The organism is Streptomyces sp. WM4235 (genome assembly GCF_001279725.1).
Taxonomy (GTDB): Bacteria; Actinomycetota; Actinomycetes; order Streptomycetales; family Streptomycetaceae; genus Streptomyces.
Map to the genome: position 1 here is coordinate 57,672 of NZ_LGDE01000068.1, position 56,536 is coordinate 114,207.

The following is a 56,536-nucleotide window of genomic DNA, read 5'->3' on the forward strand; positions in this document are numbered from 1 at the left end:
GGCTGTGGACGGCGGACGCCGGGGTGCTGACCGTGGAACTCTTCGAACTCCTCGGCCCGGTGTCACGGGCGCGGAAGGAGGAGATCGTCGCCGAGGGGGAGGCACTGCTCGCCGACATGGCCGACACTCCCGCCGGTACGGGTACGGGTACGGGTACGGGTACAGGTGCGGGTACGGGCGCCGTGCGCTTCGGGTCAATCCGGGGCTGACGGCGGCCTGGTGGTGTCCGCGTCCGGCGCGGCACGATGCCTCTCATGACGGAGAACAGCGCCACCCACACCTTCCTGGCCGCGCGGGACTTCCTGCTCGATCGCCGCGGGGACTACGAGGCCGCCCACGCCGGGTTCACCTGGCCCCGCCCCGAGCGGTTCAACTGGGCCCTCGACTGGTTCGACCACATCGCCCGGGGAAACCCGGCCGACGCCCTGCGCATCGTCGAGGAGGACGGAACGAGCGAGGGCGTGTCCTTCGAGGAGCTGAGCGCGAGTTCGGGAGCCGCGGCGAACTGGCTGCGCGCCCAAGGCGTCGCGGCGGGGGACCGGATCCTGGTCATGCTCGGCAACCAGCGTGAACTGTGGGACGTCATGCTCGCCGCGATGAAGCTCCGCGCCGTGGTCATCCCCGCCACCCCGCTGCTCGGCGCCGCCGACCTCCGCGACCGGGTCGAACGGGGCCGGGTACGGCACGTCATCGCGCGCGCCGAGGACACCGGGAAGTTCGACGAGGTGCCCGGTACCTACACCCGGATCGCCGCCGGACCGCGCGCCACCACAGGCCCCGGGACCGGCACCGGCCCCGAGGTCCCCGCCGGGTCGGAGGTTCCCGCCGGCTGGCTGCGGCTGGCGGACTTCCACGCCGCCGACCGGAGTTTCAGCCCGGACGCGGAGACCCTGGCCGGCGACCCGCTGATGCTGTACTTCACCTCGGGGACCACCGCCCGTCCCAAGCTCGTCGAGCACACCCACGCCTCGTACCCGATCGGGCACCTCTCCACCATGTACTGGCTCGGGCTGCGCCCCGGCGACGTCCACCTCAACATCGCCTCGCCCGGCTGGGCCAAGCACGCCTGGTCCAACCTCTTCGCGCCGTGGAACGCCGGTGCGACCGTCTTCGTCCACAATTACACGCGCTTCGACGCCGAGCGGCTGATGGCCGAGATGGACCGGGGAGGCGTGACCACCTTCTGCGCCCCGCCCACCGTCTGGCGGATGCTGATCCAGTCCGACCTCACCAAGCTCCGGAATCCCCCGCGCGAGGCGGTCGCCGCGGGTGAACCGCTCAACCCGGAGGTCATCGAAAGGATCCGCGAGGCCTGGGGCGTGACCATCCGCGACGGCTTCGGCCAGACCGAGACGACCCTCCAGGTGGGCAACTTCCCGGGGGCGCCCGTCAAGCCCGGCTCCATGGGACGTCCGGCGCCCGGCTACGAGATCGTGCTGCTGGACTCCGTCACCGGCAAGGAGTCCGAGCGGGAGGGAGAGGTCTGCGTGGACCTGCGGACCCGTCCCGCCGGGGTGATGACCGGCTACCGCGACGACCCGGGGCGCACCGCGGAGGCCATGGCGGACGGGCTCTACCGCACGGGGGACATCGCCGCGCGCGACGCCGACGGTTACCTCACCTACGTGGGGCGGGCCGACGACGTGTTCAAGGCCTCGGACTACAAGATCAGCCCGTTCGAGCTGGAGAGCGCGCTGCTGGAGCACGAGGCCGTGGCCGAGGCCGCCGTGGTCCCCGCCCCGGACCCGCTCCGGCTGGCGGTACCGAAGGCGTACATCACGCTCGCCGCCGGATGGGAGCCGGGGAAGGAGACGGCCCGGTTGCTGTTCGAGCACTCGCGGGCGGTGCTCTCCCCGTACAAGAGGGTCCGGCGCATCGAGTTCGGTGAGCTGCCGAAGACCGTGTCCGGCAAGATCCGTCGGGTCGAGCTGCGCGAGCTCACCGAGGCCGGGTCCGGGGCGGAGTACGACGAGGCCGACCTGGACTGAGCCGAGCCGGAGCGCCGGCCGGCACGTCCCACCCCGGCCGGCGCCCCCGCCCGGTCCTCACGCGCGCGCCCCGCGCCCCGCGCCCCGAGACGAGTGCTACGCGGGCAACTGTGCCTCGATCGCGGCGACGATCTCGGGGGACTCGGGCTCGGTGCGCGGCCGGAAGCGGCCGACGACCTCGCCGGCGGGGGAGATGAGGAACTTCTCGAAGTTCCACTGGATGTCCCCCGCCTCACCCTCGGCGTCCGGGGACTTCACCAGCTCCGCGTAGAGCGGGTGCCGGTTCTCGCCGTTGACCTCGGACTTCTCCAGCATGGGGAAGGTGACCCCGAAGCCGGTCGCGCAGAACGTCTGGATGTCGTCCGCGGTGCCGGGCTCCTGGCCGCCGAACTGGTTGCACGGTACGCCGATCACCGTGAACCCCTTCTTCTCGTACGCGAACTGCAGCCGGGCCAGACCCGAGTACTGCGGGGTGAGGCCGCACTGCGAGGCCGTGTTCACCAGCAGGATCGCCTTGCCCTTGTGCGCCGCGAGGCTGGTGGGCTCGTCGTCCAGGGTGGTCAGCGGAATGTCGTACAGGCTCATCGGGCTCTCCTCGGCGGGAAGGGCGGTCAAGGTCTCCGAGCCTAGTACCACGCCGCCGATCACCCTCTTCCCGGTCGTGTCGATCACCTGACCCGTGACCCGACGAGGGTCGCTCCCGCCCCGCACCGCACCGTTCCCGCAACCGCAACCGCAACCGCAACCGCAACCGCAACCGCAACCGCAACCGCAACCGCAACCGCAACCGCAACCGCAGCCGCTCCCGCAGCCGCTCCCGCAGCCGCTCCCGCAGGCGCAGGCTCAGGCTCCCGAGGTGATCAACCGGTCCGCCGGATCGTTGACCGGCTGCGGGGTGCCCGTCAGGTCCATGACGAACAGCGGAATGCCCAGGTGGTCCGCGCGCTCGCGGGCCTGCGTCGTGTAGCCGGCGAGGGAGAAGTAGACGCTCGCCGCCGAGGCCGTGAGCCCGTTCAGCCACACGCACTCCACCGCCCGCAGTCCGGCCGGCACGGTCGTCGGGTCCACCTGCGCGATCACCCCGGGAGCCCGCAGGTCCACCGCCGCGGAGGGGATCGCCGAGCCGTCGGGTCGGGGTACGTCACGGAAGCCGAGCCAGCGCAGGTACAGGGCGGCCGTGACCACCGCGTCGCGACCCGTCCGGATGGTCACCGGCCGGAACGGCGCCCGATCCGCCGCCGCGGAATCCGTCGCCGCCGGGTGGTCCGCAGGTGTCGGGGAGTCCGCCGCCGGGGGGTGCTTCGCCGCCGCGGGTCCGCGCGCGTCGGTCCGCCCACCGTCCCGCGCCCCTGATTCGCCGCGTTCCCCGGGGCCGGGGTCGAGCGCGTCGGGAGCCACGGATTCCGGCGGATGGACCGGGATCAGGGCCACGGTCCCGCACGAGCCGCACCCCACCTCCGGGCGCGGCCACTCGCCCTCCCGCCCGCAGGCATCGCAGCGGACCGCCACCCAACTGTCCGACCAGGTGCGGCGGGTCAGTGGCACGGCCGGCGCCGCCAGGTTCAGCGGTGGCACGACCGGGCTCCCGCAGGCGCAGGGGAAGACCGGCGCGCTGTAGGCGTTCTCGCGCCGGCAGGTCGGACAGCGCACCGGTACCGCTTCCGCCATGAGACCGGACCCCCCTCGTCGCTGTGCGTGGGTCCATGGTCCACCACCGGCGACGGTCGGCGCGGGCGCGTCCTCGTTTTGCCGTCGCGTCATGGTCATTCGTACAAGTCACCGAGCGAGAAGCGGCTTTTGGTGGGTTCCGGGGTGCCGAAGCGCCTTGACGCGCCCCGGAGTGGCCGCTTAGCTTGTTCCGTATAGCAGAACAAAACTTCCGGATTACGGAAAAGCCTGACCGCCAGACCCGCAGGAGAACTCGATGCCTCGTATGACAGCCGCCGCCGCTGCAGTGGAGATCCTCAAGCGCGAGGGCGTTTCGCAAGCGTTCGGCGTGCCCGGCGCTGCGATCAACCCGTTCTACCGCGAGCTCAAGAACGTCGGTGGCATCAACCACACCCTCGCCCGGCACGTCGAGGGCGCCTCGCACATGGCCGAGGGCTACACCCGCACGACCCCGGGCAACATCGGTGTCTGCATCGGTACGTCCGGCCCCGCCGGCACCGACATGATCACCGGCCTCTACTCGGCCATCGCGGACTCGATCCCGATCCTGTGCATCACCGGTCAGGCCCCGGTCGCGAAGCTGCACAAGGAAGACTTCCAGGCCGTCGACATCGCCTCGATCGCCAAGCCCGTCACCAAGGCCGCGACCACGGTCCTGGAGGCCGCGCAGGTCCCCGGTGTCTTCCAGCAGGCCTTCTACCTCATGCGTTCCGGCCGTCCCGGCCCGGTCCTCATCGACCTGCCGATCGACGTCCAGCTGACCGAGATCGAGTTCGACCCCGACCTGTACGAGCCGCTGGTCGTGCACAAGCCGGCCGCGACCCGCAAGCAGGCCGAGAAGGCCATCCGCTTCCTGCTGGAGTCCGAGCGTCCGCTGATCGTCGCCGGTGGCGGCATCATCAACGCCGACGCCTCCGACCTGCTGGTCGAGTTCGCCGAGCTGACCGGTGTCCCGGTCATCTCCACCCTCATGGGCTGGGGCGTCATTCCCGACGACCACGAGCTGGCCGCCGGCATGGTGGGTGTGCAGACCTCGCACCGCTACGGCAACGCCACGTTCCTGGAGTCGGACTTCGTCCTGGGCATTGGCAACCGCTGGGCCAACCGTCACACCGGTTACAACCTGGACGCGTACCTCGGCGACCGCAAGTTCGTCCACGTCGACATCGAGCCCACCCAGATCGGAAAGATCTTCGCCCCCGACCTCGGCATCGCCTCCGACGCCAAGGCCGCGCTGGAGATCTTCATCGAGGTCGCCAAGGAGCTCAAGGCCGAGGGCAAGCTCCCCGACTTCAGTGCCTGGGTCGCCTCGCACCTGGAGCGCAAGGGCACGCTCCAGCGTCGTACGCACTTCGACAACATCCCCATGAAGCCGCAGCGCGTCTACGAGGAGATGAACAAGGCCTTCGGTCCGGAGACCCGCTACGTCACCACCATCGGTCTCTCCCAGATCGCCGGCGCGCAGATGCTGCACGTCTTCAAGCCGCGCCACTGGATCAACTGCGGCCAGGCCGGCCCGCTCGGCTGGACGATCCCGGCCGCGCTGGGTGTCGCCACCGCCGACCCGCAGACCCCCGTCGTCGCCCTCTCCGGCGACTACGACTTCCAGTTCATGCTGGAGGAGCTGGCGGTCGGTGCGCAGCACAAGATCCCGTACGTCCACGTCCTGGTGAACAACGCCTACCTGGGTCTGATCCGTCAGGCGCAGGGCGGCCTGGGCATCAACTTCGAGGTCAACCTCGAATTCGAGAACATCAACGCCCCCGAGCTGGGTGTCTACGGCGTCGACCACGTCAAGGTCGTCGAGGGCCTCGGCTGCAAGGCGATCCGGGTCACCGACCCGAACGAGCTGGGTGCCGCCCTGGAGGAGGCCAAGAAGCTCGCCGCCGAGTACAGCGTCCCGGTGGTCGTCGAGGCCATCCTGGAACGCGTCACCAACATCTCGATGAGCAAGACGGTCGACATGAGCGACGTCACCGAGTTCGAGGAGCTCGCGACCGAGCCGGGCCACGCCCCGACCGCGATCCGCCCGCTGACCGTCTGAGCGGAAGCGGCGGGTCGTGCTCGCCACGGCCCCGACGGCCCCCGTCCCTCCTGCCGGAGGGGCGGGGGCCGTTTCGCGTTACGTCGCCGGGTCGTTCCGACGTCCGGTCGTCCGGTCGTCCGGGTGGCCGGGGCCCCCGGGGCCGTCCGGGTCGTCCGGGCCGCCGGGGTGGGCCGGTGGACTGCCCGAACGACCCGGCGCGGCACGTCACTTCCCGGCGCGTCACTTCCCGGCACGTCACCGCCCGGCGGGTCACTTCCCGGCGCGGCGCGTCACTTCCCGGGGTGCGGGCCCAGTTCCGCGTCCAGCGCGCCCGCGATCAGGTCGCGGGCGCGGTCCAGGGTCAGCGAACCGCTGAGCCAGCGCTCGCTCAACCCCTCCACCAGCGCGGTCAGCCGCTCGGCGACGTCCAGCGGGATGGCCTTGGGGTCGGCGAGGCCCGCCACCTGGGCATCCATGATCGAATCGGCGGTGTCCCGGTTCCAGGTGCGGGTGGAGTCCGCCAGCGTCTCGCGCAGGTCGGTGTCGAAGATCGCGCTGGCCCGCAGCTCACCCCAGGCGATGCTGTTCTCGCGGACCCGGGTGGTGTCCTGGAGTTCGCTCAGCAGCAGCTGGAGCAGTACGCCCCGGGCGTCCTCGGAGTCGTCGAGCGCCTCGTCGGTGTAGCCGGTGGCGCGGTCGCTGATGAAGGCGAGGGTCCGCTGGATCAAGCCGGCCCGGTCCTTGAAATGGTAATAGATCAGCGCCGTGGACACCCCGGCCTCGGACGCCAGCTCCTCGACGCGCAGTCCCCTGACGCCGTTGCGGGCGATCACGCGTACGGCTGCTTCCAAGATCAACGATTGGCGATCGGCCACTCTTGTTCGCACCTTTCGGTCCCTACCTCTTGACTGACCTTTCAGTCAGGTCCCACGATAGCTCCCACCGGGGTTGCTGACTGGATTTTCAGTCACCGTTCACCTGACTGAAATTTCAGTCAGGATGCACAGGGATGATCGACGGGCCGACCGAAGCGCCGCATACCCGCCCCATTCCCCCGACAGAAGCCGCCCCGCCCAGCCCCACCCGCACCAAAGGAGCTCTCACCATGAGTCCACTGAGTCCGCCGAGTCCGTCGAGCCCGACGTACCCGCGCATGCCCGCCGAGTGGGCCGAGCACGAGGCCTGCCTGATGGCGTGGCCCACCCGGCCCGCCCTGTGGGGACCGGCCTTCGAGGCGGCGCGGAGCGAGTACGCGACAGTGGCCCGTGCCATCGCCGACTTCGAGCCGGTCATCATGATCGCCGCGGTCGACTCGGTGGACGAGGCCCGTGCCGTCTTCGGCGACGATCCCGGCATCGAGGTGATCGAGCTGCCGATCGACGATTCCTGGCTGCGCGACTCCGGCCCGATCTTCGCCTATGACGAGCAGGGCGACCGGGTGGGCGTCGACTTCCGCTTCAACGCCTGGGGCGAGAAGCACTACCCCTGGACCGCCGACGACAAGCTCGCCTCGCTCCTCCTGGACCGCCTCGGCATCCCGCGCGCGCACTCCTCGATGATCCTCGAAGGCGGTGCCGTCACCGTCGACGGCGAGGGCACTCTGATCACCACCGAGCAGTGCCTGTTGCACCCGAACCGCAACCCGCGCATGAGCCGCGCCGAGATCGAGGACGAGATCAAGCGCCGGCTCGGCGTCGAGAAGATCATCTGGCTGCCGTACGGCGGCCTGGAGGACACCGAGACCGACGGGCACGTCGACGGCGTCGCCGCCTTCGTCGCCCCCGGCACCGTGGTCCTCTCCCTGCCCGAGGACCCCGCCCACCCCGACCACGCCCGGATGCGCGCCAACCTCGCCGTCCTGGAGGCCTCCACCGACGCCCGTGGTCGGGCCCTGCGGGTCGTCGCGGTCCCGCAGACCACCCACGGAGAGGTCGAGGGGCATCCGGTCGAGGTCTGTTACCTCAACTTCTACCTCGCCAACGGCGGCTGTGTGGTGCCGGTGGGCGGTACCCCCGAGGACGAGGCCGCCCTCGCCGTCCTCGCCGAGGCCCTGCCCGGCCGCAAGGTGGTCGGGGTCCCCGCGCCCGTCCTCGCGTTCGGCGGCGGCGGCATCCACTGCATCACCCAGCAGCTCCCGAAGGACCTGAACGCATGAGCACCGACACCCCCCGCACCCCCACCGCCGCGCGCCGGCCCGCGGCCTCCCCTTCCACTGCCTCCGCCCCCACCGCCGCGCACGCCACCGCCGCGCGCCGGCGCACCGACTCGACCCCCGCCCCCACCGGGTACGAACTCCTCGTCAGCGACGGCTCCCCGCTCGGGTCCCCCGCCCGGACGGAGTCCGCCGAGCGCGTCCCGCTGCGCGTCGGCCTCGTGCAGATGCGCTGGTACGCGGACGAGGACGAGCACGACGCGCGCCTGCGCGAGGGCGTGCGCATCGCTGCGGCCGAGGGCGCCAAGGTCGTCTGCCTGCCCGAACTCACCCGCAGCCCGTACTTCTGCAACACCGACGACCCCATGGCTGACGGCGCCGCCCGCCACCTCGAAGACCTGGAGGGCGGCCCCACCGTCGCCCTGGCCGCCGAACTCGCCGGGGAGCTCGGCATCACGGTGCACGCCTCCCTGTACGAGCGCGCCGAGGACGGCGGGCTCGGCTACAACACGGCGGTCTGCGTGGACGCGGCCGGCAAGCTCGTCGCCCGCACCCGCAAGAACCACATCCCCGCCTTCCCCGGCTACCGCGAGGACCTCTGCTTCCGCCCCGGGGACAGCGGCTTCCCCGTGGCCTTCCTCGAAGGGGCCCGCTTCGGCTTCCCGACCTGCTGGGACGAGTGGTTCCCGGAACTCGCGCGCGCCTACGGCCTGCACGGGGCCGAGATCCTCGTCCACCCGACCGCCATCGGCTCCGAAGTGGATCTCCCCGACTTCGACACCCGGCCGATGTGGGAGCACGCGATCAGCGCCAACGGCCTCGCCAACGCACTCTTCATGATCGTTCCCAACCGGGTCGGCACCGAGGGCCGCTCCACCTTCTACGGGTCCTCCTTCATCTCCGACCCCTACGGCCGTGTCATGCTGCGTGCCCCCCGCGACCGGCCCGCCGTCCTCGTCGCCGACCTCGACCTCGACCAGCGCCGCGACTGGCTCGACTTCGGACTGATGCAGACCCGCCGCCCCGAGCTGTACGGCCGGCTCACCGAGCCCCTCGACGCGCAGGCCCGCTGACCAGCAGGTCCTCCCAGCGCCAAACTCCGCCAAGGAGCGTGCATGCCGATCCCCTCACGGCACCGCCTGGCCGGTTCCGCCGCCGCGGTCCTCGCCCTGATCCTCACGGGCGCGGGCTGCGCGGCCCCGGCCGGCGATGCCGACACCACCGGAATACACCTCTCCACCGCCACACCCGCCGCTCGCGGCGACATCGACGGGTTCACCTGGGCGCTGTACGCCGAACCGCCCGTGCTCGACTACCTCTACGCCTTCGACTACCCGCAGAACACCGTCCTCGCCAACGTCTGCGAGTCCCTGATGCGCTGGACGCCCCAGCTCACCGTGGAACCCGGCCTCGCCGAGAAGGCGTCCAACCCCGACCCCACCACCTGGGTCTACGACCTCCGCCCGAACGTGCGCTTCCACTCCGGCGCCACCCTCACCGCCGACGACGCGGTGGCCAGCCTGAACCGGCACCTCGACCCCGAACTCGGCTCGTACTGGGTCGAGGACTTCAAGAACGTAGCCTCCGTCGAGAAGACCGGCCCGCTCCAGGTCACCGTGCACCTCAAGACCCCCGACGCGCTCTTCCCGCAGGCCATGGCGAACTCCGCCGGGACGGTCGCCAACGCCGCCACCATGCGCGCGCAGGGCCGCAGGTTCGGCACCGCCGACGGCGGCCTCGACTGCACCGGCCCCTTCACACTGGGCAAGTGGGAACAGGGTGCCTCGCTGCGCCTGGACCGCTTCGACGGCTACCGGGGCAAGCGGGCCAAGGCCGGCCACGTCGACTTCGTCTTCCTGCCCGACTCCGCCGCCCGCACCAACGCCCTGCTCACCGGCGAGGTGGACGGCTCCTTCGCCGTGCCCCCGGAGTCCCTCTCCCGCTTCCGCGCGGCCGACAACGGCACCGTCCACCAGGGCCAGAGCCTCACCACCGTCAACCTCGCCGTGTCCGACCTCGGCGGCACCCTCTCCGACGTACGGGTGCGCCGCGCCCTGATGCTCGCCCTCGACCGCGAGGGCTTCGCCAAGGGCGCGATGCGCGGCGCCGCCACCCCCACCAACTCCCTGGTGGTCAAGGACATCTGGCGCGGGATGCCCGAGGAACCCGTCGCCCGGGAACTGGCCGCGCTGCCCCCCGTCAAACGGGACCTGACCGAGGCGAAACGCCTCGTCGACGAGGCCGGCGCGCGCGGGAAGAAGGTGACCGTCGCCTCCAGCCCGCTCGGTCCGGACGTCGCCCTGCTCGCCACCGCCGTCCAGGACGCGGGCCGCCGCATCGGCCTCGACATGGAGATCCGCACCGTCGCACCCGACGCCTTCACCGCGCTGTTCTCCGACCCCGAGGCGCGCAAGGGACTCGACCTCTTCCCCTTCACCTACTACCTGTCGCTCAGCGACCCGCTGGCCATGTACAGCAACTTCCGCACCGGCCAGTTCGAGAACTACGCCGGCTACAGCTCACCCGAGTACGACGCCCTCGTCGACCGGGCGACGGCCGAGTACGACCCCGCCCGACGCGGGGTGCTGACCGCCCGGCTCGCCAGGATGGCCGCCGACGCGGCCCTGTGCCTGCCGGTGGCGGAGTACCCCGGTCCGATGTTCCTCAACAAGAGGATCACCGGCGCGCCGACCGGCATCTCGTACATGTACGCCCCCTGGGCGGCCGAAGTGGGGGCCCCGTGATGCCGAGACCCGATCTCGTCCGCTTCCTGCTGCGCAGGATCGGCGAGCTGCTCGCCACCCTCCTCGTCGCCTCGTTCCTCGTGCACGCCTCCATCCGCCTCGCCCCGGGCAGTCCCGAGACCTTCCTGCTCGGCGGTCGCGGCGCGAGCCCCCAGGCACTGGAGGCGATCCGCTCCCACTACCACCTCGACGACCCGTTCCTCGTCCAGTACGGGAAGTGGCTCGGCGGCGTCGTCACGGGAGACCTGGGCACCTCCGTCCAGTACCGCTCCGACGTCGTCGACCTGGTCGCCTCCCGCATGCCCGTCACCCTCGCCCTGATCGGGATGTCGGCCCTCCTCGTCATCGCGGGCGGACTGCTGCTCGGCCTGTTGGGCGCCGTGCGCGGGCGCCGCACCGACCAGGCCGTCCTGATCACCACCTCGGTCGCCGTCGCCACCCCGTCCTTCATCGCCGCGATCCTGCTCCTGTCACTGTTCTCGGTCCGGCTCGGCTGGTTCCCCGTACTCGGCAGCGGAGACGGCTTCCTCGACACCCTCCACCACCTCGTCCTGCCCGCCGTGGCCCTGGCCCTGCCCTTCGTCGGGGTGCTCGCCCGTGTCACCAGGGCCTCCCTGCTGGAGCAGTTCGCGCAGGACCACGTCACCGTCGCCCGCAGCCGCGGCGTGCCGGAGCGCACCGTCGTACGCCGCCACGTACTGCGCGGAGCGCTGGGCACCGTCGTCACCCAGGCCGGTCTGGCCCTCTCCGGGCTGATGGTCTGCACGATCCTCGTGGAGTCCGCCTTCGGCCTCGGCGGGCTCGGCGAGTTCCTCGCGAAGTCCGTGACCGTCAAGGACTTCCCCGTAGTCCAGGCGATCTCCCTGCTGACCATCGCGCTGTTCGTGCTGGTCAACCTCGCCGTCGACCTCGTCCACCCGCTCATCGACCCCCGGGTCCGGCTCGGCACCAGGAGCTCCGAATGACCGCACTCCTGCTCCGGCCCGCGGCCGCGCGGGCCAAGGCCCGCAAGGCCGCCGGCGGTGCCTGGCTCCACCGGATCTGCCTCGGCTTCGCCGCCCTCGTCGTGCTGGTCGCGTTGGTCGCCCCCTGGCTGGCGCCGCACGACCCGAACGCCGTCGACTTCGGGGCCTCGCTCGCCAACCCCACGCCCCACCTGCCGCTCGGCGGCGACATCAGCGGCCGCGACACCCTCTCCCGTCTCATCGTCGGCGCCCGCACCTCACTCCTCGGCCCGCTCGGCGTCGTCGTCCTGTCGACCCTCCTCGGGGTGGTCATCGGCGTCACCGCCGCCTGGCGCGGCGGCTGGGTCGACGCCCTGCTCTCCCGGACCAGTGAACTGCTGCTCGCCTTTCCCGGGCTGCTCCTCGCCATGCTGCTCGTCTCGCTGTACGGGCGCGGGCTGATCGCCCCGATGGTCGCGTTGTCCCTCGCGTACACGCCGTTCGTCAGCCGGCTCGCCCGCAGCCTCGCGCTGTCCGAGGTCGGCAAGCCGTACCTCGCGGCGTACCGGGTGCAGGGCTTCTCCGGGGCGTGGATCTGTGTACGCCACCTCGTGCCGAACATCGCGCCCGTCGTCCTCGCCCAGTCCACCGTCAACTTCGGCTACGCCCTCCTCGACCTGGCCGCCCTGTCCTTCCTCGGCCTCGGCGTGCCACCCCTCACCCCCGACTGGGGAGCCATGATCAACGACGGCCAGTCCGCCATCCTCGACGGGGCGCCGCTCTCCGCGCTCGCCCCCTGCCTCGCGGTGATCCTCACCGTCGTCGCCTTCAACGTCGTCGGCGAGCGCTTCGCCGACCGGGTCTCGGGGCGCGCCGCATGAGCCCCGTACTCGAAGTGGAACGGCTCCACCTGACGCTGCCCGGCTTCCCGCGCCCCGTGCTCGCCGGAGTCGACCTGACCGTCGAAGCCGGCGAGACCGTCGCCCTCGTCGGCGAGTCCGGCTCCGGCAAGTCCCTCACCTCCCGCTCCGCGCTCGGGCTGCTGTCGCCCGGCGCGGAGGTCTCGGGATCGGTGCGGGTCGCCGGCCGGGACGTGCTGACGATGGCCCCCGCCGCGCTCCGCGAACTCCGCTCCCACACCGCCTCGATGATCTTCCAGGACCCGCGCGCGGCAATGAATCCGCTGCGTCGCCTCGGCGACTTCCTCACCGAGGGGCTGCGGCACGCGGGCGTCGAGGTCCCCGACGGACGGCTCGCCGAACTCCTCGACGCGGTGGGCCTGCCCGACCGGGTCCTGCGCCAGTACCCCCACGAACTGTCCGGCGGCATGCTCCAACGCGTCATGATCGCCTCCGCGCTGCTGCCCGGACCCCGGCTGCTGCTCGCCGACGAACCCACCACAGCCCTCGACACCACCACCCAGGCCGAGACCATCGCCCTCCTCGCCCGGCTGCGGGAACGCGAGGGCTGCGGGCTCCTGTTCGTCACCCACGACCTGGAACTCGCCGCCGCGATCAGCGACCGGGTCCACGTCATGTACGCGGGCCGCATCGTGGAGACCGGCCCCGCCGCCGCCCTCTTCGAACACCCCCGGCACCCCTACACGAGGGCGCTCCTCGCGGCGACCCCCCGCCTCGACGCGCCCCCCGGACCCCTCGCCTCGATCGCCGGCCGGCCGCCGGACCTGCGCACGACCGTCACCGGCTGCGCCTTCGCCCCGCGCTGCGCCCGCGCCACGGATCTGTGCGCCGCCGAGGTCCCGACCCCGCGCTCCGGCGTGGCCTGTCACCACGCGGAGGTGCTCTCGTGAGTGCGGTACTGGAAGTCCGCGGCCTGGCCCGCGCCTACGGCGCCGTGCGCGCCGTCGACGACGTCTCCTTCCGCGTCCCGGCGGGCGGCTCGCTCGGCATCGTCGGCGAGTCCGGTTCGGGCAAGACCACCACGGCCCGGATCGTGACCGGCCTGGAGCGGGCCGACGCGGGCGAGGTCCTCGTACGGGGACGGCTGCGGGCCCCGTCGGTGCGCGGCCGGGCCGCCCGACTGCACCGGGCCCGCGAGGTACAACTGGTCTTCCAGGACCCGCTGCTGTCGCTGGACCCCCGGGTCCCGGCGGGCGAGGCGGTGCGCGAGACCCTGCGGCTGCACTTCCCCGACCGCGATCCCCGGCCCCGGGTCGCGGAACTCATGGAACAGGTGGGCCTCGGCGACCGGGAGGCGGCGGCCCGACCGCGCGAGCTGTCGGGCGGCCAACGTCAGCGGGTCGCCATCGCGCGGGCCCTCGCGGTGGAGCCGGCGGTGCTGGTGCTGGACGAGGCGGTGGCGGCCCTGGACGTCTCCGTGCAGGCGCAGATCCTGAACCTGCTCGCGGAGATCCGCGCCCGCACGGACATCGCGTACCTGTTCATCACCCACGACCTGGGCGTCGTAAGGGCGGTGACCGACTCGCTGGTTGTCATGCGGTCCGGCCGGATCGTCGAACAGGGCGCGACGGCCACGCTGCTGTCCGCCCCCGAGCACGCGTACACCCGGCTGCTGCTGGATTCCGTGCCCCGCCCCGGCTGGGACCCGGCCGCCATCGCGGCCCGACGGCGGCCGGCCGCGGGCCACTGAGCGTCCGCCCCGGTCGCCGGGGGGCGGTCGGGGCGGTGACGCACCCCGCGCACGACAAAGCGCCGGGTCACGGGACCGTCCGTGACCCGGCGCTTCGGTTGTGACCGCCCGACGGTGCGAGGCTGGCGCGACAGGACGTTCGCACCGCCGGGCGGAGTGTTGGGGGAGGGTGTTCCTCCTCGGGTACAGGGGACTCTGTGCGTGGCCCCTGTACGGAAGGAAGAGGCTGGGACCGCGGCGGGCGGCGACGAGAACTCCGGCACCGTCTCCCTCAGGTCGAGAGACGGGCCTCGGAACCCATTACCACCGCACTGGCTCGCACGCCCGCCACGGTCCTCGTCCTGCCCCCACCGCGTACCACCCCTCATCCGGGTCCGCGGTGCGGGCTCAGCACCCGGGACCTGACCTCCCGTCAGGCCCCCGGTACAGTTGAGCGGCTCAGGCGTCTCGCAGGGCGCGGACGGCCTCCTCGACGCGCTTGCCGTAGTCGGCGTCCGCGGCGTGGAAGTGAGCCAGGTTCTTCTCGATGACGTCCTCGATGGTGACCTGGGACAGGCCGCCGGCGATGTTCGCCACCAGACGCTGCTTCTCGGCCTCCGACATCAGGCGGTAGAGCTCACCGGCCTGGAAGAAGTCGTCGTCCTTGGTGTGGGCCGGGGCCTCGTGGGTGCCCGTGTAGCCGGAGACGGCCTTCGGGGCGCCGAGCGCCAGACCGGTCTCGGCCGGGCCCCGGTACGAGTTGGGCTCGTAGTTCTTGTCGTGGCGCGAGCCGTTGCGCAGCGCCATGACGCCGTCGCGGCCGTAGTTGTCGGCCGTGGTCGCCTTCGGGGCGTTGACCGGCAGCAGGGTGTGGTTGACACCGAGGCGGTAGCGCTGGGCGTCGGCGTACGCGAAGAGACGGCCCTGGAGCATCTTGTCCGGCGAGGCGGTGATGCCCGGGACGAAGTTGTTCGGGGAGAACGCGGACTGCTCGACCTCGGCGAAGACGTTGTCCGGGTTGCGGTCGAGGACCAGACGGCCCACGCGCTGCAGCGGGTAGTCGCTGTGCGGCCACACCTTGGTGAGGTCGAACGGGTTGAAGCGGTAGTCCGCGGCCTCGGAGGCCGGCATGACCTGGACGTAGAGGGTCCAGCTCGGGTTCACGCCGCGCTCGATCGCCTGGAGCAGGTCGGTCTGGTGCGAGTTCGCGTCCTTGCCGACGAGCTCGGCGGCCTGGTCGCCGGAGAGGCTGCGGACGCCCTGGTTCGTCTTGAAGTGGTACTTGACGAAGAAGGCCTCGCCCTGGGCGTTGGTCCACTGGTAGGTGTGGGAGCCGTAGCCGTTCATGTGGCGGTAGGACGCGGGGATGCCGCGGTCACCCATCAGCCAGGTGATCTGGTGCGTGGCCTCGGGGGCGTGCGCCCAGAAGTCCCAGACGTTGTCCGGCTCCTGCTTGCCCGTGAAGGGGTCGCGCTTCTGCGAGTGGATGAAGTCGGGGAACTTGATCGGGTCCTTGATGAAGAACACCGGGGTGTTGTTGCCGACGAGGTCGTAGTTGCCCTCTTCGGTGTAGAACTTCAGGGCGAAGCCGCGCGGGTCGCGGACGGCGTCCGCGCCACCGAGGGAGTCCGCGACGGTGGAGAACCGCAGGAAGGTCTCGGTCTTCTTGCCGACCGTGTTCAGGAACGCGGCGCTGGTGTAGGCGGTGACGTCGTCGGTCACCTCGAAGTGGCCGTACGCGGCCGAGCCGCGGGCGTGCACCACGCGCTCCGGGATGCGCTCCCGGTTGAAGCGGGCGAGCTTCTCAAGGAGCTGCTGGTCCTGGACCAGGAGCGGGCCACCGACGCCGGCGGTGGCGGAGTTCTGGTTGTCGGCGACCGGGGCGCCGGACTCGGTCGTCAGCGTGCGCTTCGACATGGTGACCTTCCGTACGGGAAACTGCTGACGGAATGCATCTTCCGTCATGCGGAACAGCCTAATTTCGGCGTGAACTCGACGTCAACAGTTTGTTGAAAGAAAGAGTGTGGAGAGGGAATCCGGACGGTGCCGGCGCTTGGGCGCGACAGGACAGGTGTCAGCACCGGCACCATCCGGAAACTCAGGTCCCCCTGGGGGGAAGGGCGTTCGGATCCGTGATCAGATCTGCGCGCCGGAGAGGCGCTCGACCGCGCGGAGCAGGGCGGAGTGGTCCAGGCCACCGTCACCCTGGGCGCGCAGCGAGGCGACGAGCTGGGCGACGACCGCGCCGACCGGGAGGGCCGCACCCACATTGCGGGCGGCGTCGGTGACGATGCCCATGTCCTTGTGGTGCAGGTCGATCCGGAAGCCGGGCTTGAAGTCGCGGTTCAGGAAGTTGTCCTTCTTGCGCGTCAGCACCGTGGAGCCGGCCAGACCGCCGTTGAGAACGTCCAGGGCGGCGGTGAGGTTCACGCCGGACTTCTCCAGGAAGACGACGGCCTCGGCGCACGCCTGGATGTTCACCGCGACGATGAGCTGGTTGGCGGCCTTCACCGTCTGGCCGGAGCCGTGCGGGCCGCACAGGACGATGGTCTTGCCGAGGGCCTCCAGGACCGGCAGGGCCTCGTCGAAGTCGGCCTGCTCGCCACCCACCATGATCGACAGCACGGCCTCGATGGCGCCGGCCTCGCCGCCGGACACCGGGGCGTCGATGACGCGGATGCCCTTCTCGGCGGCGTTCTTGGCGAGGTCGATCGAGGTCTGCGGGGTGATCGACGACATGTCGATGATCAGCGCGCCGGACTTCGCGTTCTCCAGGATGCCGTTCTCGCCGTAGGCGATGGCCTCGACCTGCGGGGAGGCGGGCACCATCGTGATGACGACGTCGGCGTCCTTGACGGCCTCGGCGATCGCGCCGGCCGCGGTGCCGCCGGCGGCGGCGAGGCGGTCCAGCTTGTCTTGCTCCAGGGTGAAGCCGGTGACCGAGTAGCCGGCCTTCAGGAGGTTCTCGGCCATGGGGGAGCCCATGATGCCGAGACCGACCCAGGCGATCGACGGGAGGGCAGCGGGGTTGCTCATGATGAGGGTCCTTCTCTTAATGCTTTGTACGAAAAGTGCGTGAGGTGCCTGGCTGATCGCCCGGACTTGGTCCGCCTACTTCGCGGCGCGGGCCTCGGCCGGCAGCCACGCGAAGGAGGCGGGGGCGTCGGCGGCCTTGTACTCCAGGCCTACGTAGCCCTCGTATCCGGCCTTCCTCAGCTGGTCGAGCAGCTCCTCCAGGGGCAGCTCGCCGGTGCCGGGGGCACCGCGTCCGGGCTTGTCCGCGATCTGGACGTGCCCGGTCTTGGCGGCGTACTTTTCGATGACCTCGGAGAGGTCCTCATCGTTCATCGCCAGGTGGTACAGGTCGAGGAGGAACTTGGCGTTGCCGAGACCGGTGGCCTCGTTCACCTTGTCCACCACCTCGATGCCGGCCGGCGCGCTCACCAGGGGGTAGAGCGGCGACTCGGGCTTGTTGAGGGTCTCGATCAGGAGGATCGCGCCCACGCGGTCCGCGGCCCGGGCGGCCACGACCAGGTTCTCCAGGGCGAGCTCGTCCTGGACGGCCGGGTCGACGCCTTCCACGCGGTTTCCGTAGAGGGCGTTCAGCGCCTTGCAGCCGACCGAGGCCGCGAAGTCGGCGGCCACGTTGATGTTGGCGTTGAAGCGCTCCGACTCCTCACCGGGGACCGAGACCGCGCCGCGGTCGGGACCCGGCAATTGGCCGGCGTAGAAGTTCAGGCCCACCAACCGGGTGCCGGCGTCCTCAAGAGCCTTCTTGAGGGCGTCGAGCTCCGCCTGGGCGGGAGTGGGGGTCTCGATCCAGGGCCACCACAGCTCGACCGCGGTGAAGCCCGCCGCGGCGGCGGCCGCGGGACGCTCCAGAAGCGGGAGTTCCGTGTAGAGGATCGAAAGGTTTACATCGAAGCGCTGGTCCGTGTATCCCATGAGGGGTGTGCGCTCCTTCCGTATTGCGGAAGTTGTTTTCTGCTTGATGGAAGACTGCATCGAGGTTCGCGTGGCTGTCAAGTGCGGACTGCCGAAACCTGCGGAGCGCGGGGTAGCTTGACCGCGTGCGATTGAGAGTGGAATTCACGACCGAGCCCTTCGATCTCGAAGAGGCCCCCGCCCATGCCGTGGCCGCTCGCGAGGTCATCCAGAAGGCGCGGCTCGACGCGGTGGACGTCGGCCCCTTCGGCAACACCGCCGAGGGCGGGTCCGAAGAGGTGCTCACCGCCGTTTCCGCGCTCCTGCGCGATGCGCTGGAGGCCGGAGCCACGCGCGTCTCGCTCCAGGTGAACGTGATCCGGGAGGAGACCCCGTGACCGAGCCCCGCGACCACCCGTTCGTCACCGCGGTCAAGCCGCTGGTCGACGCCATCGGCGGCGAGCTGATGGATCCCTCCCTGGCGCAGCCCGACGACGTCGTGCTCACCTGGGAGGGTCAGGACCTGCTGGCCGTGCGCCTGCCCCAGCTGTCCGACTCGCTGGACCACATCCTGGCCGCGCTGGAGCGACGCCACGGCGTGCCCCTGGCCCGGCTCGACCGGAAGTCCAAGCAGGACGTGGTGCGCATATTGGAGGCGCGTGGCGCCTTCTCCGTGCGGCACGGGGTGGAAACGGTCGCGGGCGCCCTGGGGGTAAGCCGCTTCACGGTCTACAACTACCTGAACAGGGAAAACCCGAACAAGAACAGCCAGGAGTGAACGGCGTCTGACGCACGGTGACGAGCCGCCGCCCGATTCACCCGGGCGGCGGCTTTTGTGTACGCGAAGTTTCAACAAAGTGTTGACGCGGTGTTGTCGAGGGCGTTAGCTATGCGCAGCCCGTCAAGCAACAACAGGCCACGGAGGCCTACCGTGACTTCGAGTCCGACCCCGGGTCTCACCCGGTTCAACGCCTTGGACGACAGCGCGGCCACGGCCGAACTGCACGAGGTCTGCGCCAGCTCGGCGTGGGGGAGCAAGCTGCTCGCCCAGCGCCCCTTCACCACCGCCGACGCCCTGTTCTCGGCCAACGAGTCCGCCATGGCGGAGCTCACCGCCGAGGACCTGGCCGAGGCGATGGGGGGCCACGCGCCGATCGGCCGGCCGAAGCCGGGAGACCCGACCTCCGCCCGCGAGCAGCGTGGCATGGCCGGTGCCTCGGAGGACCTCAAGAACGAGCTCCTCGAACTGAACCTGGCGTACCAGGAGAAGTTCGGCCACGTCTTCCTCATCTGTGCCACCGGTGCGACCGGTGAGTTCATGCGGGACGCGGTCAGGATCCGGATCGACAACTCGCCGGAAGCGGAGCGGGAAATCGCCCGCGGCGAGCTCGTCAAGATCAACCGGATCCGCCTGACCCGCCTCGCAGAAGGAGAGTGAGCACGCCATGAGCACCGAGACCACCGCGTCGGTGTCCACGCACATCCTGGACACCAGCATCGGCAAGCCCGCCGAGGGCGTCGCCATCTCCCTGTCGGCCCGTACGGGTCCGGGCGGCGAGTGGGCGGCCCTGGGCGGCTCCGCCACCGATGCGGACGGGCGTTGCAAGGACCTGCCGGCCCTGCCGGAGGGCACCACACACGTGCGTCTCGACTTCGAGACCGAGACGTACTTCCTGAACAAGCACAGTTCGAAGAAGCAAGCCGAGGCGCAGCAGGACGCCCCCCGCGTAAGGGACAGCGGTGCGTTCTTCCCGGAGGTCACCATCACCTTTGCGGTGAACCCGGGCGAGCATTACCACGTACCGCTGCTGCTCAACCCGTTCGGCTACTCCGTTTACCGAGGGAGCTAGCAGACATGCCCACGATTCTCGGCCAGAATCAGTACGGGAAAGCAGAGAACCGCGTAGTCAAGATCACGCGGGACGGCGACACCCACCACATCAAGGACCTCAACGTCTCGGTCGCCCTCTCCGGCGACATGGACGACGTCCACTACTCCGGCTCGAACGCCAACGTGCTGCCGACGGACACCACCAAGAACACGGTGTACGCGTTCGCCAAGGAGTACGGCATCGAGTCCGCCGAGCAGTTCGGCATCCACCTGGCGCGTTGGTTCGTCAACAGCCAGGAGCCGATCCAGCGCGCGCGCATCCGGATCGAGGAGTACTCCTGGTCCCGGATCGCCACCTCCGACGCCAACTCCAAGTTCATCGGGTCGGACGAGGTCAACCACTCGTTCGTCCGTGAGGGCATGGAGACCCGCGTCACCCAGATCACGTACGACGGCACCAACTGGGAGGTCATCTCCGGCCTCAAGGACCTCGTCGTCATGAACTCCACGAACTCCGAGTTCTGGGGTTACGTGAAGGACAAGTACACGACCCTGAAGGAGGCCTACGACCGCATCCTGGCCACCCAGGTGTCGGCTCGCTGGCGCTTCAACTGGTCGGACGACGAGCAGCGGATGCCCAACTGGGAGAAGTCCTACGCCGAGACCCGCAAGCACATGCTTCAGGCCTTCGCGGAGACCTACTCCCTGTCGCTCCAGCAGACCCTGTACCAGATGGGTTCGCGCATCATCAACCACCGTTCGGAGATCGACGAGGTCCGCTTCTCGCTCCCGAACAAGCACCACTTCCTCGTCGACCTGGAGCCCTTCGGCCTCAAGAACGACAACGAGGTCTACTTCGCCGCGGACCGCCCCTACGGTCTGATCGAGGCGACGGTCCTCCGCGACGGCGTTGACGCCCGTATCCCCGTGGACATGACCAACCTCTGACGAGCACGCGCGTCCCGGGGCTCCGCAGTGGCCCCGGGATCGGCGCGACACTCTTCAACTTCCTTAATCGGCACCCGGACGCAACACACGGGGCGGCAGTACTGTCAGCTGTCAAGGCCCCCGGCTCCGGCACTCAAATCCCCTGGGTTTTGCCGTGCCCGTACCGCCACTGAAAGCACGAGGAAGTCCCATGGCAGCATCGGCAGCCCAGGACAGCGCCGTCGAGCGCATCGTCATCGAGAACTGTGCCATCGCGACCGTTGACGCGAACGACACCGAGTACGCCTCGGGTCACGTGGTCGTCGCCGGCAACAAGATCGAGTCGATCGGTGCGGGCAAAGCCCCCGAGAACCTCGCCAACGTGGTCCGCCGCATCGACGGCACGGGTCACCTCGTCACCCCGGGTCTGGTCAACACGCACCACCACTTCTACCAGTGGATCACCCGTGGTCTGGCCACCGACCACAACCTCTTCAACTGGCTCGTCGCCCTGTACCCGACGTGGGCGCGCATCGACGAGCAGATGACGTACACGGCCGCCCAGGGCTCCCTGGCGATGATGGCCAAGGGCGGCGTCACCACCGCCATGGACCACCACTACGTCTTCCCCAAGGGCTCCGGCGACCTCTCCGGCTCGATCATCCGCGCCGCGTCCGAGATGGGCGTCCGCTTCACCCTGGCCCGCGGATCGATGGACCGCAGCGTCAAGGACGGCGGCCTGCCGCCGGACCACGCCGTCGAGACCCTCGAAGGCGCGCTCGCCGACACCGAGGCGACCGTCAAGAAGCACCACGACCACTCCTTCGACGCGATGACCCAGGTCGCCGTCGCCCCGTGCTCCCCCTTCTCGGTCTCCACCGAGCTGCTGAAGCAGGGCGCCGAGCTGGCCCGCCGGCTGAACGTGCGCCTGCACACGCACGGCTCGGAGACCGTCGAGGAGGAGCAGTTCTGCAAGGAACTGTTCGGCATGGGCCCGACCGACTACTTCGAGTCGACCGGCTGGCTCGGCGAGGACGTGTGGATGGCGCACAGCGTCCACATGAACGACTCCGACATCGCCGCGTTCGCCCGCACCAAGACCGGTGTGGCGCACTGCCCGTCCTCCAACGCCCGTCTGGCCGCCGGCATCGCCCGCGTGCCCGACATGCTGGCCGCCGGCGTACCGGTCGGCCTCGGCGTGGACGGCACCGCCTCCAACGAGTCCGGTGAGCTGCACACCGAGCTGCGCAACGCGCTGCTCATCAACCGCCTGAACCCCGTCCACCGCGAGCGCGCACTGAACGCGCGCCAGGCCCTGCGCCTCGGTACGTACGGTGGCGCCCAGGTCCTCGGCCGCGCCGACAACATCGGTTCGCTGGAGGTGGGCAAGCTCGCCGACCTGGTGATGTGGAACGTCAGCACGCTGGCGCACTCCTCCATCGCCGACCCGGTCACCGCGCTCGTCTTCGGCGCGGCCGCACCGGTCACCCTCTCGCTGGTCAACGGCAAGCAGATCGTCGAGAACAACCGACTGCTCTTCGCCGACGAGGACGCGATCGCCGTGTCCACGCGGGAAGAGGCCCAGCGCCTCGCGCGGCTCTCCGCGCAGGCCTGATCCCCCGGAGTCCGGTCGGGGGGGACGGCCCTCGACCGGCGGCCGCGGACCCGAGCGGGGTCCGCGGCAGCCGTTCCCGGGAAGCGCCCGAGGTCAACACCGAGGGCGCCCCCGGGGGCGGTGACTCGTGACACTCTCACGGCGCGCACCACCATCGGCACGCCACCGCGTCACGCCACGGCCCGCGGGCTCCCACGCACCGCGGCATTCCGTGGGAACGACTCGGGCGAATCGTTTCCGCACCCCGTGCGTCCCTCACACCCCCTCGGGACGGCACCTCGACAACTTCACAACGGCTCGACTAGCACCGCTTTCGCACCACCTCCCAGACACCCACGTCCCTGCCGACGTGTTACCCGACCGGAGGAAGCCGTGGCCGCAACGCCCAGGTTTCGCAAAGATGCAGTCGCAGTACCGGAGGAGACGCACCCGGTCGACGAGACCCTGCCTCCGCTGAAAATGTTCACGAGCGGTCTCCAACACGTGGCCGCCATGTACGCGGGTGTCGTCGCCCCGCCCATGATCGTCGGACCCGCCGTCGGTCTCTCCGCCACCGAGACGGCCTTCCTGATGGGCGCCTCGCTCTTCACCGCCGGCCTCGCCACCCTGCTCCAGACCCTCGGGTTCTGGAAGATCGGCGCCAAACTCCCCTTCGTCAACGGCGTCTCCTTCGCCGGCGTCACCCCGATGATCGCCATCGGCAAGGGGGAGGGGGTCGACGCCATCCCCGTCATCTTCGGTGCGATCATCGTCGCCGGACTCCTCGGCTTCCTGGCCGCCCCCTACTTCGGGAAGCTCGTCCGCTTCTTCCCACCCGTCGTCACCGGCACGGTCATCACCCTGATCGGCGTCTCACTGCTCCCGGTGGCGTTCAACTGGTCGCAGGGCGGCAACAGCACCGCCTCCGACTACGGATCGATGCAGAACATCGGCATGGCCGCCCTCACCCTGGCGATCGTGCTGGTCATGCGGAAGTTCCTGCGGGGCTTCCTCCAGCAGATATCCATCCTGCTCGGCCTGGTCGTGGGCACCCTCATCGCGATCCCGCTGCACATGACGAACTTCGACGCCATCCGCGACGCGGACATCGTCGGCTTCCCCACCCCGTTCCACTTCGGCGCCCCGCAGTTCCAGGTCGCGGCCATCATCTCCATGTGCATCGTGATGCTGGTCTGCATGACCGAGTCCACTGCCGACATCCTGGCCCTCGGCAAGATCGTGGGCCGTCCGGCGGACGCGAAGACCATCGAGGGCGGCCTGCGCGCCGACACCCTCGGCAGCGCCGTCAGCCCGCTGTTCAACGGCTTCATGTGCAGTGCCTTCGCCCAGAACATCGGACTCGTCGCGATGACCAAGGTGCGCAGCCGGTTCGTCGTCGCGGCCGGCGGCGGCATCCTGATCCTGCTCGGCCTGTGTCCGGTGGCGGCCTCCGTGATCGGCGTGGTGCCGCTGCCCGTGCTCGGCGGCGCCGGCATCGTCCTCTTCGGCTCGGTCGCCGCCAGCGGCATCCAGACCCTGGCGGGCGCCGCCATGGAGAAGGGCGAGAACGCCCTGATCGTGGCCGCCTCGGTCGGCATCGGCCTGATACCGATCGCCGCCCCCGGCTTCTACCACGCCTTCCCGAAGGACCTGTTGGTCGTCCTCGACTCCGGCATCAGCACCGGCTGCGTCGTGGCGATCCTGCTCAACCTGGCCTTCAACCACCTCGGCGCCAAGAAGAAGGACGAGGCCGCACAGGCCACGTCGGAACCGGCGTTCGTGCACTGAGGCCGGACCCCCGGCCGGCGCGCGGCGGTGCGTACGCCACCCACTGCGGGTGTGGCGTACGCACCGCCGCGCGCCCGTGCTCCCCCACGGGTCCGCGTCCGGCGGCGCGGCCCACTCCCCGGGACCGCCCCGGACCGACCGCCCGTACCCCCGCCGGCATCAGGCCGCGCGCGTCGGCTCCGTCCAGATGTCCGGGAGCACCGTGCGCACGCGTCGCCCCTCCTGGTCCAACTCCTGCGCCTCCGACTTGCGCACGTGGAGCGCCACCGCCGAGTCGGTGACCCGCATCGCCGGCAACCGGCGCGAGAGGTCCGAGGTGTAGTGGGCCAGCTCCGCGATCGTGCGCAGCCGCGCACTGATCATGAAGTTCCAGGGCCCGCTGACGGACATGCAGGTCCGGGTCTCGCGTAACCCGATCGCCGCCGCCGCGCAGTCGGCCACCTCGTGCTCGGGCACCTCCGCCCACAAGGTCGCCGACACCGGCCAGCCCGAGACCCCCGAGGCCATCGCGCAGCTGTAGCGCAGGCCCTGCCCCGCCTCCAGCCGGCCCAGCCGGCGACGCACCGTGGACTCGCTCATGCCGGTCTCCCGCGCCAGCGAGGCCACGCTGCGTCGCGCGTCCGAGGCCAGCGCCAGCACCAACGGCCGGTCCTCCTCGGTCATGTTCGACGGCGCCGGGCCGGCGAGGGCCGCCGACGACGTGGAGCGGCGGGTCCGCCCGGTCAGCTGATCGATCTGGAGGGGGGACAGTTGATCCAGGCGCCACCGGTCGGGGGCGCTGTGCACCGCCGTCACCATCGACGACCGGGTCGCGCCCACCCCGGGGATCCGCTGGACGCGGAACGACAGGTAGCGGTACAGCGTGTGCAGGTTCGGGACGGCCACGAACGCCAACAGGTCACGGGCGCCCGTGGTGTGCTGCACGCCGAGCGTGTGCGGGTCCCCGACCAGCGCCGCGCCGACCGCCGGGGCGGTGCCGGCGGCGCAGGTCACCTCCACCCAGGCCATGCAGGGCGACTGGTTGCCCGTACGCAGCCCCAGCCCCGATATCCAGGCCTCACCGGCCCCCGTCATGCGCTCCCAGCGGCGGGCCAGCGTGTCGGGGCGGGCGCCGAGCACCGGCCCCAACCGCTCCCAGCTCGCCCGGGGCGCGAGCTGGAGTGCGTGGACGAGCGCCCGGTCGGTGTCGTCCACGGCGGAAATGGCCGCGTGCATACCTTCCCCCTGGTGGTTCTCCCGGTCGCGGGTCGGAAGACCGGACTTTCCGCAGATCATCTCTCTTTGTGCACCGAACCGATGAATCCGACGGTGGTGCGCGAGTACAGGACGTCGCGGGAGGACGCGTGGGTGACCCCGAAGCGTGCGCGCGCCGCACCGTGCCCGCGGAGCTGTCCGATGTCGTCGGCCGGGACCGGGAGACGGCCGCCACCGCCGAACTGCTCGCCGCCGGACGGCTGGTGACCCTCACCGGACCCGCCGGCATCGGCAAGACCCGGCTCGCCGTGCGCACCGTACGCGCCCTGACCGCCGCCGACGGCGCCGACACCGTGTGGGTGGAGCTGTCCACGCTCCCCGAATCCCGTTGGGCGGTGATGGAACACGAACTGGTCCACGGGCTCGCCGGCCGTGAGGTGCTTCTGGTGCTCGACGGCTGCGAACAACTGGGGGACAAGGCCGCACGGGTGGTCGCGGACCTGATGGCCTGGCTGCCCCGGGCCCGCATCCTGGCGACCTCCCAACGACGGCTCGACCTGCCGGGCGAAGCCGAGCTCGCCGTCCCGCCGCTGTCCCTGCCCGCCGAACCCCGGGACCCCGCCGCGCGGCAACCGGCCACCGCGATCGTCGGCTCCGCCGCGGTGCGGCTCTACGAGGAACGCGCACGCGGCGCCGACCCCTTCTTCGAGCTCACCGACGCCAACGCCGCCGCCGTCGCCGCCCTGTGCCGAGCCCTCGACGGCATCCCCGGAGCACTGGAACTCGCCGCCGGGCGCGCACACCGGTACCCGCCCCTGGAAGCCCTGCGCCGCCTGACCGCCGACCCGCTGACCTTCCTCGCCGGCGGCGCCGGTCGCGCCACCCGCGTCGACGCCGAGCGCACCCACCGACTCGCCTCCCCGGCCGAACGCCTCCTGTGGGAACGGCTCTCCGTCTTCGCCGGCCCCTTCGACGCGGCCGCCGTCGCCGACGTGTGCGGGTTCGGGGAACTCACCCCGGACACGGCCGTGGAAGCCCTGGCCCGACTGGCCCCCGCCCTGCTCGCGGACGAGGAGCGCCCCGGCCGGCACCGACTGCCCCTGTCCGTACGCGCCCACGCGGCCATGCGTCTGGCCCGCCGGCCCGGAGACGACGGGACCACCGTCGCCCTGCGCCACCAGGAGCGGTGTCGCTCGCTCGCGGAACGCGCCGCGCGACTGTGGCGGGGTGGCGCGCAGAGCGAGGCGCGCGCCCTGGCCCTGGCCGAACTCCCCGAACTGCGGGCCGCGATGAACCCGCTCGCCGTCGGTTCGGGCGCCGCCCTGGAACTGGCCGTCACCCTGTGGTTCCTCTGGTCGGCCTGCGGGCTCCCGGCGGAGGGCCGGTGCCACCTGGAGCGCGCCCTCGCCCTGCACCCGCGGCCCCGGCCGGCCCGCGCTCTGTGGCTGACCGCCTGGCTGACGGCGATCCTCGACGGGACGGACGGTACGGACCCGCTGCTGGTGGAGGCGTGGAGCGCCGCCGTGCGCGAAGGAGACGACGACTGCCTGGCGCGGCTCGCGCACGTTCGCGGCACGATCGCGCTCTGGGAACGCCGCCACGAGAGTGCTGTCGCCGAGTACCGGGAGGCGCTGGAACTGCTGCCCGCCGGGACCGGGTCCGGCCCCGGCCCCGGCCGGGAGGTGCTCCGGGCCGCCCTCGCACTGGCCCTCGCGCACGTGGACCCGCTCGCCGAACCGTCGACGGAGCCGCTCGTCGATCCGCTCGCCGATCCGCCCGGCGGGCGTCGCGACCCGTGGGCCCGTTCCTGGGCGAGCCACGCCTCGGCCGTGCGCCTGGCCCGCCAGGGGCGTACCGATGCGGCTCGTACCGAGGTGCTGCGCGCGCTGGAGACACAGTCGGCCCTGGGCGACCGGACCGGCCGGGCATTCTCGGCGGAGCTGTTGGCCGAGTTGGAGGCGGGCCAGGGCCGGTACGCGCGATCCGCCCGGCTCCTCGGTTCGGTCTCCGGGGCCCGCCCGGCGGCCGCCCGCCCGCCGCGCGCCCTGGACGTCCTGGGGGACCGGATGCCCGAGGAGGAACTCCGGGCGGCGTACGCGGAGGGCGCACGGATCGGACCGCGAGCGCTGCTGCCTGAATTCTGAGCCCCCGTTCCCGCTGCCGCGCTCCTTGCCGAACGCCATCGGTGAACGGACTCTGATGGTCGGTCACATGTTGCACGCGGACGTCCGTCGAGGCGTCCTGAGCAGACAGGTGGTACCGCCGATGGCAGATGTGCCGCAGTTGTGGATGCGCAACGAGACACGCCTCACCGAACGAAGGGCCCCGCTCACCCCCCAGGACGCCGGACGGCTCGTCCGGCAGGGCGTACGACTCACCGTGGAGGACTCCGACCACCGCGTCTTCCCCCTCGCCGCGTACGTGGACGCCGGCTGCCGCGCCGCACCCGCCGGATCCTGGGCGGACGGGGCCGCACCCCGGTCCGCGTACGTCCTGGGCCTCAAGGAACTCCCGCCGACACCCGAGCGGTTGCACCACCGACACGTGTACTTCGGGCACGCGTACAAGGGCCAGGCCGAGGCCCCGGCGCTGCTGGAGCGGTTCGCGGCGGGCGGCGGGACCCTGCTCGACCTGGAGTACCTGGCCGACGCCCAGGGCCGCAGGCTCGCCGCCTTCGGGTACTGGGCGGGCTACGTGGGCGCGGCGCTGGCCGTGCTCCAGGCGCGGGGGCTGCTCGAAGGCCCGCTGACACCGATGCCCCGGGCCGAACTCGACCGCCGATTACGCGCCTCGCGAGCCGTTCCCCCACCCGACGGGGTACAGCTGCGGTCCATCGTGATCGGAGGGTACGGGCGCAGCGGGCGCGGCGCCTGCGACGCCCTGGTCACCGCCGGCGTACGGGTCACCCGGTGGGACCGCACCGACACCGCCCACCTGGACCGCGCCGCCCTGCTCGGCTGCGACGTCCTGGTCAACGCGGTGCTCACCACCCGACCCGTACCGCCCTTCCTCACCTCCGCCGACCTGGACGGCGGGCCCGGCCGAGACGGGCGACGCCTCTCGGTGATCGCCGACATCACCTGCGACACGGGTTCGCCGCTGCACCTGCTGCCCGTCTACGACCGGCTCACCGACTGGACGACTCCGGCCCGCCGGCTGGGCGACGGCCTGCGACCGCTCGACGTCATCGCCATCGACAACCTGCCGTCCCTCCTTCCGGCCGAAGCCGCCCGGGCGTTCTCGGCGGACCTGCTGCCCAAACTGCTTGCCCTGGGGACCGGTACCCCGGACCCCGATTGGCTGCGCTGCCGGGAGGCCTTCACCGAGGCCATGACCACACTGCGACCGACCTTCGTCCGCGACGGCGACGAGCAACCCGCCGCATAGGCCCTGGACGGCCCGCCCCGGTCGGGGGTCGGGGGTCGGGCATCCGCCCCGGGCACGGAACCCGGGCCTCTCGGCCGCGGGTTCCGCGCCCCTCGCGCGCGAGGGCGGTTCCTACGGGGGCGGTTCCTACGGGGCGGGCGTCAGGTACATCCCGCTCTGGTCGCCCCCGGCGGTGTTCTTGCAACTGTCCCGGGACGTCGCCGGCCGGGCCGCGGCCAGGGCCAGGCAGCGTCCGGCGGCCAGTTGCCCGAAGTGGTTCGGGTGCATGGATTCCTGGATCAGTCCCTGCGTCTCACTGCTGTCGATCCAGCGCGCCCACTCGCTCGTCCGTGCGGACGCGGCGGTGGTGGAGGTCACCTGCCTGCTGGCCTTCGCGCACACCTCGCGCCCCTGCATCATGTCCCGCAGGTCCAGGAACTGCACGCCCTTGGCGGCGGCCACCGCGCCCAACCGATCGGCGATCTGCGGCACCAGCGCGTCCCGCGCCCAGTCGGAGTCCCGGTTCCAGAAGGGGCAGCCGCCGGAGTTCAACCGGCTCCAGTCGCTCTGCGGGTACCGGTTCTCGGCGCCCCGCGGGATCGGCGAGGGGTAGGACTGCAGGACGACGCGGTACGAGGAGTCCGCGTACCCGGCGCCGCGCATCACCGCCCGGATCTCGTCGACGGACTTGCCCACCTTGGCCATCACCCCGTCCATCTTCCCGTCGACGGACTCCTGTTGGTCGTCGTGGCAGTAGGAGCCCCAGAGGACGAAGTCGAAGGCGCACTCCTCGATGATGTCGGCGAAGCCGAGATCGTTCCCGCCGATGGACAGCACGATCACCTTGACGTCGTGGCTCGCGGCCACGGCGGCGAGCTGATCGGCCTGCGGGGCCTCGCCCTTGAAGGACACCCCGCCGTTGGACGCCCGGAAGACGTTGTCCGACACCGCCCCGGAACACGCCAGGTTCACGGCCACGTCGGCGATCGGCCCCGCGCTGCGCACCTCGGCCGAGTCCGACCGGTGGCAGCCGCCGGCGGTGGCGCCGTACACCTTGGAAGGATCGTAGGAACTGCCGCTGATCCAGGCCCGGTCGGTGCCGTTGCGGCTGCCGCCGTTGGTCAGGCTGTTGCCCTTCCACCGGCCGGCCTCGCCGGAGATGTAGCTGTCGCCCAGGGAGACCACCGCGGTGGGCCCGTTGCCCGGGCTCGCCGCGGACGTTCCCGCCCCGCCGGTCACGAGCGCGGCGGCGGTGAGGGGGAGGATCAGTGCGGCCCCGGCCAGTCGTCGCACACGACTGCCGGTCCGGCCCTTGCCGGTGTTGCGGAATCCGATCACTGCGGAACTCCTGCGGTCTGCCACGCCGGTGCCCGGAGGAACTCCGGTGCACGGCTGGGGAAGTGGGGATTACCGCCGGCGCCGGTGGCATCGGAAAGGTGACACGGCGCCGCATGTTACCGCTAGGTACGCGCAGATCACGATGAGGTAACGCCCGATCGTTCGGTCGGTCCACGCGTCTCGCGTCCCGGGCTCGCCCGACCTGATTCCGCCGCCCGGCGCGGCGCGGTCGCGGGGCGGATGACGTGAAAAGGCCCCGCCCCCGGGCCCTTGGGGCGGCGGGGGCGGGGCTTCGTACTCGGCTGCTGTGCGTTTCAGCCGAAGACGCGGGTGGGTCAGCCGGTGAGCTGGTCGTACGCGGGGAGGGTGAGGAAGTCCGCGTAATCGGCGTCGAGGGAGACCTGGAGCAGGAGGTCGTGGGCCTGCTGCCACTTGCCGGAGGCGAAGGCCTCCTCGCCGACCTCGGCGCGGATGGCGGCCAGTTCCTCGGTCGCGATCTTGCGGGTCAGGTCGGCCGTGGCCGTCTCGCCGTTCTCGAAGACGACCCCGGCGTTGATCCACTGCCAGATCTGCGAGCGGGAGATCTCGGCGGTGGCCGCGTCCTCCATCAGGCCGAAGATGCCGACGGCGCCCAGGCCGCGCAGCCACGCCTCGATGTAACGGATGCCGACCTGGACGGCGTTGCGCAGGCCCTCGTAGGTCGGCTTGGCGTCCAGCGAGTCGATGGCGATCAGCTCGCCCGCGGCCACCGAGACGTCCTCGCGCAGCCGGTCCTTCTGGTTGGGCTTGTCGCCGAGCACCGCGTCGAAGGAGGCCATCGCGATCGGGACCAGGTCGGGGTGGGCGACCCAGGAGCCGTCGAAGCCGTCGCCGGCCTCGCGGTCCTTGTCGGCCTTGACCTTCTCGAACGCGACCTTGTTGACCTCGGCGTCCTTGCGGGACGGGATGAAGGCCGCCATGCCGCCGATGGCGTGCGCGCCGCGCTTGTGGCAGGTCCTGACCAGCAGTTCGGTGTACGCCCGCATGAAGGGGGCGGTCATCGTCACCGCGTTGCGGTCCGGCAGGACGAACTTCTCGCCGCCGTCACGGAAGTTCTTCACGATGGAGAAGAGGTAGTCCCAACGGCCCGCGTTGAGGCCGGCCGCGTGGTCCTTGAGCTCGAAGAGGATCTCTTCCATCTCGTAGGCCGCGGTGATCGTCTCGATCAGGACGGTCGCGCGGACGGTGCCCTGCGGGATCCCGACGTAGTCCTGGGCGAAGACGAAGATGTCGTTCCAGAGGCGGGCCTCAAGGTGCGACTCCGTCTTCGGCAGGTAGAAGTAGGGGCCCTTGCCGAGGTCGATGAGGCGCTGGGCGTTGTGGAAGAAGTACAGGCCGAAGTCGACGAGCGAACCGGAGGCCGGGCCGCCCTCGAAGCGCAGGTGGCGCTCCTGGAGGTGCCAGCCGCGCGGCCGCATCACGACGGTGGCGAGTTCGTCGGCGGACTTCAGCGCGTACGCCTTGCCGGTGCGGGGGTCGGTGAAGTCGATGCGACGCTCGTAGGCGTCGATCAGGTTCAGCTGGCCGAGGACGACGTTCTCCCAGGTGGGAGCCGAGGCGTCCTCGAAGTCGGCGAGCCAGACCTTGGCGCCCGAGTTCAGGGCGTTGATGGTCATCTTGCGGTCCGTCGGACCGGTGATCTCCACGCGGCGGTCGTTCAGCGCGGCCGGGGCCGGCGCGACCTTCCAGTCTCCCTCGCGGACCTGTGCGGTGTCCGGGAGGAAGTCGAGGGTGGAGGTCCGGGCGATCTCGGCGCGCCGCTCGCCGCGTCGGGCGAGGAGCTCCGCGCGGCGTGGGGCGAACCGCCGGTGGAGCTCGGCCACGAAGGCGAGGGCCGCTTCGGTGAGGACCTCGTCCTGCCGGGGCAGGGGCTCGGCGTCGACGATGGCCAGCGGGGACGGCGCTGGTGCGGACATATCTGTCACTCCTTCAGCGGCGGTGCCTGGCGGCCGCGGGGGAATGCTCGCGCGAGACGGCACGCAGTGCCGTCGGGTGTGGAGAGTTCCGGGATACGGTCGCGGGCGCCGTCTGTGGGTTCAGGGCGCTTCTGACCAGTGGATAGTAATTTCCTCATGGTGGAAGTTCAATGGTTTGTTGATATCGAGATTCTCCGGGTCGACAGATTCCGCCGATCGGTGGCCCTGGGTGCCACGGTGGTCACGCCCCGCTGCTTCCCGCCGACCCGCCGATTCATGCGAGTCGGGCCAGGTCCGGCGGCGTGTCGATGTCCCAGGCCTCCGCGATGTCCCCGCACTCCACCAGGGTGAGCTCCCCGGCGTGCCGCTTCAGATGGACCCGAGCCCCCCGGTCGCCGGTCGCGGTCTCGGCGATGTCCGCCCAGCGGTCCGCCCCGAACAGCACCGGATGCCCCCGCTCGCCGTCGTACGCCGCGGCGGCCAGACTCGCGGGCGACCGGTACGCCGCCAGCACCCGGGCCACCGCCGCCGCCCCGATGCCCGGCTGATCCACCAGGGACACCAGCGCCGCGTCCGCCCCCGCGCCGGCCAGCGAGGCGAGCCCGACCCGCAACGAGGACCCCATGCCCTCGGCCCAGTCCGGGTTCTCCACCACCACGCAACCGGTCAGGTCGGCGCGCTCGCGCACCTCGGCCGACGAGGCCCCCAGCACCACGTGCAGCGGGCCGCAGCCCGCCTCGCGCAGCACCCGGACGGCGTTCTCCACGAGCGGGCGGCCGCGGTGGGCGAGCAGCGCCTTGGGGCGGCCACCGAGACGGCGACCGCCTCCGGCGGCGAGCAACAGGCCCGCGATCACCGGGGCGGGACGGGAGGAGGTGTTGGCTGACATGACAGCGATTCTCGCCCCTGGACCGAACCGCGCGGGCGCCGAGCCAGGATCCCGCGCACGGCCGCGGCCAAGGCCGGCACGGCCGCCGAAACAACCGGCACGGCGGCGGACACGGCGGCGGCCACGGCCGGGAAGCGCAACGGCTCCGAGATCCGCTGCTCCACGGCACTCACCCGGGCTCGTTCCTCGCGATCGGTCAGCATGTCGGCGTCTCCTTGCCAATCGGGGGCCAATACGGCGAGTCTGGTCCTCGATTGGCCTGGCGGGCAGAGCCAATCGGGGGAGGTTGGCATGGCGAACGGTCCAGTGGTCCACCCGGCGGACAGAACCATCGGCAGCCGGCGGCTCGCCGCGCTGCTGCCCGCCGAGGTACGGGCACGCCCCGGCTACCGCTCCCTCGCCGACGCCCTGCGCACCCTGATCCTCGACGGCCGCATCGCCCTGCGCGTCCGGCTGCCCGCCGAACGCGAACTCGCCGCTGCGGTCGGTGCGAGCCGGGCCACCGTCACCGGCGCCTACGACCTGCTGCGCGAGAGCGGCTACGCACGCAGCCGGCGCGGCTCCGGGACCTGGACCGAGCTGCCCGAGGGCCACGGGCCCGTCGCCGCTCTCCCGCTCGTCGGCGCCGGCGGGTACCGCCCGGACGGCGATCCCGGCATCGACCTGGCCATCGCCGCGATGGGCGCCCCCGAGGGCAGCCTGGAAGCGGCCCTGGCCTGGGCCGCGCCCCGCCTGCCCTCGGTGGCACGGCACCCCGGCTACCACCCGTTCGGCCTGCCGGACCTGCGCACGGCCGTGGCGGAACGCTTCACCCGGCGCGGACTGCCCACCCGCCCCGAGCAGATCCTCGTCACGGCGGGCGCCCAGCAGGCCTTCGCCCTGGTGGTGAGCCTGCTGTGCGGGGCGGGGGACCGGGTCGTCACCGAGAACCCGACCTACGCCAACGCGCTCGACGCGTTGCGGCACGCCCGACTGCGCACCGCGTCGATCGCCGTATCCGATGCGGGCTGGGACATGGAGATCGCGGAGTCCACGCTGCGTCAGACCGTGCCGAGACTGGCGTACGTGATCCCCGACTTCCACAACCCGACGGGCTCCCTGATGCCCGAGGAGGACCGGCAACGCCTGCTGGAGGCCACCCGGCGCACCGGGACCTGGCTGGTGGTCGACGAGACGATCGCGGACATCGCCCTCGACGTGCCCGCACCCGCCCCGCTCGCCTCCCTCGCGCCGCGCGGGGGAGCGGACCACGTCGTGACCATCGGGTCGCTGAGCAAGACCCACTGGGGCGGGCTGCGCGTCGGCTGGATCCGCGCCTCCGCCAAGATGATCGCCGAGCTGACGGCCGTGCGGGTCGCGGCCGACATGACCGGCTCGGTCCTGGACCAACTCGTCGCGCTGCCGCTGCTGGAAGGGCTCGACGCGTCGCTCCCGACACGGCTCGGACAGCTGCGCGAGCAACGCGAGGCCCTCGTCCGTTCCCTCGAACGACACACCCCGGAATGGTCCTGGGAGCTGCCGCCGGGGGGCCTCTCGCTCTGGGTGGACCTCGGGGAACCGGTCAGCTCCGCGCTCTCCGAACGGGCCGCGGCCGCCGGAGTCCACATCGGGCGCGGCGCCCGCTTCGGAGTGGACCCGGGAACCTTCGAACACCGCCTGCGCATCCCGTACACGCTCCCGGCGGACCGCCTCGACGAGGGCGTCCGCCGGCTCGCGGCCGCCTTCCACGACGGGGTGCCGCTGCCCCCGTCGGTGGAACGGCCGTACTGGGTCGCGTGAGACGCCGCCGGCGGCCCCGCCCTACGGGGTGCGGATCAGCCGGCGGGTGGCCGCCGCGGCGACCGCCGCCGTGCGGGAGTCGACGCCGAGCTTCGCGTAGACGTGCACCAGGTGGGACTTGACCGTGGCCTGGCTGAGGAAGAGCCGCTTCGAGATCTGCTGGTTCGACAATCCGTCCGCGACCAGCTGGAGCACCTCCAGCTCCCGCTTCGTCAGCGCCTCCGCCGGCATCCGCATCCGGTCCATCAGCCGCAACGCCACCGCCGGGGCCAGCGCCGACTGGCCGGCCGCCGCGGTGCGGACCGCCGCCGCCAGCTCCTCCGGCGGGGCGTCCTTGAGCAGGTAGCCCGAGGCGCCCGCCTCCACGGCGGCCAGGATGTCCGCGTCCGTGTCGTACGTGGTCAGCACCAGCACCCGGGGCGCGTCCGGCCGGGCCGTGATCAGGGCCGTGGCCTGCGAACCGTGCATGCCGGGCCCGAACTGGAGGTCCATCAGGACCACGTCCACCCCCGCCGAGGCGGCCAGCTCCACCGCCCGCTCGGCGGTGGCGGCCTCCGCGACGACCGCGAAGTCCGCCTCGGTGTCCAGCACCGCGCGCAGCCCCGCGCGGACCACCGGGTGGTCGTCGGCGAGCAGCAGCCGGATGGTCATGACAGGGCCTCCGCGGGCAACGGCAGGGTGACGGCCACGGCGGTGCCCTGGCCCGGGGCGGACTCGACGGTGAACAGCCCGCCCAGCGTCTCGGCCCGCGAGCGCATCGCCGGCAGACCGAAGCCGCCCTCGCCGGACGGCGCCGACGAGGGGTCGAAGCCCAGACCGTCGTCCACGACGTCCAGGGTGACCGAGGTGTCCATGAAGGTCAGGGTGATCTCCGCGCGGCCCGCGCGGGCGTGCCGGACCACATTGGCCAGCGCCGACTGCGCGATCCGCAGCAGGGCCACCTCGTACGGGGTGGGCAGGATCCGGGGGGCACCACTCAGCGAGAACCGCACGCGCGGCCCGGGAGCCGCGGTGCAGAGGCGTTCCAGCGCCGCGGCGAGGGAGCCGTGCTCCAGGTCGGGAGGCGTCAGGGCGCGGACGAAACGGCGCGCCTCGGCGAGGTTCTCCTGCGCGGCCTCCCGGGCCCGGCCGATGTGCTCCAGCGCGGGCGCGCCGACGGGGAGCGAGCGCTCGGCGGCCCGCAGCAGCAGCTGGATCGAGCTCAGGCCCTGGGCGAGGGTGTCGTGGATCTCCCGGGCGAGGCGTTCGCGTTCGGCGAGGATCCCCGCGCCCCGCTCGGCGGCGGCCAGCTCGGCCCGGGTGGTGATGAGTTCCTCGATCAGCTCCCGGCGGCGTTCGCTCTCCCGGTACAGGGCCTGGTAGCCGAGGACCGTGGCCACGGCGACGGCCCCGCCGAGCAGCGGGCCGAGGAAGGCCCCCGGCGTGGGGGTGCTGCTGTGGGCGAGGAACCCGCCGATCGCCGCGCAGGCCGTGACGGCGACGGCCGCGACCCCCCAGCGCAGCCGCAGCAGGTGCAGTTCGAGGAAGTACAGCGGGAAGGCGATCCACAGCCCGTCCGGGGAGACCACGAGCAGCGCGGCCCACGCCGCGCCGAGCAGGGCCAGCCACACCGCTCCGGCGCGCGGCGAGCGGTCCACCACGGGAGCCGCGGCGCCCGCCACGTACACGGCGGCGAACAGCGCGCACGCGGCGACCGCCCACCCGGCGCGGGGCACGTCGTCGGCGACGGCGCGTCCCGCGGCCAGCGCGAGCAGCCCGAAGAGCAGCGCGTGCAGGCACAGCCGCAGGACGCGGGAGACGGGGGTCAGGGGGCGGGATTCCGGAGCAACCATGGCCCGACCAGCGTAAGTGGGGGCCCGCCGGCCCCGGTCAACCAAAAGATTGATGTACGGGGCGTCCCTTCGACACGAGGATCCCTACCGTGGCGCGATGCCGTGTGTCCACGGTGAACACCAGGGTGGGGGACATGTTCGTCGCATGGAGAGATCTACGGTTCGCCAAGGGCCGCTTCGCCCTCATGGGCTCGGTCGTCGTGCTCATCACCCTGCTGGTCGGCCTGTTGTCCGGACTCACCTCGGGCCTGGCCCGGGAGAACATCTCGGCGATCACGGGACTGCCCGCCTCACACCTGTCGTTCGCGGCGCCCGCCGGGGACCAGGACGTGTCCTTCACCAACTCCCGGATACCCGAGAAGGCCTGGCTGGCCTGGCGCGAGCGACCTGGCGTCACATCGGCGGAGCCGATCGGCATCCGCACCACCAACGCGGTCTCGGGTGAGCGCACCGCGGCCGTCTCGGTCTTCGGCGTCGATCCGGCGGGCCGCCTCGCACCCCGCGGATCAGGACTCACCCAGGGGCAGGTGGTCCTGACCGAGAAGGCCGCCGAGGAACTCGGCGGGCTCGCGGCCGGCGGGAAGCTCAGGATCGGCGCGCTCGAACTGTCCGTCGCGGCCGTCTCCGGCACCGCCTCCTTCAGCCACACCCCGGTCGTGTGGATGGACCTGAACGACTGGCAGCGCGTCGGCAACCCCGGCACCTCCATCGACACCGTCGCCACCGTCATCGCCCTGGACGCGTCCGGGGCGGACCTCGCCGCCGGCGACGCGAGCGCGGAGACCCGGACCGAGACCGTCGACGACGCGCTGTCCGCGATCGGCTCCTACACCTCCGAGAACGGCTCGCTCCAGCTGATGCGCGGCTTCCTCTTCGCGATCTCCGCCCTGGTCATAGGCGCCTTCTTCACGGTGTGGACGATCCAGCGCGGCGGTGACGTCGCCGTGCTGAAGGCACTGGGTGCCTCCACCGTGTACCTGCTGCGGGACGCCCTCGGTCAGGCGGTGGTGATGCTCGCCGTCGGGACCGGACTCGGTACGGCCCTCGCCGCCGTCCTCGGAGCGCTGATCAGCGGCGGCGACGTGCCCTTCGTGCTCGACGCGGCCACCGTGCTGGTCCCCGCCGTCGTCATGATCGCGCTCGGCGCGCTCGGAGCCGCCCTGTCCATCCGGCGGATCACCGCCGTAGACCCGCTGACCGCACTCGGGAGCGCCCGATGACCCTGCTCGTCCACGACGTCACGCTCACCTACCCGGACGGCGACGGCCGGCTCACCGCCCTCGACGCGGTCGCCCTGGAGGCGCCGGCGGGCACCCTGACCGCCGTCATCGGGCCTTCGGGCTCCGGCAAGTCCAGCCTGCTCGCGGTCGCCGCCACCCTGGTCACCCCGGACGCGGGCCGGGTCGTCGTCGCCGGCCGGGACACGGCCCGGCTCAGCGCCGCGCAGAAGTCCGCGCTGCGCCGCGAGGAGATCGGCATCGTCTTCCAGCAGCCCAACCTGCTCGCCTCGCTCACCGCCGCCGAGCAGCTCCAGGTGATGGCCCACCTGTCGGGGCGGCCGGCCAAGCGGCTGCGCCGGCGGGCCCTGGACCTGCTGGACGCGGTGGGCATGGCCGACAAGGCCGACAAGCGCCCGCACCAGCTCTCGGGCGGGCAGCGCCAGCGCGTCAACATCGCCCGCGCCCTGATGAACGAGCCCGCCGTGCTGCTGGTGGACGAGCCGACCAGCGCCCTGGATCACGAGCGGGGGGCGGCCGTACTGGACCTCCTGGTCACCCTCACCCGCGAGCGGTCCACCGCCACGGTGCTGGTCACCCACGACCACGCCCACCTGGAGCGCGTGGACCGCACGATGACGATGACGGACGGCCGCCTCACGGAGGCGGCCCCGGCCCGCTGACGTGCGAAGGCCCCGGCCGCGGCGCGACAGCGCCGGCCCCGCGGTGTACGAGGCGCCGCCGCACACGTACGAAGGCCCCGGCCCGCCCCCTTCGAGAAGGGCGGTCCGGGGCCTTCGCGTACGGGTCCCTACGCGGGATTCTGGCTCTGCAGGGCCACCGACAGCTCGGCGGCGATCCCCTGGAGGATCGGCACGATCGAGTCCGTCAGCGCCTCGGTCACCCGGCCCGCGGGGCCCGAGATGGAGATCGCGGCGGCGGTCGGCGAGTTCGGCACCGACACGGCCAGGCAGCGGACTCCTATCTCCTGCTCGTTGTCGTCGACCGCGTAGCCCACCTTGCGGACCTGCTCCAGGGCGTCCAGGAAGCCCTCGGGCGTGGTGATGGTCTTCTCGGTCGCGGCCGGCATCCCGGTGCGCGCCAGCAGCGCGCGCACCTCGTCCGCGGGGGTGTACGCGAGCAGCGCCTTGCCCACGCCCGTGGAGTGCGGCAGCACCCGGCGGCCCACCTCCGTGAACATGCGCATGGAGTGCTTGGACGGCACCTGGGCGACGTAGACGATCTCGTCCCCGTCGAGCAGGGCCATGTTCGCGGTCTCGCCGGTCTCCTCGACGAGCCGTGCGAGGTAGGGACGGGCCCACGTGCCCAGGAGGCGGGAGGCGGATTCGCCGAGACGGATCAGCCGGGGGCCGAGGGCGTACCGTCGGTTTGGCTGCTGCCGGACGTAACCGCACGCCACGAGGGTGCGCATGAGGCGATGGATGGTGGGCAGCGGGAGACCACTGGCGGCGGAGAGCTCGCTGAGGCCGACCTCGCCCCCGGCATCGGCCATGCGTTCGAGCAGATCGAAGGCGCGCTCAAGGGACTGGACGCCACCCCCGGCGGCGGTGGGCTTGGCGGAAGCGTCGGTGGTGCTGGCGCTGGACGTCGGCACGGGCGCGGTCCTTTCGGTGCTGGCAGGCAAGGAATCAGCCTACCGGTCGGTCGGCGTCGGCCCTAGAGCCGGGGCACTGCCGTCCCCGCCGGTCAGAGGGGGTTTGTCCTGGTGGTGGACGTCCTCGGAAGTCAACCGCGCGACTCCCGATGGCGGTAGCTACATTCTGGATAGTGAAATCTTAATTCCATCCTGTGGAAACATCCAATTGTGCCGTGCGTGGCTGGGTGGTCCGTCCGGGCGCTCTTGACTGGCCCCGGATCGGGGTGAAGACTCCGTCAACAGAACGTTGAATTTCGCTCTGTGGAAGTAGATGGGGAGGTTCCGGTGGCCGACGCGGCTGTGGAACTGGTACTGCGCTCGACGCGCGTCATCACCCCCGAGGGGACGCGCGCCGCCTCGGTGGCCGTCGCCGGCGGGAAGATCACGGCCGTGTCGGAGTACGAGGCCGAGGTACCGGCCGGAGCCCGGCTGGAGGACTTCGGCGACGACGTCCTGCTCCCCGGCCTGGTCGACACCCACGTCCACGTGAACGACCCGGGCCGCACCGAGTGGGAGGGCTTCTGGACCGCCACCCGCGCGGCGGCGGCCGGCGGCATCACCACCCTCCTCGACATGCCGCTGAACTCCCTGCCGCCGACCACCGCGGTCGACAACCTCCGCGTCAAGCAGGAGGTCGCCCGCGCCAAGGCGCACGTGGACATCGGCTTCTGGGGCGGCGCGCTGCCCGACAACGTCAAGGACCTGCGCCCCCTGCACGACGCCGGCGTCTACGGCTTCAAGTGCTTCCTGTCGCCCTCCGGCGTGGACGAGTTCCCCGAACTCGACCAGGAGCGACTGGCCACGTCCCTCGCGGAGATCACCGGCTTCGGCGGCCTGATGATCGTGCACGCCGAAGACCCCCACCACCTGGACTCCGCGCCGCAGACCCCCGGCCCGAAGTACGCCGACTTCCTCGCCTCCCGTCCGCGCGACGCCGAGAACACCGCCATCGGGAACCTGATCGCCCAGGCGAAGCGGCTGAACGCCCGCGTGCACGTCCTGCACCTGTCCTCCTCCGACGCGCTGCCGCTGATCGCCGCCGCCAAGGCCGAGGGCGTGCGCGTCACCGTCGAGTCCTGCCCGCACTACCTCACCCTGACGGCGGAGGAAGTCCCGGACGGCGCCAGCGAGTTCAAGTGCTGCCCGCCCATCCGCGAGGCCGCCAACCAGGACCTGCTGTGGGACGCGCTCGCCGACGGCACCATCGACTGCGTCGTCTCCGACCACTCGCCCTCCACCGCGGACCTGAAGACGAACGACTTCGCCACCGCGTGGGGCGGCATCTCCTCCCTCCAGCTGGGACTCCCCGCGATCTGGACCGAGGCGCGGCGGCGCGGCCACACCCTGGAGGACGTCGTCCGCTGGATGTCCGCCGCCCCCGCCGCCCTCGCCGGACTGGCCGACAAGGGCGCGATCGAGGTCGGCCGCGACGCCGACTTCGCCGTCCTGGCACCCGAAGAGACCTTCACCGTGGATCCCGCGGAACTGCACCACCGCAACCGGGTCACGGCGTACGCGGGCAAGACCCTGCACGGCGTCGTGAAGTCCACCTGGCTGCGCGGCACGCGGATCGCCGACCACGGCACCCCGAACGAGCCCACGGGCCGACTCCTCGAAAGGCAGAACTGACAGTGGCACAGCGTTCAACTGGACCGGCTTCCTTCACCGGCAACGCGAACCCGTACGGAGGCGGCGACCCGTACGCGGACTACCGCACCGCGGACTTCCCCTTCACGCGGTACGCGAACCTCGCGGCCCGTGAGCTGGGCGCCGGTGTCATCGAAGCCAACGACGAGTTCTTCGCCCAGCGCGAGAACCTGCTGATCTCCGAGGCCGCCCACTTCGACCCCGAGGACTTCGGGCACAAGGGCAAGGTCATGGACGGATGGGAGACCCGCCGTCGCCGCGGCGTCTCCGCCACCCGGCCCTGGCCCACCGCCGAGGACCACGACTGGGCGCTCGTCCGCCTGGGCGCCCCCGGCGTCATCCGCGGCATCATCGTCGACACCGCCCACTTCCGCGGCAACATGCCGCAGGCCGTGTCGGTGGAAGGCGCCACCGTCGCGGGCTCCCCGACGGTCGTCGAACTCCTCTCCGACGACGTCAAGTGGACGACCCTCGTCGAGCGCACCCCGGTCGGCGGCCACGCGGCCAACGGCTTCGAGGTGAACGTCGAGCAGCGTTTCACGCACCTGCGCGTCAACCAGCACCCCGACGGCGGCATCGCCCGCCTGCGCGTCCACGGCGAGGTCGTCACCGACCCGAAGTGGCTCGCCGCGCTGGGCACCTTCGACGTGGTCGCCCTGGAGAACGGCGGCTCGGTCGAGGACGCCTCCAACCGCTTCTACTCCCCGCCGACCAACACCATCAACCCGGGCCGCTCCCGCAAGATGGACGACGGCTGGGAGACCGCCCGTCGCCGTGACAACGGCAACGACTGGATCCGCTACCAGCTCGTCGCCGACTCCGAGATCCGTGCCGTCGAGATCGACACCGCGTACCTCAAGGGCAACTCGGCCGGCTGGGCCTCGCTCTCGATCAAGTCGGGCGAGGAGGGCGAGTGGACGGAGTTCCTGCCGCGCACCCGCCTCCAGCCCGACACCAACCACCGCTTCGTGCTGGACGCCCCGGCGGTCGGCACGCACGTCCGGATCGACATCTTCCCGGACGGCGGCTTCTCCCGCCTTCGCCTGTACGGCTCGCTGACGGAGGCCGGCGCGGCCGCGCACGCCGCCCGCCACCAGGAGCTCGGCGGCTGACGCCGAACCCGTGACCGCCCCGGGGGCCGACACCCCCGGGGCCCGGTCGACCGCCCGACGGGGCGCACCACTTCAGGTGCGCCCCGTCGGCGTTCACCGGTCCGGTGCGTCGGGCCCTACGCCGCGTGGCCGCCGTCCACCGAGAACTCGGCGCCCGTGACGTACGCGGCGTCCGCCCCCGCGAGGAAGGACACCATGGCGGCCACCTCCGTCGCCGTGCCGAAGCGGCCGAGGGCCGTCATCGACGCCTGCGGGGCGGAGTAGGGTCCGTCGGCCGGGTTCATGTCGGTGTCCACCGGGCCGGGGTGGACGAGGTTCGCGGTGATCCCGCGCCCGCCGAGTTCCCTGGCGAGCGCCTTGGTCAGACCGGTCAGCGCGGCCTTGCTCATCGCGTACAGGGTGCCGCCCGGGCCCGGGACCCGCCGGGTGATGCAGCTGCCGATGGTGATGATCCGCCCGCCGGAGCCCATGCTGCCCGCTGCCGCCTGGGAGGTCAGGAAGACCCCGCGGACGTTCACCGCGAGGACGCGGTCCACGTCCGCGAGGGCGAGTGCGTCGAGCGGGCCGAGCACCCCCACCCCGGCGTTGTTGACCAGTACGTCGAGCCTTCCGAGGTCCCGCACGGTCCGCTCCACCGCCCCGGCGGCCTCCGCGGCGTCGCCCGAGTCGGCTCGTACGGCCAGGCCGCGTCGGCCGAGGGCCTCGATGTCGGCGACGACCTTCGCGGCCGAGGTCGCGTCGTCGACGTAGGTGATCGCGACGTCGGCGCCGTCCCGCGCCAGGCGCAGGGCCGTGGCGGCCCCGATGCCGCGGCTGCCGCCCGTGACCAGTGCCACTGTGCCGTTCATGTGCTTCCTCCCGTTGGCGTCCGGCCGTGTCCGTCCGGCCGTCTCGTTCCGTAAGTCGTTGCGGGTTCAATGAAACGGTCGGCGAGGGAAACGGGCCGGCGGGAATCGGACCTCGCGTTCACGCGCGCCGCACCGATGAGTTCCGGGCGGCCGGGAAGTCTGAACCCGTGAAGACGGACGGACCGCGAACAAGGAGCGCAGAGCCATGGGCAAGCTGACCCTCACCACCTTCCTCAGCCTCGACGGCGTGATGCAGGCACCCGGAGGTCCGGAGGAGGACACCAGCGGCGGCTTCCGGTACGGCGGCTGGACCGTGCCGTTCGCCGACGAGGGCATGGGGGAGTTCGTCACGCAGGTCTTCGACCGCGCCGGGGCGTTCCTGCTCGGGCGCCGGACGTACGAGATCTTCGCGGGGCACTGGCCGCGGTACACCGATCCCGCCGACCCGATCGCGAGCCGGCTGAACGGACTGCCCAAGTACGTGGCCTCGACCACCCTCAAGGAGCCCGCCTGGGCCGGGACCACGGTGATCGACGGCGAGCACCTCCAAGCCGAGATCACGCGGGTCAAGGACAAGCTGGAGGGGGAACTCCAGGTGCACGGCAGCGGCGCCCTCGCCCAGTGGCTGCTGGCGCGCGATCTGGTCGACGAGCTGAACCTGCTGGTCTTCCCGGTGTTCCTGGGAACCGGGCGCCGACTGTTCCCGACCGGCGGCCTGCCGACCGCCTGCGAGGTGGTCGCCTCCCGCACCACCTCGAAGGGCACGTCCATCCACACCTACCGCCCGGTGGGCCGGGCCGGCTTCGGCTCCTTCGCCTGACGGGCGGGGCGTCGGGTGGCGGGGCGTCGGGTGGCGGGGCGACTCCCACCCCGAGCGACCGGCAAACCGCTCGACCGGCGTGATCGCGCTCGGGTAGCGTGGTCACGCCCCGTGCGAGCCACCGAAGTCTCCACCCGCCTCCTGCCGTTGGAGAACCGGTGTCCACCGTCGCCGCACCCGCCCCCGTCGCCGCCCCCGGCAGAGCCTGGCTCGCCGATCTGCCGGTCCTGCTCGTCGCCGTCGTCTGGGGCGGCAGCTACCTCGCCGCCAAGGGGATCACCACCACGCACACCGTGATCGCGGTGCTCGTGCTGCGCTTCGCGCTCGTCCTGCCCGTCCTCGTCGTCGTCGGACTGCGGCGGCTGCGCGCGCTGAACGCCGCCCAACTGCGCGGCGCCGGGCTGCTGGGCCTGGTACTCGGCGGGATCTTCCTGCTGGAGACCTACGGGGTCGTCCACACCTCCGCCACGAACGCCGGGCTGATCATCAGCCTGACCATGATCTTCACCCCGCTCGCCGAGGCCGCCGTACGGCGCGTGCGCCCCTCGACCGGATTCCTCGGCGCCGCCGCCGTGTCCGTCGCGGGCGTGGTGCTGCTCACCCAAGGGGCCGGCTTCACCGCCCCCGGCCTCGGCGACCTGCTCATCCTCGGCGCCGCCCTCGCCCGGACGCTGCACGTCCTGCTGATGGCCCGGATCAAGGCCGTCCAGGACGCCGACCCGCTCTCCCTCACCACGGTCCAACTCGGCGGCGCTGTCGCCGTGTTCGCCCTCCTCGCCCTGCTGCCCGGCAGCGGCGCGAACCCCTGGGAGACCGCCGTCGCATTCGATTCCCGCCAGTGGGCGGGGCTCGTCTTCCTGGCCGTCTTCTGCACCCTCTTCGCCTTCTTCGTGCAGATGTGGGCCGTACGCCGCACCTCGCCCTCCCGCGTCAGCCTGCTGCTGGGCACCGAACCCCTGTGGGCGGCCGCCGCCGGCATCGCGATAGCCGGTGAGCGGCTCGGCGCCGTCGGTCTCGTCGGGGTCGCGCTGGTGCTCGGCGGCACCGCCTGGGGTCGGCGCGCCGCAGCCTGAACGAATGGCCGAAAGCCGCTCCTTCGAGGTCAACTACACGTCTAGGCTGACGACATGCCGGTTCTGGACCTCAGTACGATCGCCGAAGACTTCAACGAAAACCCGTACCCCCACTACGCGCGACTGCGGGAGATCGCCCCCGTTCACCGCGTCAAGGCGGTGGACGGGCAGGAAGTCTGGCTCGTCGTCGGTCACGACGAGGCGCGCCAAGCCCTGACCCACCCCGAGGTGTCCAAGAACTGGCTGACGTCCGGGCTCTACACCGACCGCGAGAAGACCGACGCCAGCGCCAACATGATGCGCGCCGACCCGCCCCACCACACCCGGCTGCGCCGGCTGGTCTCGCGGTCCTTCGCACCCGGCCGGATCGAGACCCTGCGGCCCCGCATCCAGCAGATCGTCGACGGGCTCCTCGACGACATGGCCGCCCTGCCCGAGCGTCGCGCCGACCTGATCGACGCCTTCGCCCGGCCGCTGCCCATGACGGTGATCTGCGAACTCCTCGGGATACCGGAGGACGCCCGGGGCCCCTTCCACGAGTGGGTCACCGAGATCGTCTCGCCGACCGGGGTGGAGGCCGAGAACACGGCCCTGCGCGCGATGACCGCGTACCTGGCCGACCTGACCGACGCCAAGCTCGCCGAACCGGGCGACGACCTGCTCAGCGACTGGACCACCAGCCGCGGCGAGGACGGGGACCGGCTCTCGCGGCAGGAACTGGTCGCCATGGCCTTCCTGATGATGATCGGCGGCCACGAGACCACCGTGCACCTGATCTCCAACGCGATGCGGGCCCTCTTCGCCCACCCCGTGCAGCTCGCGGCCCTGCGCGCCGACCTCGACGGGCTCACCGACAGCGCCGTGGAGGAGGCCCTGCGCTACGACGGACCGGTGGAGACGGCCACCTTCCGTTTCGCCCGCGCGGACCTGGAGATCGGCGGCGCCCTGATCGAGGCCGGTTCTCCCGTCCTGGTCTCCCTCGCCGGAGCCGACCGGGACCCCGCCCGCTTCGCGCATCCCGACACCTTCGACATCCGCCGCCCCGGACGCGGCGGCGGCCACATCGCCTTCGGCCACGGCATCCACCACTGCGTCGGCGCCCCCCTGGGCCGACTGGAGGGCCGGATCGCGATCCGCTCGATCCTGGAGCGCTTCCCCGACCTGGAGGAGGAGCCGATCGAGCACGCGTGGGTGCCCGGCATCCTGGTCCGGGGCGTCCTCAGCCACCCGGTGCGCTGGTAGCCGGCCGGGCGCCCGCGATGCCCCGCGGCTCACAGGTCCGGCAGCTCCTCCAACCGCACCCGGCGCCGCTCCCGCCGGGACAGCTCGCAGGCCTCCGCGATCCGGAGCGCGGCGAGCGCCTCGCGGCCGTCGCACGGGTTGGGGCCCTCGCCGCGCACCAGCCGCACGAAGGCCGCCAGCTCCGCTTCGTACGCGGGGGCGAACCGTTCCAGGAAGCCCGTCCACGGCTTGCTCGCCGCCGGCGGGCCGTGCGGCTCCGTCGAGGCGATCGGCGTACGGTCGTCCAGCCCCGTGGAGACCTGGTCCCGCTCCCCGGCGAGTTCCATCCGCACGTCGTACCCGGCGCCGTTGCAGCGGGTGCCGGTACTGCTGACCAGCGTCCCGTCGTCCAGGGTGAGGACGGCCACCGCCGTGTCGACGTCACCGGTCTCCCGGAACACGGACGGACCCGCGTCCGACCCGGCCGCGTACACCTCGGTCACCTCGTGCCCGGTGACCCAGCGGACCATGTCGAAGTCGTGCACCAGGCAGTCCCGGTACAGCCCGCCGGAGCCGGCCAGATAGGCCGCGGTCGGCGGCGACGGATCGGCCGTCGTCGTCCGTACGGTGTGCAGCCGCCCCAGCGCACCCGAACGGACCAGCTCCCGCGCCGCGGCGTACCCCTCGTCGAAGCGGCGCATGAACCCCAGCTGGAGCACCCCGCCCAGCGCCGTGACCTCGCGCAGCACGCCCAGGGTGCGGGTCAGGTCCGGTGCCACCGGCTTCTCGCAGAACACCGGCAGCCCGCCGCGCACGGCCCGGACGATCAGCTCGGCGTGTCCGTCGGTGGAGCAGCACACGACGACCGCGTCCACGCCCCACGTGAAGACCTGCTCCACGGAGGGCGCGGCCGTGGCCCCCAACCGGTCCGCGAGCCGCGCGGCCCGCGCGGGGTCGACGTCGGCGAGCAGCAGCGAGCCGGCGTCCGGGTGGCGGGCCAGGGCGGCCGCGTGGAACGAGCCGATCCGGCCGGTTCCGATGAGCCCGATGCGCATGCACTCAACGTGACCCCGTATGGGGGACCTGTCAATCCGCCCGACGCCGCCCCGATGGGCTCCCGTGGTCCACTGTGGCGGATACTGGGCGGCTGGAACCGGAATGGACCGCTTTGACATCGATCCGCTTCGACATCCGAGAAGTGCAGGACAAGGGAAGGGCGCGGCGACGTGGCTAGGGTTCGGACAGGGGTGCGCGTCGTGGGCGTCGTGCTCGCGGCGGTACTGGGCGCCTCCCTCGCGGGGTGCAGCAGTACGGGCGGCAAACGAGCCGAGGAGCGGGCGAAGGCCGCCGAGGCCGGCCGGCCCGCCGTGTCCACCCCGCGCTGGACCTTCGCGATGGTCACCCACGCCGGAGACGGCGACACCTTCTGGGACATCGTGCAGAAGGGTGCCAAGGAAGCCGCGGCGAAGGACAACATCAAGTTCGTCTACGCCCACGACGACCAGGCACAACAGCAGGCCCAGTTCGTGCAGAACGCCATCGACCAGAAGGTCGACGGGATCATCGTGAGCCTGGCCAAGCCCGACGCCCTCAAGGACGTCGTCGCCAAGGCCGTCAAGGCCGGCATCCCGGTGGTCACGGTCAACTCCGGATCCGCCCAGTCCGCCGAGTACGGGGCCCTGACCCACATCGGCCAGGACGAGGAGATCGCCGGCGAGGCGGTCGGCACCGAGCTCGCCAAGCGCGGCAAGAAGAAGGCCGTCTGCGTCCTGCACGAACAGGGCAACGTCGGCCACGAGCAGCGCTGCGCCGGCGCGAAGAAGACCTTCGGCGAGTCCGGCGGGGTCATGGAGAACCTCTACGTCGAGGGCACCAACATGCCCTCCGTCCAGTCGTCCCTCCAGGCGAAGCTCCAAGCGGACCCCTCCGTCGACGCGATCGTCACCCTCGGCGCGCCCTTCGCCGCCACCGCCGTCAAGGCCAAGGACGCGGCGGGCAGCAAGGCCGAGGTGGACACCTTCGACCTCAATGAGTCAGTGGCCAGGGACCTCAAATCGGGCGCCCTCGGCTTCGCCGTCGACCAGCAGCCCTACCTCCAGGGGTACGAGGCCGTCGACCTGCTCTGGCTCAACCTCTACAACGCGAACGTCCTCGGCGGCGGCCGCCCGGTCCTCACCGGACCGGCGATCGTCACCGGCGCCCAGGCCGCCGAGCTGGAGAAGTACATCAAGCGGGGCAGCCGATGAGCGCGACCGCCGGTGCGACGGTCGACGAACGGCTGGCCCCCACCTCGCTCGCGCGCCGTCTGCTGGCCCGCCCCGAGCTGGGCGCGGTCGTCGGCGCGGTCGCCGTCTTCGTGTTCTTCTCCTTCGCCGCGGACAGCTTCCTGCGGGCCTCCAGCCTGAGCACCGTGCTGTACTCGGCCTCCACCATCGGGATCATGGCGGTGCCGGTGGCCCTGCTGATGATCGGCGGCGAGTTCGACCTGTCGGCCGGCGTGATGGTCACCACCTCGGCGCTGGTCAGCTCGATGTTCAGCTACCAGATGACCGCGAACGTGTGGGTCGGTGTCCTGGTGTCCCTGGTGGTCACCCTGGCCATCGGCTTCTTCAACGGGTTCATGCTGACCCGCACCAAGCTGCCGAGCTTCATCATCACGCTCGGCACCTTCCTGATGCTGACCGGCCTGAACCTCGGCTTCACCAAGCTCATCAGCGGATCCGTCTCCACCAAGAGCATCGCCGACATGGAGGGCTTCTCCTCCGCGCGGGCCCTGTTCGCCTCCGAGTGGAACATCGGCTCGGTCACCCTCAAGGTCACCATCCTGTGGTGGTTCGCCCTGGTCGCCGTCGCGACCTGGATCCTGCTGCGCACCCGCGCCGGGAACTGGATCTTCGCGGTGGGCGGCGGCGCCGACGCGGCCCGCGCGACCGGCGTACCCGTCGTGAAGACCCGCATCGGGCTCTACATGGGCGTCGCGCTCTGCGCCTGGATCTCCGGGCAGCACATCCTCTTCTCGTTCGACGTGGTGCAGTCCGGCGAGGGCGTCGGCAACGAGTTCCTCTACATCATCGCGGCCGTCATCGGAGGCTGTCTGATGACGGGCGGCTACGGCTCGGCCATCGGCTCGGCGGTCGGCGCCTTCATCTTCGGCATGACCAGCAACGGCATCGTGTACGCCCAGTGGAACCCGGACTGGTTCAAGTTCTTCCTCGGCGCGATGCTGCTGCTCGCCACGCTGCTCAACGCATGGGTCCGCAAGCGGGCGGAGGCGAAGTGATGACCGACAGCGCGACCAAGGCCGTGCCCGACGGCGCGACCGCCCTCGTCAGGCTGACCGACGTCAGCAAGTTCTACGGCAACATCAAGGCCCTCCAGGGGGTCTCCCTGGAGGTGTCCGCCGGCGAGATCACCTGTGTCCTCGGCGACAACGGCGCCGGCAAGTCCACCCTCATCAAGATCATCGCGGGACTGCACCGGCACGACGCCGGCACCTTCGAGATCGAGGGAGAGGAGACCGTGCTGGCCAACCCGCGCGCGGCCCTCGACCACGGCATCGCCACCGTCTACCAGGACCTCGCCGTGGTCCCGCTGATGCCGGTCTGGCGGAACTTCTTCCTCGGCTCCGAGCCCACCAAGGGCCGGGGCCCCTTCCGCCGCCTCGACGTGGACCTCATGCGCGCGACCACCCGGGCCGAGCTGCTCCGGATGGGCATCGACCTGCGGGACGTGGACCAGCCCATCGGCACCCTGTCCGGCGGCGAGCGCCAGTGCGTGGCCATCGCCCGGGCCGTGTACTTCGGCGCGAAGGTCCTCGTCCTGGACGAGCCCACCGCGGCCCTCGGCGTCAAGCAGTCCGGCGTGGTCCTGAAGTACGTCGCCGCCGCCCGCGACGCGGGCCTCGGGGTGGTGTTGATCACGCACAACCCGCACCACGCCTACCTGGTCGGCGACCGTTTCGTACTCCTGAAGCGGGGCACCATGGCGGGCAGCCACACCCGCGACTCGATCACCCTCGACGAACTCACCCGACAGATGGCGGGCGGGTCCGAGCTCGACGAACTGAGCCACGAACTGGAGCGAGTGGCAGAATCGGGAGCGGACGGGCCGCCGTCCGGGGCAGCCGACCCGGCTCCCCCCACCCCGCGGACCACGAGGGACGACACGACTCGATGAGCACGTACCGGGACTTCTCGCTCGCCCACCGGGGGTCGGCGCGGGGCACCGTCCTGCGGACCGTCGGGACCCGTGAGCGCCGGTCGCTGCTGACCGCCCCGCGGGTCCCCACCGTCGGCATCGACATCGGCGGCACCAAGGTCATGGCCGGGGTGGTGGACGCGGACGGGGTCATCCTGGAGAAGATCCGGGCCGAGACCCCCGACAAGTCCAAGAGTCCCAAGGTCGTCGAGGACACCATCGTCGAGCTGGTCCTGGACCTCTCCGACCGCCACGACGTGCACGCGGTGGGCATCGGCGCGGCCGGCTGGGTGGACGCCGACCGCTCCCGCGTCCTGTTCGCCCCGCACCTCGCCTGGCGCGACGAGCCGCTGCGCGACGCCCTCCAATCCCGGCTCGCCGTCCCGGTCATGGTCGACAACGATGCCAACACCGCGGCCTGGGCCGAGTGGCGCTTCGGCGCCGGACGCGGCGAGGACCATCTCGTCATGATCACGCTGGGCACCGGCATCGGCGGCGCCATCCTCGAAGGCGGCCAGGTCAAGCGCGGCCGCTACGGGGTGGCCGGCGAGTTCGGGCACATGCAGGTCGTCCCCGGCGGCCACCGCTGCCCCTGCGGCAACCGCGGCTGCTGGGAGCAGTACAGCTCCGGCAACGCCCTGGTCCGCGAGGCGCGCGAGCTGGCCGCGGCCGACTCCCCGGTCGCCTACAACATCATCGCCAAGGTCGGCGGCAACGTCCACGAGATCACCGGCCCGCTCATCACCGAGCTGGCCCGCGAGGGCGATGCCATGTGCATCGAGCTCCTCCAGGACATCGGCCAGTGGCTGGGCGTCGGCATCGCCAACCTCGCCGCCGCCCTCGACCCCTCCTGCTTCGTCATCGGCGGCGGCGTCAGCGCCGCCGACGACCTGCTCATCGGACCCGCCCGGGACGCGTTCCGGCGCCACCTCACCGGCCGCGGCTACCGCCCCGAGGCCCGGATCGCGAAGGCCCAGCTCGGCCCGGAGGCCGGCATGGTCGGCGCCGCCGACCTCTCCCGACTCGTCGCCCGGCGCTTCCGCCGGGCCACCCGCCGCCGGGTGGAGCGGTACGAGCGCTACGCGCAACTGGGCCGCCGTGACCTCGGCGGCGCCAAGGACCGGGAGCAGGAACAGCAGTGACCCCGCCCACCCTGCCCCACCAGGCTCCCGCTCCCGACGCGGAAGGCAGACCGCGGCCCCCGGCCGAGGACCGCCGACACGTGGTCCGGCGCCGCTGGATCACCGCGATCATCATCGTGCTGCTGATCGGGGTCCCCGCGGGCTACCTCGCGGTGTCCGCCCAGCAGAGCCGCCAGAGCGGCCGCGACAAGGCCGCCAAGGTCGGTGCGGTCCACGTGCGCCCGGCCTGGCCCTCCAAGGTCCAGCGCAGCATCTACGAGGTGCCGATCCCCGATCAGGCCTCGGCCGTCGGCTACCTGGAGACCAACAACTGGCACACCAGCCGGCTCTACACCGAGTTCGCCCTCACCCCCGCGCAGTTGGACACCTTCCTGGCCGACGCGGGCACCCGTCGGGAGGCGTTGACCCGGGGGGTGTCGATCTCCGATCACGACGCCCGGATCGCCGGCTGGAACTGGAAACCGGACCATTCGTGGTTCGGCACCACCCTGGACGCCAAGGAACCCCGCCCCACCAGGGACATCACCGTCGACCTGAGCGACCCCGCGGTCCCCAGGGTGTACGTGGTCTCCACCGCCATCCCGTAGCCGGGTCCGCGCGCCGCTAGCCTGGGATCATGAAGCTCACCAAGCGGCTCCACTCCTGCGTCCAGTTGGAGAAGGACGGGCGCGTGCTCGTCATCGACCCGGGCGCCTTCAGCGAACCCGACGCCGGCCTGGGGGCCGACGTCCTGCTGGTCACGCACGAGCACCCCGACCACTTCGAGGAGGGCCGGCTGCGCGCCGCCCTCGAAGCGAACCCCGCCGCCGAGCTGTGGACCCTGCGCAGCGTCGCCGAGAAGCTGGCCCCGGCCCATCCCGGCCGGGTGCACACGGTGGGGCACGGGGACGCCTTCACCGCGGGCGGTTTCGAGGTGCGGGCCTACGGCGAGCTGCACGCCGTGATCCACCCGGACATCCCCCGGGTCACCAACGTCGGGTTCCTGGTCGACGGTTCGCTCTTCCACCCCGGCGACGCGCTGACCGTGCCCGAGGCCCCCGTGGACACCCTGATGCTCCCGGTGCACGCGCCCTGGAACAAGGTCTCCGAGGTGATCGACTACCTCCGCGAGGTCAAGCCCCGGCGCGCCATCGACATCCACGACGCCTACCTCGCCGACCTGGCCCGGCCGATCTACGACCTGGCCCTGGACAACCTGGGCGGCACCGACCACGGCAGGCTCACCGCCGGGGAGGCCACGGACCTGTGACCGTCGGTGCCGGGCGGTAGGTTGGGTGGCATGCGTATCGCCACGTACAACGTCAATTCGATCACCGCCCGGCTGCCGCGCCTGCTGGCCTGGTTGGAGTCCTCCGGCACGGACGTCCTGTGTGTCCAGGAGACCAAGTGCTCCGCCGAGCAGTTCCCGCACGCGGAGCTCCGCGAGGCGGGTTACGAGGCCGCGGTCAACGCCACCGGCCGGTGGAACGGCGTGGCCCTGCTCTCCAAGGTGGGTCTCGACGACGTGGTGACGGGCCTGCCCGGCGGGCCCGACTACGAGGGCGTCCAGGAGCCCCGCGCCATCTCCGCCACCTGCGGCGGGGTGCGCGTCTGGTCGGTCTACGTGCCGAACGGCCGCGAGGTCGAGCACGACCACTACGGCTACAAGCTGGACTGGTTCCGCGCCCTGGCCGCCGCCGTCGCCGAAGATGCGGCCGGCCCCCGTCCGTTCGCGGTGCTCGGCGACTTCAACGTGGCGCCGACCGACGAGGACGTGTACGACCCGGCGGTCTTCGCGGGGCTCACGCACGTCACCCCCGCCGAGCGCGCCGCCCTGGAGGCGCTGCGCGAGGCCGGTCTCTCGGACGTCTTCCCGCGCGCGCTCAAGTACGACCGTCCGTACACGTTCTGGGACTACCGGATGCTCGCCTTCCCCAAGAACAGGGGCATGCGCATCGACCTGGCCTACGGGAACACCCCCTTCGTCAAGGCCGTCACCGACGCCTACGTGGACCGCGAGGAGCGCAAGGGCAAGGGCGCGTCCGACCACGCCCCGGTCGTGGTGGACCTGGACCTCTGATCCCTGCGCGCCCTGTGGCCGGCGGCGGATCCGGGTGCCAGGCTGGTTCGCATGAACATCCCCTTCCTGGACAACTGGCTGAACCGGAACGAGAAGGAACGGGGTGCGGGACTCGCCGCCGCCCTCGTGGATGATCCCGAGGGCGTCGCCGAGTTGTTCTCGGAGTGCGAGATGCTGCGCGCCCAGGCCCGCTCGGCAGGGCTCGAACTCGACGGGAGCCCGGCTTCGTTGGAGGCGCTCGACCAGCTGATGCCCCGCTGGCGACGGGATCCCGAGGCCGTGCCGTGGCTGGGCAACGACGCCGGCTTCTACCTCGGGACCGTGATCATCCGCACCATCCCGGGCACCGTCTGGCAGGTGTGGCCGAACGGGCAGCCGGTGATCCGGCTGGCCTCGGGCCGGGAGCTGAACGTGGTCGAGTCCGGGGTGTCGTGGGCGATGACCGGATCCCCGGAGTTGTCCCAGGCGTACGCCGAGGCCTCGGAGGGCTGATCTCCGGCGCCTTTATGCGGCATTTAGGCGTGTCGAGGCGAAGTGCCTTTCCACGGCTGGATAGTTTGCGCTGACCTCGACACACCGACAAGTGGGCAGGGCAGCGTATGGCCGTCGATCCGTTGATCGAGCTGCGGGACGTCAACAAGCACTTCGGGCAGTTGCACGTGCTCCAAGACATCAACCTCACCGTCGGCCGCGGGGAGGTGGTGGTGATCATCGGCCCCTCCGGTTCCGGCAAATCGACCCTGTGTCGGGCCATCAACCGGCTGGAGACCATCGAGTCGGGAGCGATCACGCTCGACGGGAAGCCGCTGCCGGCCGAGGGCAAGGAGCTGGCGGGACTGCGCGCCGAGGTGGGCATGGTCTTCCAGTCCTTCAACCTCTTCGCGCACAAGACCGTCCTCGCCAACGTCTCGCTCGCGCAGGTCAAGGTCAGGAAGCGCAAGAAGGACGAGGCCGACAAGCGCTCCCGCGAGCTGCTGGACCGGGTGGGCCTCGCCGACCAGGCCGAGAAGTACCCCGCCCAGCTCTCCGGCGGCCAACAACAGCGCGTGGCCATCGCCCGTGCCCTCGCCATGAGTCCCAAGGCCCTGCTCTTCGACGAGCCCACGTCGGCGCTCGACCCGGAGATGATCAACGAGGTGCTGGAGGTCATGCAGCAGCTGGCCGCGGAGGGCATGACCATGGTCGTGGTCACCCATGAGATGGGCTTCGCCCGCTCCGCCGCCAACCGCGTGGTGTTCATGGCCGACGGAAAGATCATCGAGGACCGCACCCCGGAGGACTTCTTCACCGCTCCCGAGAGCGACCGGGCCCGGGACTTCCTCTCCAAGATCCTCAAGCACTGAGGGGCCGGCCGTGACGCTCTCCCGTCGATCCCGTCGATCCCGCCTGCCCGGGGTCCTCCTCGCCCTCGCCCTGCTCGCCTCCGCGGTCGGCTGCGGCAAGGACGGCAGCCCACCCGTCAAGGGGCCCCAGCCGGAGGACCTGCCCACCTACAAGGTCGCCACCGACTTCACCCTGCCCGAGTCCCCGACCTGGCAGCGGGCCAAGAAGCGCGGGCACCTCGTCGTCGGCGCCAAGGAGGACCAGCCGTACATGGGGGAGAAGGACCCCGCGAGTGGCCGCTACTCCGGCTTCGACATCGAGATCGCCAAGATGATGTCCGCCTCCCTCGGCTTCGACCCCAAGACGATCGAGTTCAAGACGATCGCCTCCGCCAACCGCGAGACCGCCCTGCAGAACGGGCAGATCGACTACTACGTCGGCACCTACACGATCAACGACAACCGCAAGAAGCAGGTCGGCTTCGCCGGCCCCTACTTCATGGCCGGCCAGTCCCTCCTCGTGCGCAAGGACGAGAAGGACATCAAGGGCCCCGGGGACCTCGCCGGCAAGAAGGTCTGCTCGGCGGCGGGCTCCACCCCCTACCAGCGCCTCCAGAAGGAACACCCCGAGGCCGTGCTGGTCTCCTACGACACCTACTCCGTCTGCGTGGACAACCTGCTCACCTACCAGGTCGACGCCGTCTCCACCGACGACTCGATCCTCCTCGGCTACGCCGCCAAGGTCCCCGACGAACTGAAGGTCGTCGGCGAGCCCTTCTCCAAGGAGCCCTACGGGATCGGTGTCCCGCGCGGCGACAACGCCCTGCGCTTCGCCCTCGACGATGCCCTGGCGGAGAACGAGAAGAACGGCAACTGGAAGAAGGCGTACGAGGCCACGCTCGGCCTGTCCGGCGAGCCCGCCCCGACGCCACCACCCATCGATCGCTACCCGGCGAGCTGAGAGGAGCGGAGTCACCTCCATGGACGTACTCACCGAGAACTTCGCGATCTACGGCAAGGGATTCCTCGGGACCCTGCAACTCACCTTCTACGCCTCCCTCCTCGCCCTGGTCCTGGGCTTCGTGATGTGCTCCTTCCGGGTCGCGCCCGTCGGATCCTTCCGGGTCTTCGGCACGGTCTGGGTCACCGTGCTGCGCAACACCCCGCTCACCCTGCTGTTCTTCGCGGTGCTGCTGGGCCTGCCGCGCTTCGGCATCGTGCTGCCCTTCCAGCTCTTCGCGATCCTCGCGCTCGGCTGCTACACCTCCGCGTTCATCTGCGAGGTGCTGCGCTCCGGCATCAACACCGTGCCCAAGGGGCAGGGCGAGGCGGCCCGGAGCCTGGGGATGTCCTTCGACCAGACCCTCGGCACGGTGGTGCTGCCCCAGGCCTTCCGCTCCGTGATCCCGCCCATCGGTTCCACGCTGATCGCCCTCGCCAAGAACTCGGCCATCGCGGGCGCCTTCAGCGTCAACGAGCTGCTGGGCACCTACAAGACCCTCAACGAGCTGGGCTACAGCATCATCTGGACCTTCGTCTGGATCGCCGTGGGCTACCTGATCATCACCCTGTCCATCAGCGTTCTCTTCCACGTGCTCGAAAAGCGGTTCGGAGTCGCCCGATGACCGCGCACACGCTCCACGGGGACCTGGAGTCCAACGCCCTCTACGACATCCCCGGTCCTCGGGCCCGG

General features: G+C 71.4%; 54 protein-coding genes (2 of these 54 only partly in view). 39 read left to right on the forward strand and 15 right to left on the reverse strand.

All coding sequences use genetic code 11. The features are described 5' to 3' along the window. Both ADK55_RS08015 and ADK55_RS08020 read left to right on the forward strand, forming a co-directional pair. Window positions 1-209 carry the 3' portion of a winged helix DNA-binding domain-containing protein gene (locus ADK55_RS08015; RefSeq protein WP_053676774.1) on the forward strand. 1,015 nt of this gene lie to the left of the window's left edge, so only the last 209 of its 1,224 coding nucleotides appear in the window; its start codon lies beyond the left edge, outside the window; it ends in the stop codon at window positions 207-209. A 45-nt stretch (window positions 210-254) separates the two neighbouring features. Next, complete coding sequence (locus ADK55_RS08020; protein WP_053676775.1) at window positions 255-1,988, forward strand: AMP-binding protein; 1,734 nt, start codon at window positions 255-257, stop codon at window positions 1,986-1,988. Between the two features lie 96 nt (window positions 1,989-2,084). Here the strand turns inward: ADK55_RS08020 and ADK55_RS08025 are convergent, their stop codons facing one another. Both ADK55_RS08025 and ADK55_RS08030 read right to left on the reverse strand, forming a co-directional pair. Next, window positions 2,085-2,573 (reverse strand): glutathione peroxidase, encoded by a 489-nt coding sequence (locus ADK55_RS08025; RefSeq protein WP_053676835.1) that lies wholly within the window; start codon window positions 2,571-2,573, stop codon window positions 2,085-2,087. Between the two features lie 258 nt (window positions 2,574-2,831). Next, window positions 2,832-3,656, reverse strand: a complete 825-nt coding sequence (locus tag ADK55_RS08030; protein WP_053676776.1) for a hypothetical protein — start codon at window positions 3,654-3,656, stop codon at window positions 2,832-2,834. Between the two features lie 256 nt (window positions 3,657-3,912). On the opposite strand from ADK55_RS08030, the gene gcl reads away from it, so the two are divergent. Continuing rightward, window positions 3,913-5,700: a glyoxylate carboligase gene (gene gcl, locus ADK55_RS08035; protein WP_199826470.1), complete on the forward strand. Its 1,788-nt coding sequence runs from the start codon at window positions 3,913-3,915 to the stop codon at window positions 5,698-5,700. A 272-nt stretch (window positions 5,701-5,972) separates the two neighbouring features. Here the strand turns inward: gcl and ADK55_RS08040 are convergent, their stop codons facing one another. Beyond that, window positions 5,973-6,557, reverse strand: a complete 585-nt coding sequence (locus ADK55_RS08040; protein WP_053676778.1) for a TetR/AcrR family transcriptional regulator — start codon at window positions 6,555-6,557, stop codon at window positions 5,973-5,975. A gap of 230 nt (window positions 6,558-6,787) precedes the next feature. Between ADK55_RS08040 and ADK55_RS08045 the strand changes: the two genes are divergently transcribed. Genes ADK55_RS08045 through ADK55_RS08075 form a run of 7 tightly spaced genes read left to right on the forward strand, consistent with a single transcriptional unit; the run spans window position 6,788 to window position 14,132 of the window. Beyond that, on the forward strand, window positions 6,788-7,837 hold the full coding sequence (locus tag ADK55_RS08045; RefSeq protein ID WP_063839477.1) for an agmatine deiminase family protein: 1,050 nt from the start codon (window positions 6,788-6,790) through the stop codon (window positions 7,835-7,837). Beyond that, on the forward strand, window positions 7,834-8,907 hold the full coding sequence (locus ADK55_RS08050; RefSeq protein WP_078998621.1) for a nitrilase-related carbon-nitrogen hydrolase: 1,074 nt from the start codon (window positions 7,834-7,836) through the stop codon (window positions 8,905-8,907). Before ADK55_RS08045 ends, ADK55_RS08050 begins: the two co-directional genes overlap by 4 nt. A gap of 42 nt (window positions 8,908-8,949) precedes the next feature. Beyond that, window positions 8,950-10,578: an ABC transporter substrate-binding protein gene (locus tag ADK55_RS08055; RefSeq protein WP_053676779.1), complete on the forward strand. Its 1,629-nt coding sequence runs from the start codon at window positions 8,950-8,952 to the stop codon at window positions 10,576-10,578. Next, window positions 10,578-11,543 carry an ABC transporter permease gene (locus ADK55_RS08060; RefSeq protein WP_053676837.1) on the forward strand — a complete coding sequence of 322 codons (966 nt, stop codon included), beginning with the start codon at window positions 10,578-10,580 and terminating at the stop codon, window positions 11,541-11,543. The genes ADK55_RS08055 and ADK55_RS08060 overlap by 1 nt, the downstream gene beginning before the upstream one ends. Next, on the forward strand, window positions 11,540-12,403 hold the full coding sequence (locus ADK55_RS08065; RefSeq protein ID WP_053676780.1) for an ABC transporter permease: 864 nt from the start codon (window positions 11,540-11,542) through the stop codon (window positions 12,401-12,403). The genes ADK55_RS08060 and ADK55_RS08065 overlap by 4 nt, the downstream gene beginning before the upstream one ends. Beyond that, window positions 12,400-13,332, forward strand: a complete 933-nt coding sequence (locus tag ADK55_RS08070; RefSeq protein ID WP_053676781.1) for an ABC transporter ATP-binding protein — start codon at window positions 12,400-12,402, stop codon at window positions 13,330-13,332. The genes ADK55_RS08065 and ADK55_RS08070 overlap by 4 nt, the downstream gene beginning before the upstream one ends. Further along, on the forward strand, window positions 13,329-14,132 hold the full coding sequence (locus ADK55_RS08075; protein WP_234349952.1) for an ABC transporter ATP-binding protein: 804 nt from the start codon (window positions 13,329-13,331) through the stop codon (window positions 14,130-14,132). The genes ADK55_RS08070 and ADK55_RS08075 overlap by 4 nt, the downstream gene beginning before the upstream one ends. A gap of 438 nt (window positions 14,133-14,570) precedes the next feature. Here ADK55_RS08075 and ADK55_RS08080 read toward each other — a convergent pair whose 3' ends face one another. The 3 genes from ADK55_RS08080 to ADK55_RS08090 form a co-directional block, all read right to left on the reverse strand. Further along, a complete protein-coding gene (locus ADK55_RS08080; RefSeq protein WP_053676782.1) occupies window positions 14,571-16,028 on the reverse strand; it encodes a catalase in 1,458 nt (485 codons plus the stop codon). A 219-nt stretch (window positions 16,029-16,247) separates the two neighbouring features. Continuing rightward, window positions 16,248-17,147: a 2-hydroxy-3-oxopropionate reductase gene (locus ADK55_RS08085; RefSeq protein WP_053676783.1), complete on the reverse strand. Its 900-nt coding sequence runs from the start codon at window positions 17,145-17,147 to the stop codon at window positions 16,248-16,250. A 75-nt stretch (window positions 17,148-17,222) separates the two neighbouring features. Further along, entirely contained in the window at window positions 17,223-18,056 is an 834-nt protein-coding gene (locus ADK55_RS08090; RefSeq protein ID WP_053676784.1) for a TIM barrel protein, read from the reverse strand. 125 nt (window positions 18,057-18,181) lie between these two features. Between ADK55_RS08090 and ADK55_RS08095 the strand changes: the two genes are divergently transcribed. The 7 genes from ADK55_RS08095 to ADK55_RS08125 all read left to right on the forward strand — a co-directional run bounded on the left by ADK55_RS08095 (window position 18,182) and on the right by ADK55_RS08125 (window position 24,175). Next, window positions 18,182-18,433, forward strand: a complete 252-nt coding sequence (locus ADK55_RS08095) for a hypothetical protein (RefSeq protein WP_078998622.1) — start codon at window positions 18,182-18,184, stop codon at window positions 18,431-18,433. Then, the gene (locus tag ADK55_RS08100) at window positions 18,430-18,813 is read left to right on the forward strand and encodes a helix-turn-helix domain-containing protein (RefSeq protein WP_053676786.1); all 384 of its coding nucleotides are present in this window, start codon (window positions 18,430-18,432) and stop codon (window positions 18,811-18,813) included. Before ADK55_RS08095 ends, ADK55_RS08100 begins: the two co-directional genes overlap by 4 nt. Window positions 18,814-18,966: 153 nt before the next feature. Continuing rightward, on the forward strand, window positions 18,967-19,473 hold the full coding sequence (uraD, locus tag ADK55_RS08105) for a 2-oxo-4-hydroxy-4-carboxy-5-ureidoimidazoline decarboxylase (RefSeq protein ID WP_053676787.1): 507 nt from the start codon (window positions 18,967-18,969) through the stop codon (window positions 19,471-19,473). Window positions 19,474-19,480: 7 nt separating this feature from the next. Next, a complete protein-coding gene (gene uraH, locus ADK55_RS08110; protein ID WP_053676788.1) occupies window positions 19,481-19,885 on the forward strand; it encodes a hydroxyisourate hydrolase in 405 nt (134 codons plus the stop codon). Between the two features lie 5 nt (window positions 19,886-19,890). Next, the gene (pucL, locus tag ADK55_RS08115) at window positions 19,891-20,814 is read left to right on the forward strand and encodes a factor-independent urate hydroxylase (protein ID WP_053676789.1); all 924 of its coding nucleotides are present in this window, start codon (window positions 19,891-19,893) and stop codon (window positions 20,812-20,814) included. Window positions 20,815-21,004: 190 nt separating this feature from the next. Then, a complete protein-coding gene (locus tag ADK55_RS08120; protein ID WP_053676790.1) occupies window positions 21,005-22,408 on the forward strand; it encodes an 8-oxoguanine deaminase in 1,404 nt (467 codons plus the stop codon). Window positions 22,409-22,780: 372 nt separating this feature from the next. Then, the gene (locus ADK55_RS08125; protein ID WP_078998624.1) at window positions 22,781-24,175 is read left to right on the forward strand and encodes a nucleobase:cation symporter-2 family protein; all 1,395 of its coding nucleotides are present in this window, start codon (window positions 22,781-22,783) and stop codon (window positions 24,173-24,175) included. A 159-nt stretch (window positions 24,176-24,334) separates the two neighbouring features. Here ADK55_RS08125 and ADK55_RS08130 read toward each other — a convergent pair whose 3' ends face one another. Beyond that, a complete protein-coding gene (locus ADK55_RS08130; protein WP_053676792.1) occupies window positions 24,335-25,390 on the reverse strand; it encodes an Lrp/AsnC family transcriptional regulator in 1,056 nt (351 codons plus the stop codon). Between the two features lie 128 nt (window positions 25,391-25,518). On the opposite strand from ADK55_RS08130, the gene ADK55_RS08135 reads away from it, so the two are divergent. Both ADK55_RS08135 and ADK55_RS08140 read left to right on the forward strand, forming a co-directional pair. Continuing rightward, window positions 25,519-27,513: an ATP-binding protein gene (locus ADK55_RS08135; protein ID WP_053676793.1), complete on the forward strand. Its 1,995-nt coding sequence runs from the start codon at window positions 25,519-25,521 to the stop codon at window positions 27,511-27,513. Between the two features lie 121 nt (window positions 27,514-27,634). Then, the gene (locus ADK55_RS08140; protein ID WP_053676839.1) at window positions 27,635-28,756 is read left to right on the forward strand and encodes a saccharopine dehydrogenase; all 1,122 of its coding nucleotides are present in this window, start codon (window positions 27,635-27,637) and stop codon (window positions 28,754-28,756) included. 126 nt (window positions 28,757-28,882) lie between these two features. Here ADK55_RS08140 and ADK55_RS08145 read toward each other — a convergent pair whose 3' ends face one another. The 3 genes from ADK55_RS08145 to ADK55_RS08155 all read right to left on the reverse strand — a co-directional run bounded on the left by ADK55_RS08145 (window position 28,883) and on the right by ADK55_RS08155 (window position 32,917). Beyond that, window positions 28,883-30,073, reverse strand: a complete 1,191-nt coding sequence (locus ADK55_RS08145; RefSeq protein ID WP_234349953.1) for a GDSL-type esterase/lipase family protein — start codon at window positions 30,071-30,073, stop codon at window positions 28,883-28,885. Between the two features lie 335 nt (window positions 30,074-30,408). Then, window positions 30,409-32,028 (reverse strand): malate synthase A, encoded by a 1,620-nt coding sequence (gene aceB / locus ADK55_RS08150; protein WP_053676794.1) that lies wholly within the window; start codon window positions 32,026-32,028, stop codon window positions 30,409-30,411. Between the two features lie 274 nt (window positions 32,029-32,302). Next, entirely contained in the window at window positions 32,303-32,917 is a 615-nt protein-coding gene (locus ADK55_RS08155; RefSeq protein ID WP_107089127.1) for a nucleotidyltransferase family protein, read from the reverse strand. 291 nt (window positions 32,918-33,208) lie between these two features. Between ADK55_RS08155 and ADK55_RS08160 the strand changes: the two genes are divergently transcribed. Further along, entirely contained in the window at window positions 33,209-34,696 is a 1,488-nt protein-coding gene (locus ADK55_RS08160) for a PLP-dependent aminotransferase family protein (protein WP_053676795.1), read from the forward strand. A gap of 21 nt (window positions 34,697-34,717) precedes the next feature. Here ADK55_RS08160 and ADK55_RS08165 read toward each other — a convergent pair whose 3' ends face one another. Next, complete coding sequence (locus ADK55_RS08165) at window positions 34,718-35,347, reverse strand: response regulator (protein WP_053676796.1); 630 nt, start codon at window positions 35,345-35,347, stop codon at window positions 34,718-34,720. Beyond that, window positions 35,344-36,528 carry a sensor histidine kinase gene (locus ADK55_RS08170; RefSeq protein WP_053676797.1) on the reverse strand — a complete coding sequence of 395 codons (1,185 nt, stop codon included), beginning with the start codon at window positions 36,526-36,528 and terminating at the stop codon, window positions 35,344-35,346. The genes ADK55_RS08165 and ADK55_RS08170 overlap by 4 nt, the downstream gene beginning before the upstream one ends. Window positions 36,529-36,662: 134 nt before the next feature. Between ADK55_RS08170 and ADK55_RS08175 the strand changes: the two genes are divergently transcribed. Both ADK55_RS08175 and ADK55_RS08180 read left to right on the forward strand, forming a co-directional pair. Further along, window positions 36,663-37,748, forward strand: coding sequence for an ABC transporter permease (locus ADK55_RS08175; protein WP_053676842.1), 1,086 nt, complete (start codon window positions 36,663-36,665; stop codon window positions 37,746-37,748). Further along, complete coding sequence (locus ADK55_RS08180) at window positions 37,745-38,428, forward strand: ABC transporter ATP-binding protein (RefSeq protein WP_053676798.1); 684 nt, start codon at window positions 37,745-37,747, stop codon at window positions 38,426-38,428. Before ADK55_RS08175 ends, ADK55_RS08180 begins: the two co-directional genes overlap by 4 nt. 128 nt (window positions 38,429-38,556) lie before the next feature. Here ADK55_RS08180 and ADK55_RS08185 read toward each other — a convergent pair whose 3' ends face one another. Continuing rightward, entirely contained in the window at window positions 38,557-39,360 is an 804-nt protein-coding gene (locus ADK55_RS08185) for an IclR family transcriptional regulator (RefSeq protein WP_053676799.1), read from the reverse strand. Window positions 39,361-39,687: 327 nt separating this feature from the next. On the opposite strand from ADK55_RS08185, the gene allB reads away from it, so the two are divergent. Both allB and alc read left to right on the forward strand, forming a co-directional pair. Continuing rightward, entirely contained in the window at window positions 39,688-41,031 is a 1,344-nt protein-coding gene (gene allB / locus ADK55_RS08190; RefSeq protein ID WP_053676800.1) for an allantoinase AllB, read from the forward strand. 2 nt (window positions 41,032-41,033) lie between these two features. Further along, window positions 41,034-42,161, forward strand: coding sequence for an allantoicase (gene alc / locus ADK55_RS08195; RefSeq protein ID WP_053676801.1), 1,128 nt, complete (start codon window positions 41,034-41,036; stop codon window positions 42,159-42,161). A 116-nt stretch (window positions 42,162-42,277) separates the two neighbouring features. Here the strand turns inward: alc and ADK55_RS08200 are convergent, their stop codons facing one another. Then, a complete protein-coding gene (locus ADK55_RS08200) occupies window positions 42,278-43,009 on the reverse strand; it encodes an SDR family oxidoreductase (protein WP_053676802.1) in 732 nt (243 codons plus the stop codon). 205 nt (window positions 43,010-43,214) lie between these two features. Here ADK55_RS08200 and ADK55_RS08205 point away from each other — a divergent pair, with 205 nt between their 5' ends. The 3 genes from ADK55_RS08205 (at window position 43,215) to ADK55_RS08215 (ending at window position 46,144) form a co-directional block, all read left to right on the forward strand. Next, complete coding sequence (locus ADK55_RS08205; RefSeq protein ID WP_053676803.1) at window positions 43,215-43,829, forward strand: dihydrofolate reductase family protein; 615 nt, start codon at window positions 43,215-43,217, stop codon at window positions 43,827-43,829. Between the two features lie 158 nt (window positions 43,830-43,987). Continuing rightward, window positions 43,988-44,902: a DMT family transporter gene (locus tag ADK55_RS08210; RefSeq protein ID WP_053676804.1), complete on the forward strand. Its 915-nt coding sequence runs from the start codon at window positions 43,988-43,990 to the stop codon at window positions 44,900-44,902. 54 nt (window positions 44,903-44,956) lie between these two features. Next, on the forward strand, window positions 44,957-46,144 hold the full coding sequence (locus ADK55_RS08215) for a cytochrome P450 family protein (RefSeq protein ID WP_053676805.1): 1,188 nt from the start codon (window positions 44,957-44,959) through the stop codon (window positions 46,142-46,144). Between the two features lie 29 nt (window positions 46,145-46,173). On the opposite strand, the gene ADK55_RS08220 is transcribed toward ADK55_RS08215, so the two are convergent. Then, on the reverse strand, window positions 46,174-47,178 hold the full coding sequence (locus ADK55_RS08220) for a Gfo/Idh/MocA family oxidoreductase (protein WP_053676806.1): 1,005 nt from the start codon (window positions 47,176-47,178) through the stop codon (window positions 46,174-46,176). A 201-nt stretch (window positions 47,179-47,379) separates the two neighbouring features. Between ADK55_RS08220 and ADK55_RS08225 the strand changes: the two genes are divergently transcribed. The 12 genes from ADK55_RS08225 to ADK55_RS08280 all read left to right on the forward strand — a co-directional run. After that, on the forward strand, window positions 47,380-48,369 hold the full coding sequence (locus ADK55_RS08225; protein WP_199826471.1) for a sugar ABC transporter substrate-binding protein: 990 nt from the start codon (window positions 47,380-47,382) through the stop codon (window positions 48,367-48,369). Beyond that, window positions 48,366-49,403, forward strand: coding sequence for an ABC transporter permease (locus tag ADK55_RS08230; protein WP_053676807.1), 1,038 nt, complete (start codon window positions 48,366-48,368; stop codon window positions 49,401-49,403). Before ADK55_RS08225 ends, ADK55_RS08230 begins: the two co-directional genes overlap by 4 nt. Then, window positions 49,403-50,299, forward strand: coding sequence for an ATP-binding cassette domain-containing protein (locus tag ADK55_RS08235; protein ID WP_053676808.1), 897 nt, complete (start codon window positions 49,403-49,405; stop codon window positions 50,297-50,299). The genes ADK55_RS08230 and ADK55_RS08235 overlap by 1 nt, the downstream gene beginning before the upstream one ends. Continuing rightward, window positions 50,296-51,462, forward strand: a complete 1,167-nt coding sequence (locus ADK55_RS08240; RefSeq protein WP_053676809.1) for an ROK family glucokinase — start codon at window positions 50,296-50,298, stop codon at window positions 51,460-51,462. Before ADK55_RS08235 ends, ADK55_RS08240 begins: the two co-directional genes overlap by 4 nt. Next, window positions 51,459-52,049, forward strand: a complete 591-nt coding sequence (locus ADK55_RS08245; protein ID WP_053676810.1) for a hypothetical protein — start codon at window positions 51,459-51,461, stop codon at window positions 52,047-52,049. Before ADK55_RS08240 ends, ADK55_RS08245 begins: the two co-directional genes overlap by 4 nt. A 29-nt stretch (window positions 52,050-52,078) precedes the next feature. Further along, entirely contained in the window at window positions 52,079-52,711 is a 633-nt protein-coding gene (locus ADK55_RS08250) for an MBL fold metallo-hydrolase (RefSeq protein WP_053676811.1), read from the forward strand. A gap of 30 nt (window positions 52,712-52,741) precedes the next feature. After that, window positions 52,742-53,521 (forward strand): exodeoxyribonuclease III, encoded by a 780-nt coding sequence (locus ADK55_RS08255; protein ID WP_053676812.1) that lies wholly within the window; start codon window positions 52,742-52,744, stop codon window positions 53,519-53,521. Between the two features lie 51 nt (window positions 53,522-53,572). After that, window positions 53,573-54,013 carry a DUF6278 family protein gene (locus tag ADK55_RS08260; RefSeq protein ID WP_053676813.1) on the forward strand — a complete coding sequence of 147 codons (441 nt, stop codon included), beginning with the start codon at window positions 53,573-53,575 and terminating at the stop codon, window positions 54,011-54,013. A 107-nt stretch (window positions 54,014-54,120) separates the two neighbouring features. Continuing rightward, window positions 54,121-54,864 (forward strand): amino acid ABC transporter ATP-binding protein, encoded by a 744-nt coding sequence (locus tag ADK55_RS08265; RefSeq protein WP_053676814.1) that lies wholly within the window; start codon window positions 54,121-54,123, stop codon window positions 54,862-54,864. Window positions 54,865-54,874: 10 nt separating this feature from the next. Then, complete coding sequence (locus ADK55_RS08270) at window positions 54,875-55,804, forward strand: glutamate ABC transporter substrate-binding protein (protein ID WP_234349954.1); 930 nt, start codon at window positions 54,875-54,877, stop codon at window positions 55,802-55,804. A gap of 19 nt (window positions 55,805-55,823) precedes the next feature. Continuing rightward, window positions 55,824-56,468 (forward strand): amino acid ABC transporter permease, encoded by a 645-nt coding sequence (locus ADK55_RS08275; protein ID WP_053676815.1) that lies wholly within the window; start codon window positions 55,824-55,826, stop codon window positions 56,466-56,468. Then, window positions 56,465-56,536, forward strand: partial view of an amino acid ABC transporter permease gene (locus tag ADK55_RS08280; RefSeq protein ID WP_053676816.1) — the 5' portion only. 813 nt of this gene lie beyond the right edge of the window; only the first 72 of its 885 coding nucleotides appear in the window; its start codon is at window positions 56,465-56,467; the stop codon falls past the right edge of the window. Before ADK55_RS08275 ends, ADK55_RS08280 begins: the two co-directional genes overlap by 4 nt.

Bases quoted from the DNA above. Each gene is read 5' to 3' on its own strand.
- ADK55_RS08065 (WP_053676780.1), top strand. From the start codon at position 11,540: ATGACCGCACTCCTGCTCCGGCCCGCGGCCGCGCGGGCCAAGGCCCGC.
- ADK55_RS08260 (WP_053676813.1), top strand. From the start codon at position 53,573: ATGAACATCCCCTTCCTGGACAACTGGCTGAACCGGAACGAGAAGGAA.
- ADK55_RS08025 (WP_053676835.1), bottom strand. From the start codon at position 2,573: ATGAGCCTGTACGACATTCCGCTGACCACCCTGGACGACGAGCCCACC.
- ADK55_RS08265 (WP_053676814.1), top strand. From the start codon at position 54,121: ATGGCCGTCGATCCGTTGATCGAGCTGCGGGACGTCAACAAGCACTTC.
- ADK55_RS08255 (WP_053676812.1), top strand. From the start codon at position 52,742: ATGCGTATCGCCACGTACAACGTCAATTCGATCACCGCCCGGCTGCCG.
- ADK55_RS08235 (WP_053676808.1), top strand. From the start codon at position 49,403: ATGACCGACAGCGCGACCAAGGCCGTGCCCGACGGCGCGACCGCCCTC.
- aceB (WP_053676794.1), bottom strand. From the start codon at position 32,028: ATGTCCGCACCAGCGCCGTCCCCGCTGGCCATCGTCGACGCCGAGCCC.
- pucL (WP_053676789.1), top strand. From the start codon at position 19,891: ATGCCCACGATTCTCGGCCAGAATCAGTACGGGAAAGCAGAGAACCGC.
- ADK55_RS08200 (WP_053676802.1), bottom strand. From the start codon at position 43,009: ATGAACGGCACAGTGGCACTGGTCACGGGCGGCAGCCGCGGCATCGGG.
- ADK55_RS08155 (WP_107089127.1), bottom strand. From the start codon at position 32,917: ATGTCAGCCAACACCTCCTCCCGTCCCGCCCCGGTGATCGCGGGCCTG.
- ADK55_RS08030 (WP_053676776.1), bottom strand. From the start codon at position 3,656: ATGGCGGAAGCGGTACCGGTGCGCTGTCCGACCTGCCGGCGCGAGAAC.
- ADK55_RS08175 (WP_053676842.1), top strand. From the start codon at position 36,663: ATGTTCGTCGCATGGAGAGATCTACGGTTCGCCAAGGGCCGCTTCGCC.
- ADK55_RS08165 (WP_053676796.1), bottom strand. From the start codon at position 35,347: ATGACCATCCGGCTGCTGCTCGCCGACGACCACCCGGTGGTCCGCGCG.
- ADK55_RS08160 (WP_053676795.1), top strand. From the start codon at position 33,209: ATGGCGAACGGTCCAGTGGTCCACCCGGCGGACAGAACCATCGGCAGC.
- ADK55_RS08275 (WP_053676815.1), top strand. From the start codon at position 55,824: ATGGACGTACTCACCGAGAACTTCGCGATCTACGGCAAGGGATTCCTC.
- ADK55_RS08050 (WP_078998621.1), top strand. From the start codon at position 7,834: ATGAGCACCGACACCCCCCGCACCCCCACCGCCGCGCGCCGGCCCGCG.
- ADK55_RS08085 (WP_053676783.1), bottom strand. From the start codon at position 17,147: ATGAGCAACCCCGCTGCCCTCCCGTCGATCGCCTGGGTCGGTCTCGGC.
- ADK55_RS08140 (WP_053676839.1), top strand. From the start codon at position 27,635: ATGGCAGATGTGCCGCAGTTGTGGATGCGCAACGAGACACGCCTCACC.
- ADK55_RS08120 (WP_053676790.1), top strand. From the start codon at position 21,005: ATGGCAGCATCGGCAGCCCAGGACAGCGCCGTCGAGCGCATCGTCATC.
- ADK55_RS08240 (WP_053676809.1), top strand. From the start codon at position 50,296: ATGAGCACGTACCGGGACTTCTCGCTCGCCCACCGGGGGTCGGCGCGG.
- gcl (WP_199826470.1), top strand. From the start codon at position 3,913: ATGCCTCGTATGACAGCCGCCGCCGCTGCAGTGGAGATCCTCAAGCGC.
- ADK55_RS08205 (WP_053676803.1), top strand. From the start codon at position 43,215: ATGGGCAAGCTGACCCTCACCACCTTCCTCAGCCTCGACGGCGTGATG.
- ADK55_RS08130 (WP_053676792.1), bottom strand. From the start codon at position 25,390: ATGCACGCGGCCATTTCCGCCGTGGACGACACCGACCGGGCGCTCGTC.
- ADK55_RS08080 (WP_053676782.1), bottom strand. From the start codon at position 16,028: ATGTCGAAGCGCACGCTGACGACCGAGTCCGGCGCCCCGGTCGCCGAC.
- uraH (WP_053676788.1), top strand. From the start codon at position 19,481: ATGAGCACCGAGACCACCGCGTCGGTGTCCACGCACATCCTGGACACC.
- ADK55_RS08070 (WP_053676781.1), top strand. From the start codon at position 12,400: ATGAGCCCCGTACTCGAAGTGGAACGGCTCCACCTGACGCTGCCCGGC.
- ADK55_RS08045 (WP_063839477.1), top strand. From the start codon at position 6,788: ATGAGTCCACTGAGTCCGCCGAGTCCGTCGAGCCCGACGTACCCGCGC.
- ADK55_RS08250 (WP_053676811.1), top strand. From the start codon at position 52,079: ATGAAGCTCACCAAGCGGCTCCACTCCTGCGTCCAGTTGGAGAAGGAC.
- ADK55_RS08020 (WP_053676775.1), top strand. From the start codon at position 255: ATGACGGAGAACAGCGCCACCCACACCTTCCTGGCCGCGCGGGACTTC.
- ADK55_RS08060 (WP_053676837.1), top strand. From the start codon at position 10,578: ATGCCGAGACCCGATCTCGTCCGCTTCCTGCTGCGCAGGATCGGCGAG.
- ADK55_RS08180 (WP_053676798.1), top strand. From the start codon at position 37,745: ATGACCCTGCTCGTCCACGACGTCACGCTCACCTACCCGGACGGCGAC.
- ADK55_RS08230 (WP_053676807.1), top strand. From the start codon at position 48,366: ATGAGCGCGACCGCCGGTGCGACGGTCGACGAACGGCTGGCCCCCACC.
- ADK55_RS08215 (WP_053676805.1), top strand. From the start codon at position 44,957: ATGCCGGTTCTGGACCTCAGTACGATCGCCGAAGACTTCAACGAAAAC.
- ADK55_RS08220 (WP_053676806.1), bottom strand. From the start codon at position 47,178: ATGCGCATCGGGCTCATCGGAACCGGCCGGATCGGCTCGTTCCACGCG.
- ADK55_RS08170 (WP_053676797.1), bottom strand. From the start codon at position 36,528: ATGGTTGCTCCGGAATCCCGCCCCCTGACCCCCGTCTCCCGCGTCCTG.
- ADK55_RS08090 (WP_053676784.1), bottom strand. From the start codon at position 18,056: ATGGGATACACGGACCAGCGCTTCGATGTAAACCTTTCGATCCTCTAC.
- ADK55_RS08055 (WP_053676779.1), top strand. From the start codon at position 8,950: ATGCCGATCCCCTCACGGCACCGCCTGGCCGGTTCCGCCGCCGCGGTC.